Source organism: Streptomyces sp. ISL-66 (genome assembly GCF_018614135.1).
GTDB lineage: Bacteria > Actinomycetota > Actinomycetes > Streptomycetales > Streptomycetaceae > Streptomyces.
This window is the reverse complement of sequence record NZ_JAGGOW010000026.1, coordinates 1-54,750: the sequence shown is the minus strand read 5'-3', so window position 1 is coordinate 54,750 and position 54,750 is coordinate 1. Positions and strand designations below refer to the sequence as shown.

Annotated in this window: 37 protein-coding genes and 1 riboswitch; of the genes, 27 read left to right on the top strand and 10 right to left on the bottom strand. The window is 71.9% G+C overall.

Features of this window, described 5'->3' with window-relative positions:
* Nucleotides 1–1,486, top strand: a 1,486-nt coding sequence (locus J7E97_RS05180) for a DUF4153 domain-containing protein (RefSeq protein WP_251053859.1), incomplete at its 5' end; no start/stop codon positions are given.
* A gap of 165 nt (nt 1,487–1,651) precedes the next feature.
* On the opposite strand, the gene J7E97_RS05175 is transcribed toward J7E97_RS05180, so the two are convergent.
* Entirely contained in the window at nt 1,652–3,205 is a 1,554-nt protein-coding gene (locus J7E97_RS05175; protein WP_215022800.1) for an MFS transporter, read from the bottom strand.
* Between the two features lie 140 nt (nt 3,206–3,345).
* Between J7E97_RS05175 and J7E97_RS05170 the strand changes: the two genes are divergently transcribed.
* From J7E97_RS05170 to J7E97_RS05160, 3 genes are all read left to right on the top strand, one after another.
* Nucleotides 3,346–3,948 carry a TetR/AcrR family transcriptional regulator gene (locus J7E97_RS05170; RefSeq protein ID WP_215022798.1) on the top strand — a complete coding sequence of 201 codons (603 nt, stop codon included), beginning with the start codon at nt 3,346–3,348 and terminating at the stop codon, nt 3,946–3,948.
* An 86-nt stretch (nt 3,949–4,034) separates the two neighbouring features.
* On the top strand, nt 4,035–4,745 hold the full coding sequence (locus J7E97_RS05165; protein ID WP_215022796.1) for a ribonuclease HII: 711 nt from the start codon (nt 4,035–4,037) through the stop codon (nt 4,743–4,745).
* Nucleotides 4,746–4,794: 49 nt separating this feature from the next.
* Nucleotides 4,795–5,469, top strand: a complete 675-nt coding sequence (locus J7E97_RS05160; protein WP_215022794.1) for a hypothetical protein — start codon at nt 4,795–4,797, stop codon at nt 5,467–5,469.
* Nucleotides 5,470–5,684: 215 nt separating this feature from the next.
* Here J7E97_RS05160 and J7E97_RS05155 read toward each other — a convergent pair whose 3' ends face one another.
* Nucleotides 5,685–6,314: a hypothetical protein gene (locus J7E97_RS05155; RefSeq protein ID WP_215022792.1), complete on the bottom strand. Its 630-nt coding sequence runs from the start codon at nt 6,312–6,314 to the stop codon at nt 5,685–5,687.
* A gap of 215 nt (nt 6,315–6,529) precedes the next feature.
* On the bottom strand, nt 6,530–8,689 hold the full coding sequence (locus tag J7E97_RS05150) for a RecQ family ATP-dependent DNA helicase (protein ID WP_215022790.1): 2,160 nt from the start codon (nt 8,687–8,689) through the stop codon (nt 6,530–6,532).
* 274 nt (nt 8,690–8,963) lie between these two features.
* Here J7E97_RS05150 and J7E97_RS05145 point away from each other — a divergent pair, with 274 nt between their 5' ends.
* From J7E97_RS05145 to J7E97_RS05115, 7 genes are all read left to right on the top strand, one after another.
* The gene (locus J7E97_RS05145; RefSeq protein ID WP_215022788.1) at nt 8,964–10,241 is read left to right on the top strand and encodes a DUF4192 domain-containing protein; all 1,278 of its coding nucleotides are present in this window, start codon (nt 8,964–8,966) and stop codon (nt 10,239–10,241) included.
* Nucleotides 10,242–10,723: 482 nt separating this feature from the next.
* Nucleotides 10,724–12,706, top strand: a complete 1,983-nt coding sequence (locus tag J7E97_RS05140) for a glycogen debranching N-terminal domain-containing protein (RefSeq protein WP_215022786.1) — start codon at nt 10,724–10,726, stop codon at nt 12,704–12,706.
* 126 nt (nt 12,707–12,832) lie between these two features.
* Nucleotides 12,833–13,579, top strand: a complete 747-nt coding sequence (locus J7E97_RS05135) for an NUDIX domain-containing protein (RefSeq protein ID WP_215022778.1) — start codon at nt 12,833–12,835, stop codon at nt 13,577–13,579.
* A gap of 164 nt (nt 13,580–13,743) precedes the next feature.
* A complete protein-coding gene (locus J7E97_RS05130) occupies nt 13,744–15,537 on the top strand; it encodes an ATP-binding cassette domain-containing protein (RefSeq protein ID WP_215022777.1) in 1,794 nt (597 codons plus the stop codon).
* A 226-nt stretch (nt 15,538–15,763) separates the two neighbouring features.
* A complete protein-coding gene (locus J7E97_RS05125) occupies nt 15,764–16,630 on the top strand; it encodes a FadR/GntR family transcriptional regulator (RefSeq protein WP_251053864.1) in 867 nt (288 codons plus the stop codon).
* 427 nt (nt 16,631–17,057) lie between these two features.
* Nucleotides 17,058–18,662 carry an RNA polymerase sigma factor gene (locus J7E97_RS05120; RefSeq protein WP_215022773.1) on the top strand — a complete coding sequence of 535 codons (1,605 nt, stop codon included), beginning with the start codon at nt 17,058–17,060 and terminating at the stop codon, nt 18,660–18,662.
* Nucleotides 18,663–18,771: 109 nt separating this feature from the next.
* On the top strand, nt 18,772–19,731 hold the full coding sequence (locus J7E97_RS05115) for a trypsin-like serine protease (RefSeq protein ID WP_215022771.1): 960 nt from the start codon (nt 18,772–18,774) through the stop codon (nt 19,729–19,731).
* A gap of 131 nt (nt 19,732–19,862) precedes the next feature.
* On the opposite strand, the gene J7E97_RS05110 is transcribed toward J7E97_RS05115, so the two are convergent.
* A complete protein-coding gene (locus J7E97_RS05110) occupies nt 19,863–20,099 on the bottom strand; it encodes a hypothetical protein (RefSeq protein ID WP_215022769.1) in 237 nt (78 codons plus the stop codon).
* A 446-nt stretch (nt 20,100–20,545) separates the two neighbouring features.
* Here J7E97_RS05110 and J7E97_RS05105 point away from each other — a divergent pair, with 446 nt between their 5' ends.
* The 3 genes from J7E97_RS05105 to J7E97_RS05095 all read left to right on the top strand — a co-directional run bounded on the left by J7E97_RS05105 (nt 20,546) and on the right by J7E97_RS05095 (nt 24,989).
* On the top strand, nt 20,546–22,666 hold the full coding sequence (locus tag J7E97_RS05105) for a type IIA DNA topoisomerase subunit B (RefSeq protein WP_215022767.1): 2,121 nt from the start codon (nt 20,546–20,548) through the stop codon (nt 22,664–22,666).
* A 185-nt stretch (nt 22,667–22,851) separates the two neighbouring features.
* Complete coding sequence (locus J7E97_RS05100; RefSeq protein ID WP_215022765.1) at nt 22,852–23,400, top strand: DUF485 domain-containing protein; 549 nt, start codon at nt 22,852–22,854, stop codon at nt 23,398–23,400.
* Nucleotides 23,397–24,989, top strand: a complete 1,593-nt coding sequence (locus tag J7E97_RS05095; RefSeq protein ID WP_215022763.1) for a cation acetate symporter — start codon at nt 23,397–23,399, stop codon at nt 24,987–24,989. Before J7E97_RS05100 ends, J7E97_RS05095 begins: the two co-directional genes overlap by 4 nt.
* Before the next feature lie 42 nt (nt 24,990–25,031).
* Here J7E97_RS05095 and J7E97_RS05090 read toward each other — a convergent pair whose 3' ends face one another.
* Together J7E97_RS05090 and J7E97_RS05085 are read right to left on the bottom strand one after the other, a co-directional pair.
* On the bottom strand, nt 25,032–25,766 hold the full coding sequence (locus J7E97_RS05090) for a response regulator (RefSeq protein ID WP_215022762.1): 735 nt from the start codon (nt 25,764–25,766) through the stop codon (nt 25,032–25,034).
* Nucleotides 25,763–27,379: a sensor histidine kinase gene (locus tag J7E97_RS05085; RefSeq protein ID WP_215022760.1), complete on the bottom strand. Its 1,617-nt coding sequence runs from the start codon at nt 27,377–27,379 to the stop codon at nt 25,763–25,765. Before J7E97_RS05085 ends, J7E97_RS05090 begins: the two co-directional genes overlap by 4 nt.
* Nucleotides 27,380–27,593: 214 nt before the next feature.
* On the opposite strand from J7E97_RS05085, the gene J7E97_RS05080 reads away from it, so the two are divergent.
* The 6 genes from J7E97_RS05080 (at nt 27,594) to J7E97_RS05055 (ending at nt 38,248) form a co-directional block, all read left to right on the top strand.
* Nucleotides 27,594–31,883 carry a discoidin domain-containing protein gene (locus J7E97_RS05080; protein WP_215022758.1) on the top strand — a complete coding sequence of 1,430 codons (4,290 nt, stop codon included), beginning with the start codon at nt 27,594–27,596 and terminating at the stop codon, nt 31,881–31,883.
* Nucleotides 31,884–32,041: 158 nt separating this feature from the next.
* Nucleotides 32,042–33,061, top strand: coding sequence for a LacI family DNA-binding transcriptional regulator (locus J7E97_RS05075; protein WP_215022757.1), 1,020 nt, complete (start codon nt 32,042–32,044; stop codon nt 33,059–33,061).
* A gap of 224 nt (nt 33,062–33,285) precedes the next feature.
* Nucleotides 33,286–34,686 carry an ABC transporter substrate-binding protein gene (locus J7E97_RS05070; protein WP_215022755.1) on the top strand — a complete coding sequence of 467 codons (1,401 nt, stop codon included), beginning with the start codon at nt 33,286–33,288 and terminating at the stop codon, nt 34,684–34,686.
* Nucleotides 34,687–34,790: 104 nt separating this feature from the next.
* Nucleotides 34,791–35,699 (top strand): carbohydrate ABC transporter permease, encoded by a 909-nt coding sequence (locus J7E97_RS05065; RefSeq protein ID WP_215022753.1) that lies wholly within the window; start codon nt 34,791–34,793, stop codon nt 35,697–35,699.
* Nucleotides 35,700–35,713: 14 nt separating this feature from the next.
* Entirely contained in the window at nt 35,714–36,589 is an 876-nt protein-coding gene (locus J7E97_RS05060) for a carbohydrate ABC transporter permease (protein WP_215022751.1), read from the top strand.
* 51 nt (nt 36,590–36,640) lie between these two features.
* Nucleotides 36,641–38,248: an alpha-amylase family glycosyl hydrolase gene (locus J7E97_RS05055; protein ID WP_308346394.1), complete on the top strand. Its 1,608-nt coding sequence runs from the start codon at nt 36,641–36,643 to the stop codon at nt 38,246–38,248.
* 45 nt (nt 38,249–38,293) lie between these two features.
* Here J7E97_RS05055 and J7E97_RS05050 read toward each other — a convergent pair whose 3' ends face one another.
* Complete coding sequence (locus J7E97_RS05050) at nt 38,294–39,574, bottom strand: citrate synthase (RefSeq protein ID WP_215022749.1); 1,281 nt, start codon at nt 39,572–39,574, stop codon at nt 38,294–38,296.
* A 70-nt stretch (nt 39,575–39,644) separates the two neighbouring features.
* On the opposite strand from J7E97_RS05050, the gene J7E97_RS05045 reads away from it, so the two are divergent.
* Both J7E97_RS05045 and J7E97_RS05040 read left to right on the top strand, forming a co-directional pair.
* Nucleotides 39,645–40,805, top strand: a complete 1,161-nt coding sequence (locus J7E97_RS05045) for a citrate synthase/methylcitrate synthase (RefSeq protein WP_215022747.1) — start codon at nt 39,645–39,647, stop codon at nt 40,803–40,805.
* A 14-nt stretch (nt 40,806–40,819) separates the two neighbouring features.
* The gene (locus J7E97_RS05040; protein WP_215022745.1) at nt 40,820–41,953 is read left to right on the top strand and encodes a GTP-binding protein; all 1,134 of its coding nucleotides are present in this window, start codon (nt 40,820–40,822) and stop codon (nt 41,951–41,953) included.
* A gap of 42 nt (nt 41,954–41,995) precedes the next feature.
* On the opposite strand, the gene J7E97_RS05035 is transcribed toward J7E97_RS05040, so the two are convergent.
* Together J7E97_RS05035 and J7E97_RS05030 are read right to left on the bottom strand one after the other, a co-directional pair.
* On the bottom strand, nt 41,996–44,089 hold the full coding sequence (locus tag J7E97_RS05035; RefSeq protein WP_251053857.1) for a restriction endonuclease: 2,094 nt from the start codon (nt 44,087–44,089) through the stop codon (nt 41,996–41,998).
* 265 nt (nt 44,090–44,354) lie between these two features.
* Entirely contained in the window at nt 44,355–46,811 is a 2,457-nt protein-coding gene (locus J7E97_RS05030; protein ID WP_215022743.1) for a DNA topoisomerase (ATP-hydrolyzing) subunit A, read from the bottom strand.
* A 326-nt stretch (nt 46,812–47,137) separates the two neighbouring features.
* Between J7E97_RS05030 and J7E97_RS05025 the strand changes: the two genes are divergently transcribed.
* From J7E97_RS05025 to J7E97_RS05010, 4 genes are all read left to right on the top strand, one after another.
* Complete coding sequence (locus J7E97_RS05025) at nt 47,138–48,511, top strand: pitrilysin family protein (protein ID WP_215022741.1); 1,374 nt, start codon at nt 47,138–47,140, stop codon at nt 48,509–48,511.
* Between the two features lie 20 nt (nt 48,512–48,531).
* On the top strand, nt 48,532–49,899 hold the full coding sequence (locus J7E97_RS05020; protein WP_215022802.1) for a pitrilysin family protein: 1,368 nt from the start codon (nt 48,532–48,534) through the stop codon (nt 49,897–49,899).
* 184 nt (nt 49,900–50,083) lie between these two features.
* Nucleotides 50,084–50,243: riboswitch (cyclic di-AMP (ydaO/yuaA leader) on the top strand.
* Between the two features lie 12 nt (nt 50,244–50,255).
* Nucleotides 50,256–51,056, top strand: coding sequence for a M23 family metallopeptidase (locus J7E97_RS05015; protein WP_215022739.1), 801 nt, complete (start codon nt 50,256–50,258; stop codon nt 51,054–51,056).
* A gap of 275 nt (nt 51,057–51,331) precedes the next feature.
* Nucleotides 51,332–51,997, top strand: a complete 666-nt coding sequence (locus J7E97_RS05010) for a GntR family transcriptional regulator (protein ID WP_215022737.1) — start codon at nt 51,332–51,334, stop codon at nt 51,995–51,997.
* A 252-nt stretch (nt 51,998–52,249) separates the two neighbouring features.
* Here J7E97_RS05010 and J7E97_RS05005 read toward each other — a convergent pair whose 3' ends face one another.
* On the bottom strand, nt 52,250–52,531 hold the full coding sequence (locus tag J7E97_RS05005; protein ID WP_215022735.1) for an HPr family phosphocarrier protein: 282 nt from the start codon (nt 52,529–52,531) through the stop codon (nt 52,250–52,252).
* Between the two features lie 184 nt (nt 52,532–52,715).
* On the opposite strand from J7E97_RS05005, the gene J7E97_RS05000 reads away from it, so the two are divergent.
* Nucleotides 52,716–54,750, top strand: a 2,035-nt coding sequence (locus J7E97_RS05000) for a GNAT family N-acetyltransferase (RefSeq protein WP_251053854.1), incomplete at its 3' end; no start/stop codon positions are given.

The following is a 54,750-nucleotide window of genomic DNA, read 5'->3' as shown; positions in this document are numbered from 1 at the left end:
CGGCTGGGCCGAGCGCGCCCGGCCCGCCGACGCGGCTCCCGTCCCGGCCGCCGTGCTGGCCGCGGTCCTCGCCTCCGGCGTCGCCGCGGCACTGCTGCTCGGCGACGGACTGGGTCCCGGCCTGCCGATCGCGGTGGCGCCGGCCCTCGTCGCCGCGTACCTGTCCGCCCACGCGGCCGGCCGCGGGCTCCGCCCGTGGACCGCGTTCTGGGCCGTCGGCTGCCTGGCACTGCTCGCCGTGCCCGCGCTGCGCGACTCGGGCTGGCCGTCCACGCTGGCGCTGCTCGCCGCCGTCCTGACGGGGGCGCTGGCCCTGCAGGGCAGCCGTACCTGGCCCGGCATCCTGCTCAGCCCGGTCGGCTTCGTCGACTCCGCCGTGGTCGGGGTGCGCTGGGTCTGGAAGGGGCTCCGCTCGCGCGGAGCGGGGAGGCGGGACCGCTGGCTGCCCGTCGCGAAGGCCGCACTGGTGGCGCTGGTCCTGCTGGTGCTCTTCGGCACCCTGTTCGCCTCCGCCGACGCCGCCTTCGCGGATCTGCTGAGCGGGCTCACCCCGGATATCGACGGTGTGGACGGGCCGGTCCGCTTCCTCCTCTTCCTGCTGGGCGCCCTCGTCGCGATCGCCGTCGCCCGGACCGCCGTGGCGCCCTCGCGCTGGGACCGCATCGAGGTGGCCCCGGGCAAGGCCCGCTCACGTGTGGAGTGGGCACTCCCGCTCGTCGTGCTGAACCTGCTCTTCGCCGGATTCAACGCCGTCCAGCTCGCCGTCCTGTTCGGGGGCTACCGCAAGGTCCTGGAGGCCACCGGCCTCAACTACTCCGAATACGCCCGCCAGGGCTTCTGGCAACTGCTCTGGGCCACCCTGCTCACCCTGCTCGTCATCGCGCTCGCCCTGCGCTGGGCCCCGCGCGGGGGCGCCGGCGACCGGCGGCTCGTGCGCGTCGTACTCGGCACGCTGTGCGCGCTGACCCTGGTCGTGGTCGCCTCCGCGCTGCACCGCCTGGAGTTCTACGTGGACGCGTACGGGCTGACCCGGCTGCGCGTCTCGGTCGCGGGCATGGAGCTGTGGCTCGGGCTGGTCATCGTACTGATCATGGCCGCCGGGGTGGCGGGTGCCCGGTGGCTGCCGCGCGCGGTCGCGGGGAGCGCCGTGGCGGCCGTACTGGCCTTCGGGCTGCTGTCCCCGGACGCGATGATCGCCGAGGGAAACGTCACCCGGTACGTGAAGGGCGGCAAGATCGACCTCGCCTACTTCCAGTCCCTGTCGGCGGACGCGGTGCCCGGCCTGGACCGGCTGCCCGAGCCCCGGCGCTCCTGCGCCCTGCGGGGGATCAACGACGAGCTGGCGAAGGCGGGCGACGGCGTGCCGTGGTACGCGATGAGCCTGGGGGAGCGCAGGGCGCGCGAGATCCTGCGCGAGCGCCCGGTGAAGGCCTCGTACCAGGAGTGCGCGCGCCTCGGCACCTTCGGCAGCCGGAGCGAGTACTAGACCGGACGCCGGGTGGACCGGACGCCGGTCCGGTCCGGTCCGGTCCGGACCGAGCGCTGGCACAGGCAGCAGGCCCACGGGTGAGGGCCCGGCGCGGTGGTTCCCGCGCCGGGCCCTGTACGCGCCCGGCGCGGGCGCGGGACCGCGCCGTACGGGACAGCGTGCTCAGGCGGCCGGGCCGGTCTCGGCGGCCGCTCCGTTCAGGGCGTCCAGGTCACTCTTGCGCACGCGGATCACCACCAGCGCGGTGACGAGAGCGACGCCCGCCATGGCCACGGCCGCGATGAAGGCAGTCGCGATCCCGTGAGTGAGGACGAGGTCGCCCCACGGGTCGGGCAGCCGGCCGTTCTGTTTGAAGGTCGTCAGCTGATCCTGGTCGGCCCCCGCCATGAAGGCCGGGACCTGCTTCTCGGCCTCGGTTCGACTGGCCGTGCCGAAGACGGTGACCAGGATGGACAGCCCCAGCGAGCCGCCGACCTGCTGGCTGGCGTTGAGCAGCCCGGAAGCCGCTCCGGCCTCCTGCTGGGCCACCCCGGAGACGGCGGTGAGGGTGAGGGTGACGAAGTTGAGGCCCATGCCGAAGCCGAACAGCAGCATCGGGCCCAGCACCCCGGAGACGTACGAGCTGTCGGTCTCGATGAAGGTCAGCCACGCCAGGCCGGTGCCGGTGAGCGCGGACCCGATCACCATGAACGGCTTGGGGCCGAAGCGCGGCAGCAGGCGCTGCGAGATGCCTGCGGCCGTGACGATGGCCACCGTGACGGGCAGGAAACCGATGCCCGACTGGATCGGTGAGAAGCCCAGCACGTTCTGCACGAACTGGACGATGAAGAAGAACATTCCGAACATCGCGGCGGCAAGACTGAGCATGATCACGTAAGTGCCGGCGCGGTTGCGTTCGGAGAACATGCGCAGCGGGATGATCGGATCGGGGGCCCGCGACTCGATGAGGACGAAGGCCACGAGCAGGACGACGGCCAGGGCGAACGAGCCGATGGTCAGACCGTCGCGCCAGCCGTCCTGGGAGGCGCGGATGAATCCGTACACGAGCGAGGCCATGCCGCCGGTGGACGCGAGAGCTCCGGAGATGTCGAAGCGGCCGGGGTGGCGTTCGGACTCGCTGATGTAGAGGGGGGCCAGGACCGCGATCAGCACGCCGATCGGCACGTTGACGAAGAAGACCCAGCGCCAGTCGAGCCACTCGGTGAGCATGCCGCCGGCCAGCAGGCCGATCGCGCCTCCGCCCGCGGAAACGGCGGCGAAGACGCCGAAGGCGCGGTTGCGTTCGGGGCCTTCCGGGAAGGTCGTGGTGATCAGGGCGAGCGACGTCGGCGAGGCGATGGCGCCGCCGACGCCCTGGAGCGCGCGGGCGGCGAGCAACTGCCAGGACTCCTGGGCGAATCCGCCGAGCAGGGACGCCAGGGTGAAGAGCAGGATGCCGGTCATGAAGACGCGGCGCCGGCCCAGGATGTCACCGGCTCGGCCGCCGAGCAGCAGCAGGCCGCCGAAGGCGAGGGTGTAGGCGCTGATCACCCACGACAGGTCGGTGGTGGAGATCGCGAGGTCGGTCTGGATGTGCGGGAGCGCGATGTTCACGATCGTCGCGTCGAGGACGACCATGAGCTGGCAGGCGGCTATGACGGCGAGCGCCACTCCCGTGCGCCCCTCCCGGCGGGCCGCGCCCGGTATCCGGGATTTGGACAGCTGAGGAGTTGTCACTGTGGATCCCCCCAAAGTGAAATAGTGAACGTATGCGTTCACAGCGAGTCCACCGTAGGGAGTCAGCCTTAGTGAACGCAAGCGTTCACTAAGGCTGAAAATACGTGCGACGGACGCGCGGGTCGGACGGAGGAGCGGACGTGACGGTTTCACGCTGGTCGGCGGCGCCTCCGGGGCGCAGGCGTGGGCCCGAGCTCGAACGGGCGATCCTGGACGCCGCGTTGGAGCAGCTGAGCACGGTTGGCTGGAATTCCCTCACCATGGAGGGTGTCGCCGCCGGCGCACAGACCGGGAAGGCGGCGCTGTACCGGCGCTGGCCCTCGAAAGCGGACCTGGTGGCCGACGCGCTGCGGACGGGGCTGCCGCCCCTCGGCCGGATCGAGGACACGGGATCGATCCGCGAGGATCTGTACGTGCTGTGCGTGCGGATGCGGGACGTCATGTACTCGCGGGCCGGGCAGGCGCTGCGTGCCGTTCTTCACGAGTGCGACCACCTTCACGCCGACCGGTTCCGTGGCCTGATCTGGTCCGGGCTGCACGAACCGGCGCACCGGTTGATCGGCGAGCTGGTGCGCAGGGGCATCGATCGGGGAGACGTACGGGCGGACGCCACTGATCCGCTTCTGGTCGATGTGATCCCGGCGATGATGATGTACCGCACGAAGGTGTGCGAGAGCGAATGGGAAGAAGTGGAGATCGCCGAGATGATCGACGGCGTGATGGTTCCGCTGCTCAGGGCCTGAGCCGGGCTCCGGGGCGCGGTCGGGGCGTGGTCGGGTGGGGGCCGGGGTGTGCAGGCGGCGCGGGTCGGCGTAACCTTGCTGGCGCCATGCCGTATGAAGCACCCACTCACGCCGTCGAACGCTCCCTCCGTGCAACCACCGGCGCCAAGGTCATCGCCGGGGTCGACGAAGTCGGACGAGGAGCCTGGGCCGGTCCCGTCACCGTGTGCGCGGCGATCACCGGCCTGCGCCGGCCGCCCGCGGGACTCACCGACTCCAAACTGCTCACCCCCAAGCGACGCGACGCGATCGTCGGCGTCCTGGAGGGCTGGGTGACCGCCTACGCCCTGGGCCACTCCTCTCCGGAGGAGATCGACGAGCTCGGGATGACCGCCGCGCTGCGCCTCGCCGCGGTGCGCGCCCTGGAGGCGCTGCCTGTGCGCCCCGACGCGGTGATACTCGACGGCAAGCACGACTATCTCGGTGCGCCCTGGCAGGTCCGGACGGTGATCAAGGGCGACCAGTCCTGCGTGGCCGTCGCGGCGGCCTCTGTGATCGCCAAGGTCCGGCGCGACCGGATGATGGCCGAAATCGGTGAACAGGGCGGTGGAATCGCGGACTTCGCTTTCGCCGCCAACGCCGGATATCCCTCGCCCGTGCACCGGGCGGCGCTGGAGGAACAGGGGCCGACCATGCACCACCGGCTCTCGTGGTCCTACCTCGACGCGCTGCCCCGCTGGCGCCACCTCAAGAAGGTGCGCCGTAGCGAGGAATCGATGGAGCTGGAAATCGGAGGCCAACTCGGCTTCGATTTCTGATCGCACGTACGTGCCGTTCACCGGTACGTTTCGTACCGCTGTTTGATAGATGTCCACTCACGCCTCTCACCCCCGCCCCGAGGAGCCTCAGATTCACGAGAGTGCCCAGGGTCCCCGCGTCACGCCGGCCGCGAGCCGCACCGCGCAGACCCCCCGCCCCGTACCTGGTCCGCGTCCCGCCGCCGTTCCCCGGCCCGGACGCCCCGGTCCCTCCCCCGTGGCGGCAAGCCGCGCGGGAGACGCCTCCCGGCCCGCACCGCCCGCGCAGCGGGTGCCAAAGGCCACCCCCGGACCCGTTCCCGCAGCCTCCACCACGCCGTCGGTCTCCGCCGCGGTGCCGCAGGTCCAGCTGATCCCGGCTTCCGCCGACGGTGCGCTGGACGCGGCCGAAGAGGCCGTGGACCTGCTGCTCGACACCGGGCGCGCGCCCGGCGACATCCTGGTGCTCACCACCGGCGGCCCCCACCCGTGGGCCGCGCACGAGCTGTCCTTCGGCGAGGCCGCGTACTGGGCCCTGCACGACGCCGGGGACGACGTCTTCTACGCGGACGCGGTGCAGGTAGCGCGCGCCGCCGGCCGTCCCGTCGTGGTCTTCGCGGCCAACGGCGGACCGGTCGAGACCGCCGCCGCGGCCCTGCCGGTAGCGCTCGCGCGAGCCGGTGCGCTGCTGATCGTGTGCGGCGAGCCGCAGCAGATCAACTCCGTGCTGGGCGCGGGCGTCTGACGCTCCGTAGCCCGGCGCGGTCGAGGGGCGGGGCGGGCGAAGAGCCGGCCTTGCCGAAGACCGGCGCCTGACCAGCCGTACGCCCGTTTCAGGGTGTACGGCCGTTGGGCGGCCCGGGGATCGGCCCGCGGGCGCGGCGCTGTGCGCCGGCGCCCTGGGGCGGTCCGGCGGGCCAGTCGGCGTGCGGGCGGTGCGGTCAGCGTACTGAGGGGTCGTCAGCGTGCGGCGGCGCGGCGCAGGGCCTCCGCGGCGCCGCCTCCGGTGTGCAGGGCGAGCGGGGCGAACTCGGCCGTCGACTCGCCGAGCCGCTCGGGCCGTGAATCCGAGCTGGGCCGCCGACCGCCGCGGCCTTCGCCCAGCACCTGCCAGCCTCCGCGGGTCAGAGTGATGTACGCGCCGCAGCGCAGCCCGTGCAGGGTGCAGGCGTCGCGCAGCCCCCACATCCAGGCCCCGTCCTCCTCGGTCCACCGCTCGTCGCCGTCGCGGCAGTAGAGCAGCACCGCCGTCCGTACCGGCGTCCGCCGCCGCAGGTCGTGCGGGATGACCCGGCGCAGGCGGGAGAGCAGCGCGTTGCGGTAATCCCAGCCGTCGGCGGACGCGGAACGCTGCACGAAGGAGGCGCTCGCGACGAGCTGCTCCTCGGGTCCGAGCACGGCGATCACCGCGGTGGAAGGCACCGGGCCGTGCCGCGAGTGCAGGCCGCTGACGACCTCGCGCGGATTGCGCAGCAGGGGCACGCCCGACGCGGTCCACTCGGAGGGCTCCAGCAGCCTGCCGTGCCGGATGGCGCCGCCGGTGGCCATGGACAGGGATGTGGTCGAGGACGGGGAGAATCCGAAGGTCACAGTCCTCCCTTCGGGTACACGCCCGGGAACGGGCGCGGCTGGAGTGCGGGCGCGCCGCGGCGCGGCCCAGTAGAGCGCCGTCGAGCCGAGCGGGAGCACTGCAATTCTCGCGCGGCCCGTGAACATGCGGCAACGAGCAATTGGCGCCGCCGACCGGAATTCGCCGGTATGCCGTTCATATCCTTGCCCAGCCCCACCGGAGATGACTCATGCGGCTACGGCTGGAGCGCCAGTACCAGCGGAAACACCTCCTTGGCACCTGCCCGCCGCAGCAGCCGGGCGGCCACCGCGAGGGTCCATCCGCTCTCCGCCCGGTCGTCGATCAGGAGAACCGGGCCGGCCGCCTCCCGCAGGGTCGCGGCCAGCTCCGGAGGAACGGTCAGCGCTTGGTGGAGACCGCGCACCCGCTGGGCGCTGTTCGAAGAGGGCAGACCGAACTCCGGGGCCTGGTCCGTGTACGCGAGCGTCCCGAGCAGGGGCATCCGCCCGATCTCCGCGATCCGCGCGGCCAGCGAGCCGACCAGCTGGGGGCGGCCGCGCGAGGGCAGCGCGACCACGCCCACCGGCCGGGCGGGAGCGTCCGCCGCCCCGGAGGCCCAGCCGCCGGGCCCGCGCGCCCAGTCGGCGAGAACCGCCACGACGGCCTGCGCGACATCGTCCGGTACCTGCTGGTCGGGCGTCTGCGGAGCGAGCATCGGGCGCAGCCGGTTGCCCCAGCCGATGTCGGAGAGCCGGCCCAGCGCACGGCCCGTGGAAGCCAGTTCGCCCGCCGGGATGCGGCCCTTGAGGTCCACGCCGACCGCCGCGAGCCCCGTCGGCCACATCTTGCGGGGCTCCAGCTCCACGCCCGGTCGGCCGAGCTCGCCGCGGGCGGTGTCCAGCGCGGTCGAGGAGACCTCCGCCGTGAAGCGGGCTCCCGCGCAGTTGTCGCAGCGGCCGCAGGGCGCGGCCTCCTCGTCGTCGAGCTGGCGGCGCAGGAACTCCATGCGGCAGCCGGTTGCCGATGCGTAGTCCCGCATGGCCTGCTGTTCGGCGGCCCGCTGCCGGGCCACCCAGGCGTAGCGCTCGGCGTCGTACGCCCAGGGCTCGCCCGTCGAGGTCCAGCCGCCCTTGACCCGGTGGACCGCGCCGTCCACGTCGAGGACCTTGAGCATGGTCTCCAGCCTGGTGCGGCGCAGATCGACCAGCGGTTCCAGGGCGGGCAGGGACAGCGGCCGGCCGGCCGCGGCCAGTACCTCCAGGGTGCGGCGGACCTGGTGCTCCGGCGGGAAGGCGACCGAGGCGAAGTACTGCCAGATCGCCTCGTCCTCCTTGCCCGGCAGGAGCAGGACCTCCGCGTGCTCCACACCACGGCCGGCGCGGCCGACCTGCTGGTAATAGGCGATGGGGGAGGAGGGCGACCCGAGGTGCACGACGAAGCCGAGGTCGGGCTTGTCGAAGCCCATGCCGAGGGCCGAGGTGGCCACCAGGGCCTTGACGCGGTTGGCCTGGAGGTCGTTTTCGGCCTGCTCCCGGTCGGCGTTCTCCGTCTTGCCGGTGTACGAGGAGACCGTGTGCCCGCGGTGACGCAGGTACGCCGTGACCTCTTCGGCCGCGGCCACGGTCAGGGTGTAGATGATCCCGGAGCCGGGGAGCGCGCCGAGGTGGTCGGCGAGCCAGGCCAGCCGGTGTGCGGCGTCGGGCAGGGTCAGCACGGCCAGACTGAGGCTCTCGCGGTCCAGGGCGCCCCGCAGGACGAGCGCGTCCGTCCCGGCCCCGGTGCCCAGCTGCTCGGCCACGTCGGCGGTCACACGCGCGTTGGCCGTCGCGGTCGTGGCCAGCACGGGGACGCCCGGCGGGAGATCGGCCAGCATGGTGCGCAGCCGGCGGTAGTCGGGGCGGAAGTCGTGGCCCCAGTCCGAGATGCAGTGGGCCTCGTCCACCACGAGCAGGCCCGTCGCGGCGGAAAGCTTGGGCAGTACCTGATCACGGAAGTCGGGATTGTTGAGCCGCTCCGGGCTCACCAGCAGCACGTCGACGTCGCCCGCCGCGATTTCGGCCTGGATGGATTCCCAGTCCTCGGGGTTGGCCGAGTTGATCGTGCGGGCATGGATCCCGGCCCGTGCGGCGGCCTCCACCTGGTTGCGCATGAGCGCGAGGAGCGGGGAGACGATCACCGTGGGTCCGGCGCCGCGCGCCCGCAGCAGTGAGGTGGCGACGAAGTACACGGCGGACTTGCCCCAGCCGGTGCGCTGCACCACCAGGGCCCGCCGCTTGTCCGCGACCAGGGCCTCGATCGCCCGCCACTGGTCCTCGCGCAGCCGTGCGGTGCCCGTGGGATCGCCCACGAGACGGGCTAGTACGGAGTCGGCCGAGGACCTCAGGTCTGCGTTCATGCCCCCATGCAACCCGATGGCTCCGACATCGGCGAATGCCGCTCTGGGCCAGTGGATGTTGAAGCGTGAATTTGTTCGATGTCCGGCCTGATGCGCGTCGTGTCGTCCGGTCCGATGCCCGGCTCGCTTGCCGACTCGTTTGTCGGTTCGATTTCCGGCCGGTGGCGCCCGGGGATGCCTGGCATGCCGGGGATGGCCGTGATCCGTACGGAGCCGGCCCCCGCGGTTATCCACAGGGGTTTCCGGATCCGATCCGGCGCGGGACCTTCGGGACATGACGAACAACCACGAAGCACACGCACCCTCCGGCCGGCCGTCTACCAGCCCGCCCGGATCCGCCGACGTACCCCCGATCACCCTGCGCAGCCCGGCAGAACTGGCCGACGCGCTGCCCTACATGCTCGGCTTCCACCCGACCGACTCCCTCGTCATGGTCGCCGTCCACGGCGAGGGCGGCCGCTTCGGCGGCCGGCTCCGTGTGGGCATCCCCGCCACTTCCGAGGAGTGGGAGGACACCGCCCGGCAGGTCGCCGACTGCCTGGTCAGCGGCAGCCGGCGGCGCGGCGTCAAGCCCGATGGCATCGTCGTCTTCCTCTGCCAGGACCCGCGCGGGGACGAGAGCGGGCAGCGGGTGATGACCCGGCTGCGCCCGCTCGCTCAGCGGATTCGGCTGGCCTGCGGCGCCCTGGACGTCCCCGTGCTGGAGGCCCTGTGCCTCTCCGCCGGACGGTACTGGTCCTACTGCTGCCCGGACGAGCGCTGCTGCCCGGCGGAGGGCAGCGTCCTGGCCGCGCCCGGCGCTTCGGTGATGGCCGCCGCGGCCACCTTCGCCGGGCTGCAGGTCCGGGGCTCCCTCCGGGAGATCGAGCGGCGGCTGACCCCGCTGCGCGGACCGGCCGCCGAAGAGATGGAGCGGGCCCTGGACCGGACCGCCACGGCCCTCGTGCCCAAGATCCTCGACGGGGCCACGCGGGAGGAGGTGGGCGCCGAGACCGTGCGGCTCGCCCGCGCCCTGATGCAGCGCATGACCCTCGCCCTGCCGGCCGAGACCGGCCCGGCCGCCGACGACTGGGACGACGCGCTGTTGGGCGACGACGAGGCCGCCTCGCTGATCCTGGGCCTCCAGGACCGGGAGATCCGCGACATCGCGGCCGAGTGGATGGAGGACGAGGAGGCGGGCCCCGCCCTGCGGCTGTGGCGGGCCCTGGCCAGGCGTTGTGTCGGGGCCTACGGGGAGCACGCGGCGGCCCCGCTGACCCTGGCCGGCTGGGTCTCCTGGTCCACCGGCGACGAGCCGACCGCGCGGATCGCGCTGGGGCTGGCGCTGCGAGCGGACGACGAGTACCGCTTCGCGCAGCTGCTCCACCACGCCTGCAACGAAGGGATCGACCCGGAGGGTTTGCGCCAGTGCCTACGGGAGGAGCGGCGCCGCCGGGAGCCCCGCAGGGGGCGCCTGTCGGCCGCGGTCCGACGGGACGTCACCAGGCCCCCCGGCCGCCGGAACCGGACCAGCCGCCGCCAGTCCGGCCGCACGGCGGGGAGCGAGCAGTGAACCTCGAGCGGAGCAGGAGCGTGAGTGGGAGTCGGTCAGGGGTCGGGAGCCGGGCGAGGACCGGGACCCAAAGACGGGGCCGGACAGGGATCCGGACAGGGATTAGGAGTGGGAGCGGGAGCCGGACGAGGACGGGGACCGGGACCGGAAGCGGGATCCGGAGTCGGATCGGGATCCGGAGAGGAGAGGGGTGCCAGCACGGCGAGTGGTGCCGGCGCGGGGTCCGCAACCGCGGCTGGGACCCGGGCGGCCGGGACCGGGAGTGGGGCTGGGCCTGGGCTCGGCCGGCTCTGCGCAGGCTCTGGGACGCGGTGGCGGTCGTCCTCGGCCGACGGCTGCGGCGACGCCCCGGTCGCCGGTGGGCGCAGCCACCGCCGGGGGCCGTGACCCGGGCGGGGGTGGGGGCGTTGCCCTGGGGGGTGGTGGGGGCCCGGCCGCGCCGCCGCCCAGCCGATCCCCCCGGAGCGCAGACAGGGCGACCCATGCCGCATCCCGTACCCCCGGCCCGCGTACCTCCGTCGCGCAGGCCCGACCTGCCGCCCGTGCACGGCGCCGTCATCTGCGTCGCCGCCCCCTGCCTGGTCATCTCGCCCGAGCACGGCCAGCTCACCGGGCAGGGCATCGACGGGATCTACCGCTCCGGGCGCAGGCTGCTGTCCCGCTGCGTGCTGCGCGTCGACGGCCGGGACCCGGTCGCCGTCCAGGGGCGCAGCCTCGACGCCGACCGGGCCGCCTTCACCTCGACGGTCCGGACCGGAGCCGAGGCCGGGCCCGACCCCGACGTGGGTGTGGAGCGGGTCCGGCACGCCGACGGCACGGAGCGGATCACCCTGCGCAGTTTCACCGCCCGGCCGCTACGGATCCCCGTGGAGGTCTCGCTCGGCACCGACCTGGCGGAGCTGGCCGCCGTGGCCGCCGGCCGGGCCGGACCGGAACTGCCCGCCGCGGTACACGCCGCCGGGCTCCGCTGGACCAGCGGGGATGCCCAGGCCGTCACGGCGGCCGAGCCTCCCCCGGACGACGCGCTCGCCTCGGCCGGACTGTTGCGCTGGCAGCTCGAACTACGCCCCGGCGAATCCCGCACCATCGAGCTGCGGACCGCCCACGACCGCGTGGCCCGGGCCCCCGCCGCGCACGTGGTGAATCCGCTGGCCGACGCCCGCGCGGAGGGCGACGACCCCAGGGCCGAGGCGTGGTTGCGCACCAGCGTCGCCGACCTCGGTGCGCTCCTGCTGAGGGACCGCCGGGAGCCGGCCGACGCCTACGCGGCGGCCGGGGTGCCGTGGCGGCTCGGACTGGCCCCGGCGGAATCGCTCTGGGCCGCCCGCATGGCGCTCCCGCTCGGCACCGGACTGGCCGGCGCCACCCTGCGCGTCCTGGCCCGCACCCAGACCGGTGGCCCCGGCGGCGACGCCGGGAAGATCCCGGGGCCGCTGCGCGGAGCCGGACCGCAGCTGCCACCGGGCTGCACCGGGACCGAGTCGACGCTGGCCTTCCCGGCGGTCCTCGCCGAAGCCAGACGCTGGGGCATGCCCGAGGAGGAGGTGGCCCTGCTGCTCCCGGCCGCCGAGCGGTGCCTGGAGTGGCTGCGGGGAGCCCTGGGGGAGGACGGCTTCCTGGCCGACCCCGACCCCGGCCCGCGGCGCTGTGAAACCCAGGCACACGCGCACCGGGCCGCGCTGCTCGGCGCCGATCTGCTCGAGGCGTGCGGGCGGTCCGGAGCCGAGGAGTGGCGGGAGTGGGCAGCCGTCCTGCGGGAGCGGTTCGCAGCCCGGTTCTGGGTCGACGGCCCGGACGGCGGCCGGCCCGCCGCGGCCCTGCACCCCGACGGGCGTCCGCTGCCCCGGCTGACGGGGGCCGCCGCCCACCTGCTGGACACCGGGCTGCTGGGCGGCGGGCGGCTCGCACCGGGACTGCTCGACCGGGTCCGTACCGAACAGGTGGCACGGTTGCTCGGAGCCCCCGCCATGGACTGCGGGTGGGGACTGCGGAGCATGGCGGTCCGCGAGCCGGGGCACAACCCGTTCGGCTACCGTTCGGGCGCGGTGCGGCCGTACGAGAGCGCGGTCGCCGTGGCCGGACTGGCCCAGGCCGGTTTCGAGAAGGAGGCCGCCGCATTGCTCCGGGGCATGCTGGACGCCGCGGAGAGCTTCGGGTACCGCCTTCCGGAGATGTACGCGGCCGAGCAGCGCACCGCGGGGAGCGCCCCGCTTCCCCATCCGGCGGCCTGCCGGCCGGCCGCGGTCGCGGCGGCCGCGGGGATCCACGCGTTGCTCTCCCTGGCCGGGATCCGCCCGGACGCCCCCGCGGGCACGGTCGCCCTCGTCCCGCTCCCGGGTGCCCCGCTCGGCGGGCTCCGCTTCTCCGGCCTGCGGGTTTCGGGAGGACCCTTCGCGGTCCGGATCAGCCGGCTCGGCCTCGGCATGGTGGAGGAGGCGGCCGATGCGCTGCAACTGGGCGGTTGACCGGCTCCGCGGTCCGCGGTCCGGGCGGCGGGGCGTAGGCCGTGAGAGGGAGCGAAGCCTCCGGTTCCGTCGTTCGGGGATCGCCAAAGCACTGTTTATCGTCAGGCAGACGACTATGATCGCGGCATGTCGCCCTACGACCCGTCGGCCTTCCCGCCTTTCGCCGTTACCGTCGACCTGGTCGTGCTCACCGTGCGGCGCCACGCGCTCTGCGCGCTGGTCGTCCGGCGGGGCGAGCAGCCGTTCCAGGGACGCTGGGCGCTGCCCGGCGGCTTCGTCCGCGGCGACGAGGACCTGGCGGCTGCCGCGGCCCGTGAGCTGTCCGAGGAGACGGGCCTGTACGCGCACGACCCCGCCGTTCCCGGCGTGGGCAATGGAGCGCACCTCGAACAGCTGGCGACCTACGGCGATCCGAAGCGGGACCCGCGCATGCGCGTGGTCAGCGTGGCCCACCTGGTGCTGGCTCCGGATCTTCCCGCGCCCAGGGCCGGCGGCGACGCGAACAGCGCGCGCTGGGCCCCCGTCGACGAGGTCCTGTCCGCCGACGGCCAGGCCGGTGCCGGACTCGCCTTCGACCACGAGCGGATCCTCGCCGACGGGGTGGAGCGGGCCCGCTCGAAGATCGAGTACTCCTCCCTGGCCACCGCCTTCTGCCCGCCCGAGTTCACCGTCGGCGAGCTTCGACGGGTCTACGAGGCGGTCTGGGGCGTCGCCCTCGACCCCCGCAACTTCCACCGCAAGGTCACCGGTACCCCCGGGTTCCTGGTGCCGGCCGGGGGGACGACGACCCGTCAGGGCGGTCGGCCCGCGCAGCTGTTCCGGGCGGGCGGGGCCACCCTGCTCAACCCGCCAATGCTGCGCCCGGAAGTCTGACCCGTCCGGCCCGTCTGACCCGCCCGGCTTCGCGGGCCCGAACGCAGCGACGCCGACACGAGCGAGCCTCCGCGCCGGTTACGCAGAAAATCGGACATATCGCGTTATCTTGCTGGCGGTACTCACACTGCCGCAGAGCGGTCTCACCCCCCGCGAGAGAAGCGATGCTCCAGGCCATCGGACTCACCAGCACCCCCCGTCGAGCCCTCCCGCCCCTCGTGGACGACCTCACCTTCGAGGCTCGCCCCGGGAGCGTGACCGCACTCCTCGGCGACCCCGGATCGGGCAAGACCACCGCACTGCGGCTCATGCTCGAGCTCGAACCGGGCCGCGGAGTCACGTACTTCCGCGGGCGCCCCCTGCATCGGATCCCGCATCCGGGACGAGAGGTCGGCGTGCTCCTCGGCGACTTGCCCGGCAACCCCTCGCGCACCGTCCGCAACCACCTGCGGATGCTGTGCGCCGCCGCCGGGGTGCCGGCCTCCCGGGCCGACGCGATGCTGGAGGTCGTCGGCGTCGCGGGACTGCGCGACCAGCGGCTCGGCTCGCTCTCGCTCGGCATGGAACGCCGGGTCGCCCTGGCCGCCGCGCTGCTCGCCGACCCCTGCACGCTGCTCCTGGACGAGCCCGCCGCCGGGCTGTCGCCCCGCGAGCGGAGCTGGCTGCACGGCCTGCTGCGCGGTCACGCCTCCCTCGGCGGCGCGGTGCTCTTCACCACCGACGACGCGAAGGAGGCCGCCCGTAGCGCTGACCGGGTCGTCAGCATCGAGGCGGGCCGGCTCGTTGCGGACCAGGACGCCGCCGAGTTCGCCCGGACCAGGCTGCGGCCGCGGGTCGCCGTGCGCACCCCGCATGCCGCCCGGCTGGCCGACGTACTGGGCCGTGAGGCGCGCGCGGCCCAGCGCACGGTGGAGATCGTGGAGGAGAGCGGCAGCCGGCTGTCCGTGTACGGCAGCAACTGCGCCGAGATCGGCGAGGCCGCCTTCCGGCACGGCGTGCTCGTCCACCAGCTCGCGGACGAGACGGGCGACGCCGGTGCGCCCTCGCTGCCGCGCGCCCGCGCCGGATCGGGGACGCCGGCCGAATCGGCGACACCGGACGACGGCGAGCCTCCCCGGACGGCCGGGACCGCCCGGACCGCCCGGACCGGGCGCGACGCGGGGCCCGCCTCGGCCGTGCGGCGTCTCGGTGGACCGCTGCGGCCCCTGCGCTACGAGCTGCACCGGGTCTTCGGCACCGCCACCCCCGTGCTCACCGCCGTGTTCGTCGTCGCCGTCTCCGTCGTCACGGCGCTGGTCCTCGCCCGGGTCGGCCACACCGCGCAGAACCGGTTGCTCGCCGCCTGGCCGGAGCTGCTGCCCCTGCCGCCCGCGGCCCTCGGCGCCGGTCTGCTCGGAGCCCTGGCCTTCGGTGAGGAGTACCGCTTCCCGGCGCTCGCCGCCGACCGCGGCACCGTGCCGCGCCGACTCGGGCTGCTCACGGCGAAGCTCGGCGTCAGCGCCGTGCTCGCGCTACTGATCGGCGCCCTCGCCGTGACGGCCGACGCCGCAGCGCTGACCCTGGTCTTCGGCGGCGGCCCGCTCCGCACCCCGGCGGAGTGGGTTTCCCCGGCGGCGAGTTGGGCAGGACTGCTCATCGGCTGCGCCTGGTCCGGCGTGCTGGCCTCCGCGGTCTTCCGCTCCGCCGCCGCGGGTCTGGCCGCGGTGCTCGCCGTGCCGGTGATGGTCGTACCGCTGGTGCGCAAGGCGCTGGACGGCCCGTCCGCGTACCCGGTCACCGGTCTCGCGGAACGGCTGCGCGGGCTGACCTGGGCGCAGTGGCCCCCGGAGGCCGACCGGCTCGTTCTCGGTGCGTTGCGGGTGATGGCCCAACCGGTCGGTACCGCACTGGTGTTGTCGCTGATGGTCTTGTTGTGCGCCTATGGGTTCACAGGACTGCGCGGACGCGTCCGATGGTGAGGGATCGTTGCTGACCGTTCCGATACCGGAAGAGGTCCCAACGGGACCGATGTCGTCCACATCGCGGGCGGCGGATCGCAACTCCCCGTAAAAGGCCCGGTTTTTTGCGATAAGTCGTCAATTGCGTAGGTGGCACCGATCACCCTTTCGTGTGCTTTTCACCAAAGACCTCAAGGGCCAAGGAAACGACGCCGACAAAGGATTCGTGAGTACCCTTGCGCACACCATGATGACCGCCGCCCGCCATGCCGATTCCGGCCTCGCCGGCTCGGGCGAACTCGACCGCTACCCCTTCGCGGAGGCCTCCGGGACCGACCGCGTCGGAGTGCCCCACTGGGACGGATCCGACGTCGAGTTGGGCCGGGTGGGCCGACGCGCGGCGGGCAGCCGCGGCCGTGGCCTGCACGGCCAACTCGTCCAGCAGCTCGGCCAGATGATCGTTTCCGGCGACCTCGGCGCGGACCGCCCGCTGGTCCCGGAGGAGATCGGCCAGCGCTTCGAGGTCTCCCGTACGGTCGTCCGCGAATCGCTGCGGGTCCTCGAGGCCAAGGGCCTCGTCAGCGCCCGCCCCAATGTCGGCACCCGGGTCCGCCCCGTCGCCGACTGGAACCTGCTCGACCCCGACATCATCGAGTGGCGCGCCTTCGGCCCTCAGCGCGACGACCAGCGCCGGGAGCTGGGCGAGCTGCGCTGGACCATCGAACCCCTCGCCGCGCGCCTTGCCGCCGGCCACGGCCGCCCGGAGATCCAGCAGCGCCTCGCCGACATGGTCGAGATCATGGGCCACGCCCTCGGCCAGGGCGATTCGATCACCTTCGCACGCGCCGACCACGAGTTCCACGCCCTGCTCATCCAGGCAGCCGGCAACCGCATGCTGGAGCACCTCTCCGGCATCGTCTCCTCCGCCCTCCAGGTCTCCGGCAGCCCCATCACCGCCTGTGACCGCCCCAGCGAAACCTGCGTGGCGCACCACGCGCGCATGCTCGAGGCCCTCGCCATCGGGGACGCGCTCGGCGCGGAGAACGCGATGCGCCAGCTCCTGACGGTGCATCCGGAGGTCGAGCGCGTGGTCCCGGCCCCGCGCGAGCACTGACCGGATCCACGCGCGCGGACGCGGGGGTTGCGCGATGGATCGCGCCCACGTGCCGTCGGGCCCAGGAGGTGCCCCCGGGCGGATTCCGGGGGAGGGGCCGGCGGCACGGCGCGGGTCCCGGACGGGCTGTTCGGCCTCCGAAATGGGGCGTGTTCGGACACACCGGACTGGCATATATGGCTGTATGACCGGCATGGCATCAAACGCGGTGTGACTCGGGCCACGAAGATTGGGCGTAACGCTCAGCGAGGTCACGCGATGACCTAAGAGGTGATGGCCGACGGAGGGAAGACAGCAGCCCTTGGGGGTGCTGTGCAGCTCCCCGGCCCCTGCCCGCGCCGCCGGCCCATCCCCAGTCGGTGGTCGTCGGCTCCGGTCCAGCACCACCAGGCCCGGGGTCGGAAGCCGTTTCCATCGTTCCGAGAGGTTGTTCGTGTCGGCCAGCACATCCCGTACGCTCCCGCCGGAGATCGCCGATTCCGAGTCTGTGATGGCGCTCATCGAGCGGGGCAAGGCCGAGGGGCAGATCGCCGGCGATGACGTGCGTCGGGCCTTCGAGGCTGACCAGATTCCTGCGACCCAGTGGAAGAATGTTCTGCGCAGCCTCAACCAGATCCTCGAGGAAGAGGGTGTGACGCTGATGGTCAGTGCCGCGGAGTCGCCCAAGCGCACCACCCGCAAGAGCGTCGCAGCGAAGAGCCCCGCCAAGCGGACGGCGACCGAGCCCGTTGCCAAGAAGACGGCGGCCGCGCCCGCCGCCGCCGTGGCTCCGGCGGCTGAGGCCCCGGAGGCGGCTGAGGCGGCTGAGGCGGCGGACCCGGAGACCACCGACGCCCTCGCGCAGGAGACCGCGACCGAACCCGCCGCCAAGAAGACCGCGGCGAAGAAGACGGCAGCCAAGAAGGCCGCACCCGCCAAGAAGACCGCGGCGAAGAAGACGGCGGCGAAGAAGACCGCCGCCAAGAAGGACGCGGACGAGGGCGCCGACGACGAGACCGCGGAAGACGGCCCCGCCCAGGCGAAGGCCGAGGGCGACGAGGAAGAGGAGGGCGGGGAGAACAAGGGCTTCGTCATCTCGGACGACGAGGACGACGCCCCCGCCCAGCAGGTCGTCGTGGCCGGCGCCACCGCCGACCCCGTCAAGGACTACCTCAAGCAGATCGGCAAGGTCCCCCTGCTCAACGCGGAGCAGGAGGTCGAGCTCGCCAAGCGCATCGAAGCGGGCCTCTTCGCCGAGGACAAGCTGGCCAACTCCGACAAGCTGGCCCCCAAGCTCAAGCGCGAGCTGGAGATCATCGCCGAGGACGGCCGGCGCGCCAAGAACCACCTGCTGGAGGCCAACCTCCGCCTCGTCGTCTCCCTCGCCAAGCGCTACACCGGCCGCGGCATGCTCTTCCTGGACCTGATCCAGGAGGGCAACCTGGGCCTGATCCGCGCGGTCGAGAAGTTCGACTACACCAAGGGCTACAAGTTCTCCACGTACGCCACGTGGTGGATCCGCCAGGCGATCACGCGCGCCATGGCCGACCAGGCCCGCACCATCCGCATCCCGGTGCACATGGTCGAGGTCATCAACAAGCTGGCCCGCGTCCAGCGCCAGATGCTCCAGGACCTGGGCCGCGAGCCCACCCCGGAGGAGCTGGCCAAGGAACTCGACATGACCCCCGAGAAGGTCATCGAGGTCCAGAAGTACGGCCGCGAGCCGATCTCCCTGCACACCCCGCTCGGCGAGGACGGCGACAGCGAGTTCGGCGACCTCATCGAGGACTCCGAGGCGGTCGTCCCGGCCGACGCGGTGAGCTTCACGCTTCTGCAGGAGCAGCTGCACTCGGTGCTCGACACGCTGAGCGAGCGCGAGGCGGGCGTGGTCTCGATGCGCTTCGGCCTCACCGACGGCCAGCCGAAGACGCTCGACGAGATCGGCAAGGTGTACGGGGTCACCCGTGAGCGCATCCGCCAGATCGAGTCGAAGACGATGTCGAAGCTCCGTCACCCCTCCCGGTCCCAGGTGCTGCGCGACTACCTGGACTGACCGGAGCGGCGTTCGTCGCAGGTCGTGGCTAGGTGGCCGCGCGGGTGCGCGCGGCCACCGGGCGTCCCACTCTGGGTGGAGTCATGCACACTCGGAGTCAGGAGGCCTCATGCGTCGTCCCTTTGCCCGCGTTCTGGCGGGCGCGCTGACCCTGGTGGCGGGAGCGGCGGCGGCGCCGCTGAGCCAGGCCCCGCGGGCCGCAGCGGACAGCGTGGTGATCGGCGGGAAGCCGGTGAAGGTGGCCGATGCTCCGTGGGTCGTGGCTCTCGCCAGCCGTGACCGGTTCGGGGGTACGCGGGGCGGGCAGTTCTGCGGGGGCGTCCTCGTCGCCCCGTCCAAGGTGCTGACCGCGGCCCACTGCCTCGGCCGCCAGGTCCTGGGAGGCCCGGTCGACTCCGTCACCGACTTCCGGGTGATCACCGGTCGTACGGAGCTGCGCGCGGGCGAGGGCAGGGAGATCGCGGTGCGGTCCGCCCGGGTGTACCCGGGCTACGACCCGGCCAGCAACGCGGGCGACCTCGCCGTACTGGAGCTGGACGGAGCCGTGCCGAGCGGGCACGTGCTCGCGATGGCCGGTACGGGGCATCCGGCGTACGAGGCCGGGATCGAGGCCGCCGTATACGGCTGGGGCGACACGAGCGGATTCGGTGACTACGCGTACGCGCTGCGGGCGGCCCGGGTGACGGTGCTCGCGGACGAGGTCTGCGGGCGCGCCTATCCCGGAGACACCGACGGACAGTACCGGGCCGACTCCATGGTGTGCGCGGGCGCCCGCGAGGGCGGCAAGGACGCCTGCCAGGGAGACAGCGGAGGGCCGCTGGTGGCCCAGGGCCGGCTGATCGGGCTGGTGTCCTGGGGGCGCGGCTGCGGGCGCGCGGACAGTCCGGGGGTGTACACGCGGATCGCGCCGCTGATGGGATTCGTCGCCGGATCCACCGGGGGCCCGGAGGCGGCCCGGGGGAAGAGGGCCCGCCCAGATGTACGGGGGAGCCTGGGAGCCGGCGTACGCCCCGCCCAGGGGCCCGGGAGGGGCCTTCCGGTCGGGGTCCGGCCCGCGCCCAAGCGCTGAGCCCCGCATCGGTCCGGGGCAGGGGATGCGGCAGGGCATGAGGACGGGCGGTACCCCTGGGTCTCAGAGGTCCCGCCCGTCGACCGGCCTGGCCGGTCCTGGCTCGTCGGATGCGAGGTGTAGGCCTTGTGTCAGCGGTCCTCGGGGTCGGCGGCACTGGCCGCCGGAGCGGGCGTAAGCCGCTCGGTCTCATCCTGTATTTCTGCGGCGATCTTCTTGAGTTCCGGCTCGAACTTGCGACCGTGGTGGGCGCAGAAGAGCAGTTCACCGCCGCTCAGCAGGACGACGCGCAGATATGCCTGGGCGCCACAACGGTCGCATCGGTCAGCGGCCGTCAGCGGGGTCGCGGGTGTCAGAACAGTAGTCACGTCGCCTCTTCTCTAGCTCGACGAGCTGTCGTACCAGGGTCAACATCCAACCAGGCCGAAAACGTTCCCGCTCGCGGCTTTTCCTCGAAACTTCCTTCCGAAGCTGGCCGGCTGCTGCCGGTTGGCGGCGAAGGAGCCGTATTGCGTTGCTTTACGGTTTCGCGTTGTCAGGTCGTTCGCTTGTAGCAGTTCTGCCCTCTCCGGCTGAGTGCCGGTTGTTCATGAGGACGTGCCCGAACACTAAATGGTTCATGCGCGGAAGGGAACGTGATGTTTGCTTCACCCCCACGGGGGATCGAACACTCGTGCGGATCTGCACTACGCTGAAGAAGGGGCTGGGGTGGCGTTGCATCCGCTCTACCAGGCCTCGGTACCCTTCCAGCGGCAGCCGAGCCACCACTGCGCCCGACCGGGCCAGAAAAGAAATTCAGCGAGGAGCGAACTGCGTGACCGCCGACACGTCCGTGCCTTCCAGCGCACTGCTGACCGGAGCAGACCGGGACGGCTCCAACTACACCGCGCGGCACCTGCTCGTCCTCGAGGGCCTCGAGGCCGTCCGCAAGCGCCCCGGCATGTATATCGGGTCCACCGACAGCCGTGGCCTCATGCACTGCCTCTGGGAGATCATCGACAATTCCGTCGATGAGGCCCTGGGCGGCTACTGCGACCACATCGAGGTCATCCTCCACGAGGACGCCTCCGTGGAGGTCCGGGACAACGGCCGCGGCATCCCCGTGGACGTCGAGCCCAAGACCGGCCTCTCCGGCGTCGAGGTCGTCATGACCAAGCTGCACGCCGGCGGCAAGTTCGGCGGCGGGTCGTACGCGGCCTCCGGCGGCCTGCACGGCGTCGGCGCCTCCGTGGTCAACGCGCTCTCCGCCCGCCTCGACGTGGAGGTCGACCGCAACGGCGCCACGCACGCGATCAGCTTCCGCCGCGGCGTCCCGGGCATGTTCACCGAGCAGGGCCCGGACAGCCCCTTCGACCCCGACACCGGGCTGCGCAAGGGCAAGCGGGTCGCCCGGGGCAAGACCGGCACCCGCATCCGGTACTGGGCCGACCGGCAGATCTTCCTCAAGGACGCCAAGCTGACGCTGGACACGCTCTATCAGCGCGCCCGCCAGACGGCTTTCCTGGTGCCGGGCCTGACCATCGTCGTCCGCGACGAGCGGGCCCTCGAAGGTGCCGGCAAGACCGAGGAGACCTTCCGCTTCGACGGGGGCATCAGCGAGTTCTGCGAGTACCTCGCCCAGGACAAGGCCGCCTGCGACATCCAGCGCCTGACCGGCACCGGCATTTTCAAGGAGACCGTCCCGGTCCTCGACGACCGCGGCCACATGACCGCCACCGAGGTCACCCGCGAGCTCGGCGTGGACATCGCCCTGCGCTGGGGCACGGGGTACGAGACGAACGTCAAGTCGTTCGTGAACATCATCGCCACCCCCAAGGGCGGCACCCACATCTCCGGCTTCGAGCGCTCGGTCACCAAGACCGTGAACGAGGTGCTGCGCTCGGCGAAGCTGCTGCGCGTCGCCGAGGACGACGTGGTCAAGGACGACGCGATGGAGGGCATGACGGCCGTCGTCACCGTCCGCCTCGCCGAGCCGCAGTTCGAGGGCCAGACCAAGGAGGTGCTCGGCACCTCGGCGGCCACCCGGATCGTCGCGGCCGTCGTCGCCAAGGAGCTCAAGGCCTTCCTGACCTCCACCAAGCGCGACGACAAGCAGCAGGCCCGCGCCGTGATGGAGAAGATCGTCGCGGCCGCCCGGACCCGCATCGCGGCCCGTCAGCACAAGGAGGCGCAGCGTCGCAAGACGGCGCTGGAGACCTCTTCGCTGCCCGCGAAGCTGGCCGACTGCCGCAGCGACGACGTGGAGCGCAGTGAGCTCTTCATCGTCGAGGGCGACTCCGCGCTCGGCACCGCCAAGCTCGCGCGGAATTCGGAGTTCCAGGCTCTCCTGCCCATCCGGGGCAAGATCCTCAACGTCCAGAAGTCCTCGGTCTCGGACATGCTCAAGAACACCGAGTGCGGAGCGATCATCCAGGTCATAGGAGCCGGCTCGGGCCGGACCTTCGACATCGACGCCGCCCGGTACGGAAAGATCGTCCTGCTCGTGGACGCCGATGTGGACGGCGCGCACATCCGCTGCCTGCTGCTCACGCTCTTCCAGCGCTACATGCGCCCGATGGTCGAGGCGGGCCGGGTCTTCGCCGCCGTGCCGCCGCTCCACCGGATCGAGCTCGTCCAGCCGAAGAAGGGCCAGGACAAGTACGTGTACACGTACTCGGACAACGAGCTCCGCCAGACCCTGCTGGAGTACCAGCGCAAGAACATCCGCGTCAAGGACTCGATCCAGCGGTACAAGGGCCTCGGCGAGATGGACGCGGACCAGCTGGCGGAGACCACCATGGATCCCCGCTTCCGCACCCTGCGGCGGATCAACATCGGCGACCTGGATTCGGCCGAGTCGGTCTTCGACCTGCTCATGGGCAACGAGGTGGCCCCGCGCAAGGAGTTCATCACCAGCTCCGCCGCCACCCTGGACCGGTCGCGGATCGACGCCTGACGCGTCCGCCGCACGGGCGCTTTTCGAGTACGGGCACTCCGGGCACTTCCGCCGTGCTGGCACACCGGTGCTCTTCACTCCATCACCTGATGGAGTGAAGAGCACCGGTGTGCCAGTCCGCAAACCCATCTCCCGCACATCCTTGTGGGCACGCGGCCAATGCGGCGGCGGACAAGGAGAGTTCGGTGGACAAGCACGAAGGTCGTGATGCCGGAACGATCCGGCTGGACGACCCCTGGTACGACGCGCTGGCCGTCGGATGGGGCGAGGGTGCGGGTGCCGGCGTAGTCGACGGCTCCGGCGGGGCTGCCGGCGAGGGTGCGGAAACGTCACCGCCGCACTCCTCCCCGGGTGGCCGGCACGCGCTCGGCGCCTCTGACATCTACCTCGAAGTGCAGCGCAGCGCCGCCTTCCAGGAGGTGCGCAGCCGCTACCGGAGGTTCGTGGTCCCCGCGACCATCGGCTTCTTCCTCTGGTACCTCGCCTACGTGATCGCGGCCACCACGGCGCCCGGCCTGATGGCCCGGCCCGTGGTCGGCTCCGTCAACGTGGCCCTGCTGGCGGGCCTCGGCCAGTTCCTCAGCACCTTCCTGCTGACCTGGGCCTACGCCCGGCACGCGCGGCTGCGGCGCGATCGCGCGGCCCTGGACCTGCGCTGGACCGTCTTCGAGCAGGAGCAGGTCCGCCGGGCGCAATCCGGGGAGCGCGGCCGCGCCCGTGGGGCGGGCCGGTGACCACCGGGCACCAGACGCTGGCGCTGATCCTGTTCAGCGCCTTCATCGCCGTCACCCTCGGCATCACCACGTGGGTCAGCCGCAACCGGCACGGCTCGGCGGAGGAGTTCTACGCGGGCGGCCGGCTGTTCTCCCCGCTGGAGAACGGTTTCGCCATCGCCGGCGACTACATGTCCGCCGCCTCCTTCCTCGGCATCTCCGGCCTGATCGCGCTCTTCGGGTACGACGGCCTGCTGTACTCGGTGGGCTTCCTCGTCGCCTGGCTGGTCGTGCTCTTCCTCGTCGCCGAACTCGTCCGCAACTGCGGCCGCTTCACCCTCGCCGACGTGGTCGCCGCGCGGATGAGCGAGCGGCCGGTGCGGATCGCCGCCGGCACCTCCTCGGTCGTGGTGTCCGTGCTGTACCTCGTCGCGCAGATGGTGGGCGCGGGCAGCCTGGTGGGCCTGCTGCTCGCCGATTCGGGCCGCGTCGCGCGGACGCTGACCGTGATCGGGGTCGGCGCGCTCATGGTGATCTACGTGTCCTTCGGCGGCATGCGGGCCACCACCTGGATCCAGATCGTCAAGGCCGTGCTGCTCATGGGCGGGGCGATCACCCTGACCGTGCTGGTACTGGTCCGCTTCCACGGCAACTTCGACCAGCTGCTCAGCAGCGCCGCGGAGCGCAGCGGCTACGGGGACCGCTTCCTGGGCCCGGGGCTCAAGTACGGCGGCGACTGGACGGCCCGCTTCGACTTCATGAGCCTCGGGCTCGCACTGGTCCTCGGGACGGCCGGGCTGCCGCACATCCTGTCGCGGTTCTACACGGTGCCGACGGCGCGGGCGGCCCGCCGGTCGGTGGTGTGGGCGATCGCGCTGATCGGTGGCTTCTACCTGATGACCATCGTGCTGGGCTTCGGCGCGGCGGCGCTGCTGGGCCCGGAGCAGGTCAAGGCCTCCAACGCCTCGGGGAACACGGCGGTTCCGCTGCTCGCGGCCTTCCTGGGCGGCGGCGCCGAATCCACCGGGGGCGCGGTGTTGTTCGCCTTCGTCGCCGCCATCGCCTTCGCCACCATCCTCGCGGTGGTCGCGGGGATCACCCTGGCCTCGTCGGCCTCCGTCGCGCACGACCTGTACGCCTCGCTGAAGCGCCGTCACGCCCGGCAGCGCAGCGAGGTGGCGGTGGCCAGGGTGGCGGCCGTCGGGATCGGGGCGGTGGCGATCGGACTGGGGCTGCTCGCGCAGGACCTGAACGTGGCGTTCCTGGTAGGGCTGGCCTTCGCGGTGGCGGCCTCGGCGAACCTGCCGGTGCTGCTGTACTCGCTGTTCTGGCGTGGCTTCACCACGCGCGGCGCCGTCTGGTCGGTGTACGGGGGCCTGGTCCCGGCGGTGGTGTTGGTGGCGCTGTCTCCGGTGGTCTCCGGCAGTCCGGAATCCCTGTTCCCCGGGGTCGATTTCCAGTACTTCCCGCTCCAGAACCCGGGCCTGGTGTCCATCCCGCTCGGTTTCCTGGCGGGCTGGCTGGGGACGGTGACCTCGGCGGAGGAACCGGACGAGCGCAAGCACGCGGAGACGGAGGTCCGCTCCCTGACGGGGGCCGGCGCGGTGTAGGGACCGGGCGACCTCGCGCAGCTCAGCGCCCGGCCGGCCGGGTCACCCCGTGGCGGGCGGGCGCCAGGCGTAGCGGTGTTCGGGCCGGCCCGTTTCGCCGTAGCGCAGGGCCAGGGTGACGCGGCCGGTGCGGTCGAGGAGCTTGAGGTAGCGCTGGGCGGTCTGGCGGCTGATGCCGGCGCGGTCGGCGATCTGCTGGGTGGAGAGCGGACCTTCGGCCTCGCGCAGGACCTGACGGACCAGGTCGGCGGTGGTGGGGGAGTGGCCCTTGGGCAGGTCGTTCGGGGTGCCGGCCGCGGCGAGGGCGCCGAAGATCCGGTCGACCTCGGACTGTTCGGCCTCGCCGCCCGTGTCGAGCGTGCGCCGTAGTGCCCCGTAGGCCTCCAGCCGAGCGCGCAGGCCGGCGAACGTGAACGGCTTGACCAGGTACTGGACGGCGCCGAGGCGCATCGCGGCCTGGACGGTGGCCAGATCGCGGGCGGCCGTCACCATGATCACGTCCGTGTGCTGGCCGCGTTCGCGCAGGCGCCGGACCAGATCGAGGCCGTTCTCGTCCGGGAGGTAGTGGTCCAGCAGGATCAGGTCCACGGGGTGGGTGTCGAGGACCGCGAGCGCCTCGGCCGCCGAGTGGGCCCGGGCCGACACGCGGAAGCCGGGCACCTTCGCCACGTACGCCGCGTTGATCCGGGCAACCCGCGTGTCGTCGTCGACGACCAGCACGTCGAAGTCGCGGAGGGCGCCGTGTGCGCCGGACGGCCTGTCCGGGGTCTCGTTCATCGCAGGGCCTCCGGGAGCACGACGGAGAACTCCGCGCCTCCGTCGGCCGCCTCGCCGGCCCGGACCGTGCCGCCCTGCCGCTCCGCCAGGCGCCGCACCAGCGCGAGACCGAGCCCGCGCTCGCGGTGGGCCTGGGGCTGTTTGGTCGACCAGCCCTCGGTGAAGATCTCCTCGCGGCGCGACGGCGGGATGCCGGGGCCGCTGTCGCGGACCCGCAGCACCGCCGTGCGGCCGTCCGCCCGGATGTCGACCTCGACCAGTGGCGCCCGCGAGCCCACCGCCGCGTCGAGCGCGTTGTCGACCAGGTTGCCGACGATGGTGACCAGGCCGCCGGGGTCGACGAGGCGGTCGGGCAGCAGGGCGGAGTCGGCCAGGCGCAGGGGGACGCCGCGTTCGGCCGCGACCGTGGCCTTGCCCACCAGCAGGGCGGCGAGCAGCGGGTCGTGGACCTTCTCGGTGACCTGTTCGGCGGTGCTGCGGTGCACTCCGACGACCTCAGTTACGAACTCCACGGCCTCCTCGTGCAGCCCCAGTTCCAGCAGGCCGAGGAGGGTGTGGAGACGGTTGGCGTGCTCGTGGTCCTGCGCGCGCAGGGCGTCGATCAGGCCTTTGGTGGAAGCGAGCTCGCGTCCCAGGTGCTCCAGCTCGGTGCGGTCGCGCAGGGTGGCCACGGCCCCGCCGTCCTCGGTGGGCATCCGGTTGGCGACCAGGACCCGGGGGCCCTGGACGGTGAGCAGGTCGCGGCCGGTGACCCGGCCGGCGAGGACGTCGGTGGTGCGGCCCGCGCCGAGTACGTCGTCCAGCGGGCGCCCGGCGACCGCGCCGGCGGAGTCGGGGTCGAGGCCCAGCAGCCGGGCCGCCTCGTCGTTGACGAGCCGGATCCGGCCGCCCGGGTCGAGGGCGATCACGCCTTCGCGGATGGAGTGCAGCATGGCCTCGCGTTCGGCGAGCAGGCCCGCGATATCGGAGAAGGCCAGGTCGCGGGTCTGGCGCTGGATCCGGCGGGAGAGGAGGTAGGCGGCGAGCGCACCGGCCGCCAGGGCGCCGCCCGCGTACGCGAACAGGCCCGGGATGGCGCCGAGCAGCCGGCCCTGGACGCTGTCGTAGGCGATGCCGACCGAGACGGCGCCGACGATCTCGCCGTCGGCGGCGAGCAGCGGGACCTTGCCGCGCGCGGAGCGGCCCAGGGTGCCTTCGTCGATCTCCATGACCTCGCGGCCGGCCAGGGCGTCCCCGGGGTCGGTGGAGACGGGCTGGCCGATGCGGTCGGGGCTCGGGTGTGAGCGGCGGATCCCGTGCGGGTCGACGACGACCACGTACTCGGCGCCCGTGGCCCGGCGGATCCGCTCGGCGGAGGCCTGGACCGGTCCGTCGGGTGACGGATCCGAGCCGAGGAGGTCGGCGGCGAGCGAGGGATCGGCCGCCGCGCTCTGGGCAATGGCCAGGGCGCGGCGCATGGCCTGGTCGTCGAGCTGGGCGCTCAGCGGGGCCAGGAAGAGGCCCGTGGCCAGGACGAGGACCCCGGCGGCGATGGCCAGCTGGGTCAGCAGGATTTGGGAGACGGCCCGCCGGGGCAGCCCGAGGCGCCGATCGCCCACGTGAAAGAACCGCATGAGTAGGAACGGTAGGGCGGTTCGGGCGTAAGCGGAATTCCCTCATGCACGCAAATGGCTTGCGTTCCTTGCGTCCAGATTGCGCAAGTGATGTCGGCATGAAAGCGCGGTCAGAGATGTAGACGACTCGGCAGGGCTCTGCAATTCTCGCATCGCACACCGCAAATTCCTATCTCCCATGGTTCAGAAAGTTCATGTCGAGGGACGAGGACATATGAGAAGGCACACCTGGAGATGGCGGACGCTGGCCGCCTTGATCAGCACGGCCCTGTTGATGCTGGGCTGGCCCGCTCTCACCGCCGTGGCCGCCGGCGGACCGAGCGTCTCGGCGGGCCGCCCCGCCGACGCGAGCAGTACCAACGGCGGCTACACGGCCGCCAACATCACCGACGGCAACCAGTCCACGTACTGGGAGAGCGCCGCAAGCACCTTCCCGCAATGGGTGCAGACCGACCTCGGAGCCACCACACGTGTCGATCAGGTGGTACTCAAGCTCCCCGCCGGCTGGGAGAGCCGCGACCAGACCCTGTCCGTCCAGGGCAGCGCCGACGGCACCAGCTACAGCACCCTGGTCGGCTCGGCGGCGTACACCTTCGCCCAGGGCGGCGGGAACGTGGTCGCCATCGGCTTCCCCGCCACGCAGACCCGGTACGTGCGGATCAACGTCACCGCCAACACAGGCTGGCAGGCCGCCCAGCTCTCCGAGCTCGAGGTCCGCGCCCCCGGCGAGTCCGGGAGCAACCTGGCCCTCGGCAAGACCCTCACCGCGAGCAGCAACACCCAGGTCTACGTCCCCGGCAACGCCAACGACGGGAACACGGCCAGCTACTGGGAGAGCGCCCACAACGCCATGCCCCAGTGGCTCCAGGCCGACCTCGGCTCCTCCGTCCGCGTGGACCGCGTGGTCCTGAAGCTGCCCGAGAACTGGGGGCCACGCACCCAGACGCTCAAGATCCAGGGCAGCGCCAACGGCACGGACCACACGGACCTGACCGCGTCCAAGACCTACGACTTCAACGCCGCCGGCGGGGGCGCGGTGACCCTCACCTTCGACGCCACCACCACCCGCTACCTGCGCGTATGGATATCGCAGAACTCCGTACAGCCCGGCGGGCAGCTCTCGGAGCTGGAGATCTACGGCCCGACCACCGGCGACACCCAGCCGCCGACCGCCCCGACCGCGCTCGCCTACACCGAGCCCGCCACCGGCCAGATCAAGCTCACCTGGAACGCCGCCACCGACAACACCGGTGTCACCGGCTACGACGTCTACGCCAACAACCAGCTGCGCACCAGCGTCGCCGGCGGCGTCACCGCCTACACCGACACCCAGCCCGCCGACGCGAGCGTGACCTACTACGTCCGCGCCAAGGACGCGGCCGGGAACCAGTCGGGGAACAGCAACAGCGTCACCCGGGCCGGGAACACCGGTGACACCCAGGCACCGACCGTCCCGGGCTCCCTGGCCCTCACCGAGCCGGCCGCCGGCCAGGTCAAGCTGACCTGGCAGCCCTCCACCGACAACGTCGCCGTCACCGGCTACGAGGTCTTCGCCAACAACGTCCTGCTCACCACGGTCGCCGGCAACGTGACCACCCACACCGACACCCAGCCGGCCACCGCCACCGTCAGCTACTTCGTCCGCGCCAAGGACGCGGCGGGCAACCGCTCCGGCGACAGCAATTCCGTCACGCGCAACGGCAGCGGAGGCGGCGGCTCCAACCTGGCCGTCGGCAAGCCGATCACCGGCTCCTCCGTGATCCACACCTTCGTCGCGGAGAACGCCAACGACAACAGCACCGCCACCTACTGGGAGGGCGCCGGCGGCGCCTACCCGAGCACCCTGACCGTCGCCCTCGGCGCCAACGCCGACATCGACCGCCTGGTCCTCAAGCTCAACCCGGACAGCAGCTGGGGCACCCGGACCCAGAACATCCAGGTCCTCGGCCGGGAGCAGGGCGCCTCGGGCGTCACCAGCCTGGTCGCCGCCAAGGACTACGTCTTCAACCCGGCCGCCGGATCCAACACCGTCACCATCCCGCTGAGCGCCCGGCTCGCGGACGTGCAGCTGCGCTTCACCTCCAACACGGGCTCCTCCAACGGCCAGATCGCGGAGTTCCAGGTCATCGGCGTCCCGGCGCCCAACCCGGACCTGCAGGTCACCGCCCTGAGCGCCAGCCCGGCGGCCCCCGTCGAGTCGGACTCCGTCACCCTGTCCGCCACCGTCAAGAACACCGGCCCCGCCCCGGCCGCCGCGACCGCCGTCTCCTTCCGGCTCGGCGGCTCGAAGATCGCCACCGCCAGCGTGCCCGCGCTGGCCGCCGGCGCCGCGGCGACCGTCACCGCGGGCATCGGTCCGCGCGACGCCGGTTCGTACCCGCTGAGCGCGATCGTCGACGAGGCGAACACCGTCGTCGAGCAGAACGAAACCAACAACACCTTCAGCGGCTCCCCGCTGGTGGTCCGCCCGGTCGACAGCTCGGACCTGATCGCCTCGTCCGTCGGCTGGTCGCCCAGCGCCCCGTCCGCCGGCCAGTCGGTGGCGTTCAGCGTCACCGTCAAGAACCAGGGCACCGTGGCCGCCGCGACGGGCACGCACAACGTCACCCTCACCCTGCAGGACGCGGCCGGCGCCACGGTCCGCACCCTGACGGGCTCCTTCGGCGGCGCGCTCGCGGCCGGTGCCTCGACGGCCCCGATCGCACTCGGCAACTGGACCGCGGCCAACGGCAAGTACACCGTCAAGGTGGTCCTCGCCGACGACGCCAACGAACTGCCGGTCAAGCGCGCCAACAACACCACCACCAAGCCCTTCTTCGTCGGCCGCGGGGCGAACATGCCGTTCGACATGTACGAGGCGGAGGACGGCGTGGTCGGCGCCGGAGCCAATGTCGTCGGCCCCAACCGCACCATCGGCGACATCGCCGGCGAGGCCTCGGGCCGCAAGGCCGTGAACCTCGACGCGACGGGCGAGTACGTCGAATTCACCACCCGGGCCGCGACCAACACCCTGGTGACCCGCTTCTCGATCCCCGACGCCCCGGGCGGCGGCGGCATCGACTCCACCATCAACGTCTACGTCAACGGCGTCCTCAAGAAGGCCCTGCCGCTGACCTCGAAGTACGCCTGGCTCTACGGAGCCGAGGCCGGTCCGGGCAACTCGCCGGGCGCGGGCGCCCCGCGGCACATCTACGACGAGGCCAACATCCTCCTCGGCGAGACCGTCCCGCAGGGCAGCAAGATCCGCCTCCAGAAGGACGCGGCCAACACCTCCACCTACGCGATCGACTTCGTGAGCCTGGAACAGGCCACGGTGATCCCCAACCCCGACCCGGCGACGTACACGGTGCCCGCCGGATTCACCCACCAGGACGTGCAGAACGCCCTGGACAAGGTCCGCATGGACACCACGGGCAAGCTCGTGGGCGTCTACCTGCCGCCGGGCGAGTACGAGACGGCGAGCAAGTTCCAGGTGTACGGCAAGGCCGTGCAGGTCGCCGGGGCCGGACCGTGGTTCACCCGCTTCCACGCCCCTGCCTCGCAGGACAACACGGACATCGGCTGGCGCGCGGAGGGCACCGCGAAGGGCTCGTCCTTCTCGGGCTTCGCCTACTTCGGCAACTACACCTCGCGCATCGACGGTCCGGGCAAGGTCTTCGACTTCTCGAACGTCACGGACATGACCATCGACAACATCTGGAACGAACACACGGTGTGCCTCTACTGGGGTGCCAACACCGACCGCATCACCCTCCAGAACTCGCGGATCCGCGACACCTTCGCCGACGGCATCAACATGACCAACGGCAGCACGGACAACCTCGTCGCCAACAACGAGGCGCGCTCCACGGGTGACGACAGCTTCGTGCTGTTCTCCGCGATCGACGCGGGCGGCGCGGACATGAAGAACAACGTCTACGAGAACCTGACCACGATCCTGACGTGGCGCGCGGCCGGTGTAGCCGTCTACGGCGGCTTCAACAACACCTTCCGCAACGTCTACATCGCCGACACCCTCGTCTACTCGGGCATCACCATCAGCTCGCTGGACTTCGGGTATCCGATGAACGGGTTCGGGACCGACCCGACGACCTTCGAGAACATCTCGATCGTCCGGTCCGGCGGCCACTTCTGGGGTTCGCAGACCTTCCCCGGAATCTGGATCTTCTCGGCTTCCAAGGTGTTCCAGGGGATCCGGATCAACAACGTCGACATCATCGACCCGACGTACAGCGGAATCATGTTCCAGACGCAGTACGTCGGCGGCCAGCCGGTCAATCCCATCAAGGACACCATCCTGAGGGACATCACCGTCACCGGGGCGAAGAAGAGTGGCGACGCCTACGACGCCAAGTCCGGGTTCGGTCTCTGGGTGAACGAGATGCCCGAGGCAGGGCAGGGTCCGGCGGTGGGTGAGGTCACCATCCACAACCTGAAGATGAGCGACAACGCCGTGGACGTGCGCAACACGACCTCGACGTTCAGGATCAACCAGCTGCCGTAGCGGGCGGCGGGGCGGCGGGGCACCCCTTTGGGGGCGCCCCGCCGCCCCCTTGTGCGGTACAGAGGGGGTCACAGGGGTTCCGCGCCGGATTCCGATGGGCCAAACTGGCTGTAATCGCACTGCAAGGAACTTGCATGATTTGCGCTAGTCTTGCGCTCATGACGCGACGACTTGCTCAAGTGGCGAAGAAGGTGGGGGTCAGCGAGGCAACGGTCAGCCGGGTGCTCAACGGCAAGCCGGGCGTCTCGCAGGCGACCCGCCAGTCCGTGCTCACCGCCCTCGACGTCCTCGGCTACGAGCGCCCCACCCAGCTGCGCGGCGAGCGCGCCCGGCTGGTCGGCCTGGTCCTGCCCGAACTCCAGAACCCCATCTTCCCGGCCTTCGCCGAGGTCATCGGCGGCGCGCTGGCCCAGCAGGGACTGACCCCGGTGCTCTGCACGCAGACCACCGGCGGGGTGTCCGAGGCCGACTACGTCGAGCTCCTGCTCCAGCAGCAAGTGTCCGGAGTGGTCTTCGCCGGCGGGCTCTTCGCGCAGGCCGACGCCCCGCACGAGCACTACCGGCTGCTGCACGACCGCAAGGTCCCGGTGGTGCTCATCAACGCCTCGATAGAGGACCTCGGCTTCCCGTGCGTGTCCTGCGACGACGCCGTCGCGGTCGAGCAGGCCTGGCGCCACTTGGCCTCTCTCGGCCACGAGCGCATCGGCCTGGTGCTGGGCCCGCCCGACCACATCCCTTCCCTGCGCAAGCTGGTGGCGGCCCAGACCGTCGCCGCCGCGGCCGGCGGCGAGCTGCCCGCCGAGCACGTGGAGCGGGCGCTGTTCTCCCTGGAGGGCGGCCACGCGGCCACCACCAGGCTGCTCGACCGGGGGGTCACCGGCATCATCTGCGCGAGCGACCCGCTGGCCCTGGGAGCCATCCGGGCAGCCCGCCGCCGGGGGCTTGGCGTACCCGGGGACGTGTCCGTCGTCGGGTACGACGACTCGGCCTTCATGAACTGCACGGAGCCCCCGCTGACCACCGTGCGCCAGCCCATCGAGGCCATGGGCCGGGCCGCCGTGGAGCTGCTCACCGCGCAGATCCAGGGGGCGGCCGTACAGCCCGGAGAGCTGCTCTTCGAGCCCGAGCTCGTGGTGCGCAGCTCCACGGGGCAGGCCCCGCGCCGCCGGCCCGCGTAGGGTTCCACCCGGCTTGGCCCCGCGAGTACAGGGCTCCGAAGCGTCCCACTGACGCTTCGGAGCCCTGTTTTGCGTTCTCCGCCCGACGCATCGGAGCCTTACTGCCAATCTCTTGCGTAATCTGCGCGCGATATTGCGTTCGTCTGTGGGTGGTGGTTGAGTGTGCCGCGCTCGCCCCCACGCTCGCCCCCAGCCTCCTGCTTGATGCTCGAAGGGGACCACCGATGAGAACCAACATCCGCCGCAACACCGCGGCCGCCCTCGTCTCGGCGCTCGCCGTCACCGCCCTCGCGGCCTGCGGTACGAGCAGCGGTGGCGACGACACCAAGAACCAGCCGGCCGGCGGTTCCGGTGACGCCTCCGCACCGCTCGACCCGAAGACGAAGGTCACCCTCTCCATCGACTGCATGCCGCCCGCGGCGAAGGCGGCCGAGCTCAAGGAGTGGAAGGAGGACGTGGCGGAGTTCAACAAGACCTACCCGAACGTCACGATCGAGGGCCGCTCCACCCCGGGCCAGTGCCTGGAACCCCCGCGCTTCACCGCGATGCTCAAGGCCAAGTCCCAGCCGGACGTGTTCTACGCCTACTTCACCGACCTCCAGCAGGTGCTGGACAACGACGGCGCCGAGGACATCGCGCCCTACGTCAACGCCAAGTCGGTGCCGGCCTTCGACGACATCGACAAGAACGTCACGGGCATCCTCAAGCGGGACGGCAAGCTCTACGGCCTGCCCACCAGCAACTACACGATGGGCCTGCTGGTCAACCGCAAGCTCTTCCAGCAGGCGGGCCTCGACCCCGACCAGCCGCCGCGCACCTGGGACGAGATCCGGACGGCCGCCAAGAAGATCGCGGCCCTCGGAAACGGCACCGCCGGCTACGGCGAGTACAGCGTCGAGAACACCGGCGGCTGGCACTACACGGCGGCCATGTACGGCATGGGCGGCGACATCGTCGGCTCCGACGGCAAGGCGGCCTTCAACAACCCCACCGGCAAGAGGATCGTCGACAACCTTCACGCCATGCGCTGGGAGGACGACAGCATGGGCAAGACCCAGCTGCTCAAGTGGGGTGACTTGCAGAAGCAGATGGCCTCGGACAAGCTCGGCATGTTCCTGGCCGCGCCCGACGACATCACGTACATGGTCCAGCAGCTCGGAGCCGCGTACGAGAACTTCGGCATGGGCCCCATCCCCGGCGGCGCCGCCACGCTGGCCGGCGGCAACGGCTACATGATCAAGAAGGGCAGCTCGCCCGACAAGGTCAAGGCCGCGATCGCCTGGCTGAACTTCAAGACGCTCTCCGTCGGCAAGGGCCAGTTCCAGTACGACCGCTCCAAGGCCGACGGCCTGCCGGTCGGCCTTCCCCAGCCCGCCTTCTTCACCGGCGCGAGCAAGGCCAAGGACGGCGAACTGAAGGCCGCCAGCGCCACCATGCCGGTCGTCAACTTCAAGCCCTTCCTGGACAACCCGGTGGCCGGCAAGGCCGAGCCGGTGAAGGCCCAGGAGGTCTACAAGGTCCTCGACAAGGTGATGTCGGGCGTCCTGACCAACAAGGACGCGGACTCGACGCAGCTCCTGACGGAAGCCGAGAAGGCGGTCAACCAGGTGCTGGCCAACCAGTAGCGGCCCGGCCGGGGGAGGTCCGGGCGGGCCTCCCCGGCCCGGACCCGCCGCCGGCCCCCGTACCCGCAGACCGATCGCGACGACCCACCTAGGAGCGAGCGGCGATGTCGGCTCCCACCCTGTCCGGTACCTCCCGCGAGGAATTCGTCCGGGCGTTCAAGCGGAACATCACGGCCCACGGCTTTCTCATCGGCGCCGTGCTCTGTTTCTCCTTCTTCTCCTGGTACCCGATGATCCGGGAGTTCCTGCTGGCCTTCCAGAAGACCGAGGGCGGATCCGTCCGCTGGGTCGGCTGGGACAACTTCCGCTACGTCTTCAACGATCCGGCCTTCTGGCAAGCCTGGCGCAACACCCTGCTCTTCACCGGACTCGCGCTGGTCCTCGGCTTCGTCGTCCCGTTCGCGGTCTCCCTCGTACTCAACGAATTCCGGCACGCGCAGGGCTACTTGCGGCTGCTGGTCTACCTCCCGGTGATGATGCCGCCGGTGGCCTCGATCCTGCTCTTCAAGTACTTCTACGACCCGGGTTACGGCATCTTCAACAGGATTCTGGAATTCCTGCACCTTCCGGCGCAAGACTGGCTGCAATCCACCGACACCGCGATGCTGTCTGTCGTCATCGCTTCCACGTGGATGAACATGGGCGGCGCGACCCTGATCTACCTGGCGGCCCTCCAGGGAATCCCTGGCGAGCTCTACGAAGCGGCCGAACTCGACGGAGCCGGGGTGCTGCGCAAGATCTGGCACGTCACGATCCCGCAGACCAAGCTCATCCTCTCGCTGATGCTGCTCATGCAGATCATCGCCACGATGCAGGTGTTCGTGGAGCCCTTCATGCTGACCGGCGGCGCCGGTCCCGAGGGCGCGACCACCACCGTCGTCGTCCTCATCTACCAGTACGCCTTCAGCTTCAACCAGTACGGCGGCGCCGCGGCCCTGGGCCTGTGCCTGCTCGTCCTGCTCGCCGGCTTCTCCGCCGTGTACGTCCGGCTGAGCCGCGACAACGAGAACTGACGGGAGCACCTGACATGGCGGAGCGCACGCTGATATCGCCGGCCCAACTCGGCCGCACCCGGGGCAAGATCGCCTACTGGACCGTCCTGGCGCTGGTCGTCATCGGCTTCACGGCCGTCTTCCTCGGCCCCCTCTACTGGATGGTGGCCAACGGCCTCAAGAGCACCCAGGAGTTCACCCAGCTCCCGCCGACCCTCGTACCGGACTCCCTGAACCCGGAGAACTACTCCGCGGCCTGGAAGGTCATGGACCTCGCCAAGCTGCTGTTCAACACCCTCTACTACGCATTCGGAGCGCTGGCCTTCCAGCTCGTCCTCGACGTCGCCGCGGCGTACTCGCTGTCCAAGCTCCGGCCGGTCTTCGGCAAAGCCGTCCTCGGCATGATGCTCGCCACCCTGATGATCCCGGCCACCGTCCTCGTCGTACCGCAGTACCTCACGGTCCTGGACATGCCGCTCATCCAGCGGAACCTGCTCAACACGCCGTGGGTGATCTGGCTGCCGTCGGTCACCAACGCCTTCAACATCTTCCTGCTCAAACGATTCTTCGACTCCATACCCCGAGAGATCCTCGACGCCGCCGCCATCGACGGGGCCTGCGCCCTGCGCACCCTGCGCTCCGTCGTCCTGCCGATGTCCCGTCCCATCCTCGGAGTCGTGTCGATCTTCGCGGTCGTCGGAGTCTGGAAAGACTTCCTCTGGCCGATGCTCACCCTCCCCGACCCGGCCCTGCAGACGCTCAACGTCGGCATCTACTCACTGGCCAGGGGAGTGCCCGAGAACCACCTCGTCGCCGCGCTCGCGATGGCCTCGGCGCCCACGCTCATCATCTTCCTGATCTTCCAGCGCAACATCATGAGCGGCCTGACGGCAGGCTCCCTCAAGGGGTGAGAACCCCGATCCGCCGCCACGCCCGGCCGCCCCCCGTGAAAGGACCCCTCCGTGGCTGACTTTCCCCTGCCCGAAGACGCCGCCGACTGGTGGCGCTCGGCCGCCATCTACCAGGTGTACGTACGGAGCTTCGCCGACGGCGACGGGGACGGCACCGGTGACCTCGTGGGCGTCCGGGCGCGCCTTCCCTACCTCGCCGAACTGGGCGTGGACGCCCTCTGGTTCACCCCCTGGTACCTCTCCCCGCTCGCCGACGGCGGCTACGACGTCGCCGACTACCGCACCATCGACCCCGCCTTCGGCACCCTGGCCGAGGCCGAGAAGCTCATCGCCGAGGTCCGCGAGCTGGGCATCCGCACCATCGTCGACATCGTCCCGAACCACGTGTCCGACCAGCACGCCTGGTTCCAGGCCGCCCTCGCGGCCGGCCCCGGCAGCCCCGAGCGCGAGCTCTTCCACTTCCGCCCCGGCCGCGGCGAGCACGGCCAACTGCCGCCCGGGGACTGGCCCTCGCAGTTCAACGGCGCCGCCACCTGGACGCGGGTACCGGACGGGGAGTGGTACCTGCACCTCTTCACCCCGCAGCAGCCCGACCTGAACTGGGACCACCCCGCCGTCCGCCGGGAGCACGAAGAAGTCCTGCGGTTCTGGTTCGAGCGCGGAGTGTCCGGCGTACGGATCGACTCCGCGGCCCTGCTCGCCAAGGACCCGGCCCTGCCCGACCTGGCCGGGCGCTCGCCCGAGCCCTGGTCCGGGGAGGGCCACCCGTACATCGACCGCGACGACCTCCACACCATCTACCGGTCGTGGCGCGCCATCGCCGACGAGTACGGAGCCGTCTTCGTCGGCGAGGTCTGGCTGCCGGACACCGAGCGGTTCGCCCGCTACCTGCGCCCCGACGAGCTGCACACCGCCTTCAACTTCTCTTTCCTCAGCTGCCCGTGGGACGCCGACCGGCTGCGCACCTCCATCGAGGAGACCCTTGCCGAGCACGCCCCCGTCGGCGCCCCGGCCACCTGGGTGCTGTGCAACCACGACGTGACCCGTACCGTCACCCGCTACGGGCGCGCCGAGACGGGTTTCGACTTCGCCGCCAAGGCCTTCGGGACCCCGACCGACCTGGACCTCGGCACCCGGCGAGCACGCGCCGCCGCCCTGCTGACGCTCGCCCTTCCGGGCGCCGTGTACGTCTACCAGGGCGAGGAACTCGGGCTTCCGGAGGCCGACATCCCGCTCGACCGCATCCAGGACCCGATGCACTTCCGCTCCGGCGGTACCGACCCGGGTCGCGACGGGTGCCGGGTCCCGCTGCCCTGGACCGCCGAGCCCTGGCACGACGCCTGGTTGCCCCAGCCCGAGTCCTGGCCGGTGTACGCCGCGGACCGGCAGGCCGGCGACCCGGCCTCGATGCTCACCCTGTACCGGACGGCCCTCGGACTGCGCCGCGCCGCCGGCGGCTTCGGCGGCGGATCGCTGGAGTGGCTGGCCGCGCCGCCCGGCGTACTGGCCTTCGCCCGTCCCGACGGGCTGGTCTGCATGGCCAACCTGTCGCCGCGGCCCGTGCCGTTGCCGGCCCACACGGACCTCCTGCTGAGCAGCCGCGCCCTGGAGGGCAACGGGCTGCTTCCGCAGGACACGGCGGTCTGGCTGCGGACCTGACGCCCCAGCCGGGCCGCCGGCGCCACCCGCCCCCGCACCACCCCGTCACGGCATCGGCTGGGGCGGGCGGGGCCCTTGGTACTGCCCGCTCGGCCGCATCCGCAGCGGGCGCTCTTGGTACTCCTCGAGCGCGTGCGCGATCCAGCCGGCCGTGCGGGCCACCGCGAAGACGGTCTCCCCGGCCTCCGGAGCCATCCCGCAGGACACCGTCAGGACCGCCAGCGCCAGATCCACGTTGGGGTGTAGCCCGCCGCCGTGCCGGGCCATCACGCCGGCGACCTCGCGCGCCGCACCCAGCGCGGGACCGGCCTGCGGCAGCGGCTCCAGCCGAGCGAACAGAGCCGTCGCCCGCGGGTCCTCGCCCTTGTACAGCCGGTGTCCGAGGCCCGGTACCCGGCGCCCGGCACGCAGGTACTCCGTGACCACCGGCGCCGCCCCGCCCCGCTCCAGCACCTCCACCACCATCCGGTGGGCGAGCCGGCCCGCCGCGCCGTGCAACGGGCCCTCGAGCGCGCCGAGCCCGGCCGACACCGCCGCGTACGGGTGCGCGCGCGCCGACGCCGCGACCCGTACGGCCAGGGTCGAGGCGGCCAGGTCGTGGTCGGTGAGCAGGGCCAGGGCCAGGTCCAGCACGGCCAGCGCGTCCGGATCCGGCTCCAGGGGGGAGAGCCGGGGCCACAGCTGCCGGGCCAGGCGGCCGTCCCCGGCCCACTGCGACGGGCCCAACTCGGGCAGGGCGCCGACCAGCGTGGGGATCAAGGAGCGCGCGGAGCCCAGTACGGCGGCCTCGGAGAGGTCGAAGCGCAGCGGGTCCGCGACCGCGGCGGCGGCCACGGCCACCCGCAACCGGTCGACCGGACCGCTGTGCGGGGGCAGCGCGGCGACCGCCCGCCGGGCCGCGGCGAGGGCCTCCGGATGGGCGGTGAAACGGGCCCCGCGCACCAGGGTCCCCGTCCACAGCCACTCGGCCACTTCCTCGTAGCGGTGCCGCGAGGCCAGCTCCACCGCGTCCACGCCGCGGAAGTAGTACCGGTCCGATTCGATGAGCGTGAGCGAGGTGCGGACGGAGAGCTCCCCGGCGGAGCCCGGGGGCACGGCCGCCTCGCGCCGGCTGCGCCGGGCCAGGGCCTCCACCTCGCGGGCGTCGAAGCTGCTCCCGCGCCCGACCGGGTCGCGGCGGCTCGTGAGCTGGCCCCGGCTGACGTAGGCGTACACGGTGGCGGGCTTCACGCCGAGCAGCTGGGCCGCCTCCTGGGTGCTGACCCTCCGCTCGGCGGCCTTGGCCGACGCGGTGGATTCGACGGTGTCGCCGGACTCCTCGTTCATGACGGACACCCTACATAGATTGATTCGATCAATATTGACAATGATTGGATCCATCATTGATGGTCGAGGCATGAACACCACCGTCGTACAGTCCGAAATTCCCCGCGGCCTCGCGGGAGTCGTGGTCACCGACACTCAGCTCGGTGACGTCCGGGGCCGTGAGGGCTTCTACCACTACCGCCAGTACTCGGCCGTCGAGCTCGCCGAGAGCCGCACCTTCGAGGACGTGTGGCACCTGATGTTCCGCGGCGCGCTGCCCGCGGGCGCAGCCGAACGCGCCGCCTTCACCGCCGAGATCGCCCCGCTGCGCCGGCTCCCCGACGCGGTCAGCGACGCCCTGCCCGCGCTGGCCCGCGCCACCGCGCTGTCCGGCCCGCTCGCCGGTCTGCGCACGGCGCTCTCCCTGCTCGGCGCCTCCGCCGGATTCCGCCCGGTCTACGACCTCGACCCCGAGCGCCGGGCCGCCGACGCGCTGGCCGCCTGCGCCGCCGTACCGACCCTGCTCACCGCCCTGTACCGGCTCGGGCAGGGGCTGGAGCCGGTGGAACCGCGCGAGGACCTCCCATACGCCGCGAACTACCTGTACATGCTGACCGGGCACGAGCCGGACGCGGTCAGGGCCCGCGCGGTCGAGCGGTACCTGATCGCCACCGTCGACCACGGCTTCAACGCCTCCACCTTCACCGCCCGCGTGATCGCCTCGACCGGCGCGGACGTCGCGGCCTGCCTCACCGGAGCGATCGGCGCGCTCTCCGGCCCGCTGCACGGCGGCGCCCCCAGCCGGGCCCTGGACACACTCGACGCCATCGGCACGGCGGACCGGATCGACCCGTGGATCCGCGAACGGGTGCTCGCGGGCGACCGGATCATGGGCTTCGGGCATCCGGTGTACCGCACCGAGGACCCGCGCTCGCGCATGCTGCGCGAGATCGCCGGAGGGTTCGGCGGCCCGCTCGTGGACTTCGCGGTGGAGGTCGAGCGGCACGTCGAGCGGATCCTCGCGGAGCTGAAGCCGGGCCGCGAGCTGCACACCAACGTCGAGTTCTACGCGGGCGTGGTCATGGAGCTGTGCGGACTGCCGCGCGAGATGTTCACCCCGACCTTCTGCGCGGCCAGGGTGGTCGGCTGGAGCGCGAACGTCCTCGAACAGGCCGCCGACTCGAAGATCATCCGCCCGGCCGCCCGCTACACCGGGCCGACCCCGCCCCAGCCGGTCCCCGTCCTCGGCTGACTACGATCGGGCGGGTGAACAGCATTCCTGTCGTCGTCCTCGCCGGATTCCTCGGATCCGGCAAGACGACCGTCCTCAACCACCTCCTCGGCAACCGTGGAGGGACCCGCATCGGGGTCGTCGTCAACGACTTCGGCTCCATCGAGGTCGACGCGATGTCGGTGGCCGGCCAGGTCGGCGACTCGATGGTCTCCCTCGGCGGCGGCTGCCTGTGCTGCGCGGTGGACGGCAGTGAGCTCGACGCGTACCTGGAGAAGCTCGCCGACCCGGTCCACCGCATCGACGTGATCGTCATCGAGGCGAGCGGGCTGGCGGAGCCCCAGGAGATGGTCCGGATGCTCGTCGCCAACGAGAACCCGGCCGTCCGCTACGGCGGCATGGTGCAGATCGTCGACGCGGCGGAGTTCGACGCGACCCGGGCCCGGCACCCGGAGACCGACCGGCACCTGGCCGTCGCGGACCTGGTGGTGCTCAACAAGACCGATCGCGTGGACGCCGCGGAACGGGCCCGGATCGAGGGCGTGCTCACCGGGCTCTGCGCGCCCGGGATCCCGGTCGTCGGCGCCGACCACGGGCGGATCGATCCCGAACTGCTCTTCGACCGCCGCCCGTGGACCGAGACGCTCGGTCAGCTGTCCTTCGAGGACCTGCTGGCACAAGCGGACGAACACGACCACGAACACGATGAAGGTGATCACGCGCACCACGCGCACGCGGCGTACGAGAGCACGGAGTTCGTGTCCGAGCAGGCCCTCAGCCCGCGTCGGTTCGTCGAGTTCCTCGACCGCCGCCCGGCCGGTCTCTACCGGATCAAGGGCTTCGTCTACTTCGGCGTCCCCGGGCACGAGGAGCGCTACGAGGTCCACGCGGTCGGCCGCTTCCTCCGCTTCGCACCGCACCCCTGGGGCCGGGGCGAGCCGCGCCTGACGCAGCTCGTCCTGATCGGCTCGGGCACCGACGGCCCTGCCCTGCTCCGCGAACTGGAGGCCTGCCGCGAAGCGGAACCGCAGCGCGGCCGCCCGGAATCCATGTGGGGCGTCCTGCGCTACGTCCACCGCCCGGCGGAACCGGCCCCGGAGTCGGACCCGGACCCGGGTCGGGAGGCCGAAGCCGATCATGATCCCGATCCCGATCCCGAGGACTTCTAGGGAACGCCCCGCTGACCGCTGACCGCTCCCCCCGCCGTCCCGTCAGGTGACCTCGATGCCGAAGTTGCCGAGGAGGGGGGCCAGGCCGCCCGGGTAGCCCTTGCCGCCGAGGACGAAGTTCCAGTCGCCGCTCGCGCGGCGGCGGAAGGAGCCGAGGACCAGGGCGGTTTCTCCCGCGCGGCCGTCGGAGACGTCCAAGCGGGCCAGTTCCCCGCCCGTGGCGTCCAGCAGCCGGATCCGGGCGTCCGTGAAGCCTGCCAGGTCGGCGTGGGGATCGACCTCCGGGTCGATCGCGGCCACGAGGACCAGCCGGTCGGCGGCCTGCGGCAGGTCGTCGAAGGAGACGAGCAGCGCCGCCTTGTCGAGCGCCGAGTGCGCGTGCGTGCGTACCGAACCGTCCGGGGTGCGGGGGTTGTTGAAGAACACGAAGTGGTCCTCGGTCAACACCCGGTTGCCCTCGCAGACCAGCGCGCACACGTCCAGCGCGACCGATCCCGCCCACGACATGCCGAGCACGTTGTGGTCCGGGGAAGGGGGCGGCGCCGGCTCCGCCGTGCGCTGGGCCGGTAGCGAGGCCGCCGGGCCGCCGCCCAGGCGTCCCCGTAGTCCGTGCTGGTGCAGCAGGCCCACGAGCGTGGATCCGTCGACCAGCTCCAGCGGCTTGTCCGCGATGAATGCGTACGAGGTGGGGCCGAAGGTCGCGGTGGTGACCAGCACCCCCTTGTTCGCCCCCCGGTCCTGGACCGTGCCGTACAGGTCCCGCACCGCCGTCGGCGGGACCGTGTGCCGGTACCGCTTGACCTGCACCACGATCCGCCCGCCCCGGATCGGCGTCGGGTCGAGCGCCTCGACGTCCACGCCGCCGTCGCCCGACCGCTGCGTGGTCACCGCTTCCATGCCCATGGCCCGGAACAGCTCGGCCACCAGGTTCTCGAAGACGATCGGGTCCATCGCGAAGAGGTCCGGTTCGTCCTCGTCCCCGCCGGCGGCGCCGCCGTGGCTGACGACCGCGCCGACCTCCTGCGGCCGCCGTCCCGGCCGCACCGCCGTCAGCTGGTCGGGCCGGGCCGACAACTGCCCGCGCAAGCCGTCGACCAGGCAGTCCACCGCGCTCACCTGCTCCAGCCGCAGCCCGGAGAAATCGGCGCGATCGGCCCGCACCGAGGCCAGCACGATCTGTGCCTCCCGTCCCGTCGCCGGATCGTGGTCGTCCACGAACCCGTTGACGACGACCGAGTCCAGCGCGCCGAACTCGTCCGCCGCGTACAGCTCGCGCACCACCAGCAGCACGCACTGCGCCAGCAGGTCCCGGTACAGCGCGCGCCGCTGCGTCACCGGGCGGGCCGTCTCCTTGTCCTGGTCCGTGCCGGGCAGGTACCGCACCGACTTGGCCTGCGGCACCACCCCGTAGCCGGGCAGCTCCCAGTCGAGCACCAGCTGTCGCGCCGCCTGGTCGTACGCTGCCGACACCTGCCTCACCAGCTCCTCGGGCCAGGCCGTGGAGGCGTACAAGGCGGCCGAGAAGTAGTCCACTGCGGCCTCCGCCTCGCCCGCGCGCAGCCTGCCCGCCAGCTCGGTCAGCCCGCGGTTGTGCGCGCGGATGCCGACGAGCTGCTCGGCCGCCCACCGGTCGTACTGCTGCCGGTGTTCGGTCAGTTGCTGTTGGCGCCGGATCTCCACCGAGTGCGCCTTCTGTGAGGCCCGCCGGTACTGGGCGTCCGCCTCGCGCTCCGCCTGGGTGCGCCGGTAGGAACCCAGCGCCATGCCACTGATCTGCTGCTGGAATTGCTCGATGCGGGGCATCGCCACCGGATGGGCCAGGGCCCCGGGATCGAACGGCTCGAGCCGCTCGCCGCGCACCAGTGACGCCATCCGGAACGCGGCCGCCCGGCAGCCGGTGACCAACAGGTTCCGCAGCGCCGCGACCTCGGCCTCCAGGGCCTCGGTACGCCGCCGCGCCTCGGCCTCGCGGCGCTGCCGGTAGGCGGTCTGCTGCTCGCGCTCGCCCCGGGCCACATCCCTGTCCCACGCGCGTCGGCGGCGCTCCGCCTCGCGCTGCTGGATCACCTGCGTCCGCTGCTGCCTGCGCTGAGCCTCGGCCCAATCGCCGATCATCCCGCTCGACCGACGGCTCATCAGTTTTCCCCCGCCCCACCCCAAGCACCCACGGGAAGACACTAGTGCCGCGTCAGGCAACGTTCGCCCCGTCGCGGCGTCCGGCACGCACTCTCGCCGCACCGGCCGAAAGCCCAAGTACGTCCAGTACGAGGGCTTCCGGCCGGCACGCCGAGAGCACGCACCGGACGCCGCTCCTTGACGGGCAAACGTTGCCTGACGCGGCACTAGTCGCCATTCGGGTGGTACGTCCCCCGGACGTACCACCCGAATGACCTGGAACCCCTTACAGCGCGGACCCCGCCAGCGCCGCGACGACCGCCGGGAGGGCCGTGCCCGAACCGTCCCGGCGCGGGTCCACGGGGAGCAGCTCCGCCGGGGCTCCGTTCGCCGTGGCCGCCCGGACGGGCGAGCCGCCCGCCCAGGCCAGGACCAGCAGGTCCTCTCCCTTGAGGAAGCGCTGGCAGCGCACGCCGCCGGTGGCCCGGCCCTTGCGCGGGTACTGGTCGAACGGGGTCAGCTTCCCGGACAGCATCGAGTCGTCCAGCGTTCCCTGCGAGCCCGCCACGGTGAACACGACCGCGTCGCGCGCCGGGTCGACCGCCGAGAAGTGGATGACCTTGGCGTTGTCGGCGAGCTTGATGCCCGCCATACCGCCCGCCGGGCGGCCCTGCGGGCGCACCTGGGCCGCCGGATAGCGCAGCAGCTGGGCATCGTCGGTGATGAAGACCAGGTCCTCCTCGCCGGTGCGCAGCTCGACCGCGCCGATGATCCGGTCGCCGTCCTTGAGCGTGATGACCTCGAGCTCGTCCTTGTTGGCCGGGTAGTCCGGCACGACCCGCTTGACCACGCCCTGCTCGGTGCCGAGCGCCAGGCCCTGCCCCGATTCGTCCAGCGAGGTCAGGCAGATGACCTTCTCGTCCGCTTCGAGCCCGGAGAGGAACTCCGAGACGGGTGCGCCGCCCGCCAGGTTCGGCGCGGCGTGGGTGTCCGGCAGCTGCGGCAGGTCGATCACGGACAGCCGCAGGAGCCGTCCGTACGAGGTGACCACGCCGATGTCGGCCCGTGCGGTCGCCGCGACCTGCGAGACGACCAGGTCGTGCTTGGCGCGGGCGCCGCCCTCCTCCTCGGGGAGCGGGTCGGCGTTCGGCGTGCGGGCCAGCAGGCCGGTGGAGGACAGCAGCACCCGGCAGGGGGTGTCCTCCACCTCCAGCGGTACCGCCGTGACCGGCGTCCCCGCCGACTCCAGCAGCACCGTACGGCGCTCCGTGCCGAACTTCTTCGAGACCGCGGCCAGTTCCGCGGAGACCAGCTTGCGCAGCTCGCTGTCGGAGTCCAGGATCCCGGACAGTTCGTCGATCTCGCCGGTCAGCCGGTCGCGCTCGGATTCGAGCTCGATCCGGTCGAAGCGGGTGAGCCGGCGCAGCGGGGTGTCGAGGATGTACTGGGTCTGGACCTCGCTCAGCGAGAAGCGCTCCATCAGGCGCTCCTTGGCCTGAGCGGAGTTGTCGCTGTCCCGGATGATCCGGATGACCTCGTCGATGTCGAGCAGGGCCACCAGCAGGCCCTCGACCAGGTGCAGCCGGTCGCGGCGCTTGCCACGGCGGAACTCGCTGCGGCGCCGGACGACCTCGAAGCGGTGGTCGAGGTAGACCTCCAGCAGCTCCTTGAGGCCCAGCGTCAGCGGCTGACCGTCGACCAGCGCGACGTTGTTGATGCCGAAGGACTCCTCCATCGGCGTCAGCTTGTACAGCTGCTCCAGCACGGCCTCGGGGTGGAAGCCGTTCTTGATCTCGATGACCAGGCGCAGGCCGTGCGAGCGGTCGGTGAGGTCCTTGACGTCCGCGATGCCCTGGAGCTTCTTCGCGCCGACCAGGTCCTTGATCTTCGCGATGACCTTCTCGGGGCCGACCGTGAAGGGCAGTTCGGTGACGACCAGGCCCTTGCGGCGCGGGGTCACGTCCTCCAGGGCTACCGTCGCGCGGATCTTGAAGGTGCCGCGGCCGTTCTCGTAGGCGTCCTTGATGCCCGCGAGGCCCACGATCCGGCCGCCGGTGGGCAGGTCGGGACCCGGCACGAAGCGCATCAGCGCTTCCAGGTCCGCCTCCGGGTAGCGGATCAGGTGGCGGGCGGCCGCGATGACCTCGCCGAGGTTGTGCGGGGCCATGTTGGTGGCCATGCCGACCGCGATCCCGGACGCTCCGTTGACCAGCAGGTTCGGGTACGCGGCGGGCAGTGCGACCGGCTCCCGCTCCTGGCCGTCGTAGTTCGCGACGAAGTCGACGGTGTTCTCGTCGATCGACTCCGTCATCAGCGAGGCGGCGTCGGCCATCCGGGACTCGGTGTAACGCATCGCGGCCGGCGGGTCGTCGTTGCCGAGCGAGCCGAAGTTGCCGTGGCCGTCGACCAGCGGGAGGCGCATCGAGAAGGGCTGTGCCATGCGGACGAGGGCGTCGTAGATCGACGCGTCGCCGTGCGGGTGCAGCTTGCCCATGACCTCGCCGACGACGCGGGCGCACTTGACGTAGCCGCGGTCGGGGCGCAGGCCCATCTCGTTCATCTGGTAGACGATGCGCCGGTGCACCGGCTTCATGCCGTCGCGTGCGTCGGGCAGGGCGCGGGAGTAGATCACCGAGTACGCGTACTCGAGGAAGGAGCCCTGCATTTCGTCGACGACGTCGATGTCGAGGATCTTCTCCTCGAAATCCTCCGGCGGCGGGGTCTTCGTGCTGCGGCGGGCCATCGCTGCGCGGCTCCTTAACCAAGAATCGGATGAGCTGGGCTGTCACGGGGTGGGCTCTTGCTTCGTACGAGTCTCGTACGGAGGCGGTACGCGGGTGTAGTCGGGTCCGGCGGATGCCGGGCGGGGGCGGGACGGGGGGCTGGGGTCTGGCTGGGGTCTGGCTGGGATTCGTACGCGGGTGACGCGGACCATTGTGGCCCGAGGCACCGACAACGCCGACTCCGACCCAGGAGTGGGCCGGGAACTTCTCCGGTCGCCGACGCGCTTGCATACAGTGGCAGGTCTGACAGGAATCTCTGCATCGCGATCGAAGGGACCACATGCCCATGGGTCACACGGCCACAGCCCAGGCCGGCTCCGGCGGCCTCACAGCGACCGAGCACAGGCTGGCCAACGGCCTGCGCGTGGTGCTGTCCGAGGACCACCTGACCCCGGTCGCCGCGGTCTGCCTCTGGTACGACGTCGGCTCGCGCCACGAAGTCAAGGGGCGTACCGGCCTGGCTCACCTCTTCGAGCACCTGATGTTCCAGGGCTCGAAGAACGTGTCCGGCAACGATCACTTCGAGCTGGTCCAGGGCGCCGGCGGCTCCCTCAACGGCACCACCAGCTTCGAGCGCACCAACTACTTCGAGACGATGCCGACCCATCAGCTGGAGCTCGCGCTGTGGCTGGAGGCGGACCGGATGGGCTCGCTGCTGGCCGCCCTGGACGACGAGTCCATGGAGAACCAGCGCGACGTCGTGAAGAACGAGCGCCGCCAGCGCTACGACAACGTCCCCTACGGCACGGCCTTCGAGAAGCTGACGGCCCTCGCGTACCCGGACGGCCACCCGTACCACCACACCCCGATCGGTTCGATGGCCGATCTGGACGCCGCGTCCCTGGAGGACGCGCGCACCTTCTTCCGCACGTACTACGCGCCCAACAACGCGGTGCTGTCGGTCGTCGGCGACATCGACCCGGAGCGGACGCTCGCCTGGATCGAGAAGTACTTCGGCACCATCCCCGCCCACGACGGCAAGCAGCCGCCGCGCGACGGCTCGCTCCCCGACATCATGGGTGAGCAGCTCCGCGAGGAGATCGTCGAAGAGGTCCCGGCCCGCGCGCTGATGGCCGCCTACCGGCTCCCGCACGACGGCACCCGCGAGTGCGACGCCGCCGACGTGGCGCTGACCATCCTCGGCAGCGGCGACTCCTCCCGGCTGCACAACCGCCTGGTGCGACGCGACCAGAGCGCCGTGGCGGCCGGCTTCGGCATGCTGCGCCTGGCCGGCGCGCCCTCCCTCGGCTGGCTGGACGTCAAGACCTCCAGCGGGGTCGAGGTGCCCGACATCGAGGCCGCCGTCGACGAGGAGCTCGCGCGGTTCGCCGCCGAGGGACCGACGGCCGAGGAGATGGAGCGCGCCCAGGCCCAGCTGGAGCGCGAGTGGCTGGACCGGCTGAGCACGGTGTCCGGCCGCGCCGACGAACTGTGCCGCTTCGCGGTGCTGTTCGGCGATCCGCAGCTGGCCCTGACCGCCGTCCAGCGCGTCCTCGACATCACCGCCGAGGAGGTGCAGGCCGTGGCCGCGGCCCGCCTGCGCCCGGACAACCGCGCGGTGCTCGTGTACGAGCCGATCGCCGCGGACGAGACCGACGGGCCGGACGACACCGACGAGAGCGCCGGGAACGGCGACGAGAACGAAGGGGCGGAGCAGTGAGCGACACCGCAGCCGTCACGATGACCTTCCACCCGCGCCCCCAGGCCGGCGAGCCGCAGCCGTGGGCCTTCCCGGCCCCCGACCGCGGGGTACTGGCCAACGGTCTGACCCTGCTGCGCTGCCACCGCCCCGGGCAGCAGGTCATCGCGGTCGAGATCAACCTCGCCGCCCCGCTGGACGCGGAGCCCGAGGGCCTCGACGGCGTGGCCACCATCATGGCCCGCGCGCTGGCCGAGGGCACCGACAAGCACTCCGCCGAGGAGTTCGCGGCCGAGCTGGACCGCTGTGGGGCCACCCTCGACGCGCACGCCGACCACCCGGGCCTGCGGGTCTCGCTGGAGGTTCCCGCCTCCCGGCTGCACAAGGCGCTCGGCCTGGTCGCCGAGGCGCTGCGCGCGCCGGCCTTCGCCGACGCCGAGGTCGACCGCCTGGTGCGCAACCGGCTCGACGAGATCCCGCACGAGCTGGCCAACCCGCAGCGCCGCGCCGCCAAGGAGCTCTCCAAGGAGCTGTTCCCGGCCACCCTGCGGATGTCCCGCCCCCGCCAGGGCACCGAGGACACGGTCTCCCGCATCGACTCCGCGGCCGTACGCGCCTTCTACGAGGCCCACGTACGCCCCGCGACGACCACCGCGGTGGTCGTCGGCGATCTGACCGGGATCGACCTGGACGCCGTCCTCGCGGACACCCTGGGCGCGTGGACCGGTGACACCACCGAGCCGCGTGCCGTACCGCCGATCACCGCCGACGACACCGGCCGCGTGGTCATCGTGGACCGGCCCGGCGCGGTCCAGACCCAGCTGTTGATCGGCCGCATCGGGCCGGACCGGCACGACCGGGTCTGGGCGCCCCAGGTGCTCGGCACGTACTGCCTGGGCGGCACCCTCACCTCGCGCCTGGACAAGGTGCTGCGCGAGGAGAAGGGGTACACGTACGGCGTGCGCGCCTTCGGCCAGGTGCTGCGCTCCACCGCCGACGGCAAGGGCGCCTCGATGCTCGCCATCAGCGGCTCGGTGGACACCCCGAACACCGGCCCGGCGCTGGACGACCTCTGGAAGGTGCTGCGCACCCTCGCGAAGGACGGCCTGACCGATGCCGAACGGGACGTTGCGGTACAGAACTTGGTGGGCGTGGCTCCGCTGAAGTTCGAGACGGCCGCCTCGGTCGCGGGCACGCTCGCCGACCAGGTCGAGCAGGAGCTGCCGGACGACTACCAGGCGCAGTTGTACGCGCGGCTCGCCGAAACCGGGACGGTGGAGGCCACTTCGGCGGTCGTTAGTGCGTTCCCGGTGAACCGCCTGGTCACCGTCCTGGTGGGTGACGCCTCGCAGATCGAGGAGCCGGTGCGCGCCCTCGGGCTCGGTGAGGTGACCGTGGTCACCAACTGATCGGACAGCCAAGGGGTTCCGGCGATTTATTCGCTGGGGCCCCTTTTGTCTGTTTAGTGGTGTGGTTGCTTGTATGTGGTGTGGCGAACGCAACAAAAAGACGCGTCTGTTTGGCGATTGGCTGATGATCCGCCTAGCGTCGTCCGTGCTGTCCGTCAGTTGTGACCGCCGCATCCGCGGCACCGGGCAGCGATCGCCGAGTCCCCGTCAGGCGCGAGCCTGGGGAGCCGGGGACCCACATGTGTCCCTGGGGTGAATCGGGCCGCCTCGCAAGTGGAGGCCCGTAGGAGACCTTCCTGCTCCGAACCCGTCAGCTAACCCGGTAGGCGAGAGGGAAGGAAAGGATCAGCCCCTTCATGGCGTTTGGCAGTCGTACCGCCGGCTCCGGCAAGCACCGCGGTTCCAGTCGTCTGAGCCGCAGGACCGCCGGCTACGCCGGCATAGCGGCCCTCGCCACCACGGGTGTCGTCGGCTCCCTGGCCGGCCCGGCGTTCGCCGCGGACAAGGCCCCCTCCGTCGAGGACACCGGCCTGAACAACATCGTCGTCGTCGCCGACGGGCTCGAGGGCGAGATCCAGGCCCAGGCCGCCTCGCAGCAGCGGGCCGCGGAGGCCGCCGCCGCCAAGGCGCAGGCCGAGGCCGAGGCGAAGCAGCGGGCGGCGGAGGCCAAGGCGAAGGCCGAAGCGCGGGCCAAGGCCGAGCGCGAGGCCGCCGAGCGCGCGGCCCGCGAGGAGGAGCGCAAGCGCCTCAACACCTTCGTGTCCCCGCTCTCGGACACCTACGTCAGCACGCAGTACCACGCGGGCGGCGGCATGTGGTCCTCCGGCAGCCACACCGGCATCGACTTCCACGCCTCCTCCGGCACCGAGGTCCACTCGGTCGGCCTGGGCACCGTGGTCGAGGCGGGCTACGGCGGCGCGTACGGCAACAACGTCGTCATCAAGCACGCCGACGGCACCTACACCCAGTACGGCCACATGTCCTCGCTGAGCGTCTCCGTGGGCCAGCAGGTCACCCCGGGCCAGAAGATCGGCCTGTCGGGCTCCACCGGCAACTCCAGCGGCCCGCACCTGCACTTCGAGGCCCGTACCGGCGCCGACTACGGCTCGGACATCGACCCGGTCGCGTACCTGCGCTCGCACGGGGTCACCGTCTGACCGGTCCGCACCGGCCGCCCGCACCGCGCGTCTCCCGAAGGCCCCGGCTCTTTCCGAGCCGGGGCCTTCGTGTTGCTCGCCGCGTGTCGGTCCGGGGGCGCGTGGGCCGGGGGTCCGTTGCTTCCGGAGGGTTCGGAGGGTTCGGAGGCTTCGACTTCGGCTCAGGCTCCGGCTTCGTGTGAATGTTTCGTATTTCCGGCCGCCCTCGGAAATTATCGTGTGTTGCAATAGAGTCGCAGCGCGCACAGTCATACGAAAAAGGCGGAGGTCCGGTCTTGCGTATTCCCGCGCACACGGTATGCACAGCAATCCGCGACGACATCGTCTCCGGGGTGTTCGAGCCCGGCGGCCGACTGACCGAAGAGGTGCTGGCCCGCCGGTACGGCGTCTCGCGCGTCCCGGTGCGCGAGGCACTGCGCACGCTGGAGTCCGAGGGGTTCGTCACCACCCGGCGGCACGCGGGCGCCTGCGTGGCCGAGCCGACCGAGCAGGAGGCGGCGGACCTCCTGGAGCTGCGGATGCTGCTGGAGCCGCTGGCGGCCGCACGCGCCGCCCGGCGGCGCAGCGAGGGCCACCTCAGGGTGCTGCGGGGCCTGGTCAGGCTGGGCCAGGAGCGGGCAAGGAGGGGGCAGGGGGAGGATCTGCGTTCCCTGGGCGGCTGGTTCCACGAGACGCTCGGCCAGGCCTCCGCCAGCCCCGGCCTCATCGCACTGCTCACGCAGATGCGCCACAAGGTGTCCTGGATGTACGTGGTGGACGCCCCGGTGCGGCCCGTGGAGTCCTGGGCGGAGCACGGCGCGATCGTGGACGCGGTGGCCCGGGGCGACGCCGAGCGGGCCCGGGCGCTGACCGCGCTCCACGTGGACCGGGCGGCGCAGGCGCACCGGCTCCGGGTGAGGACTTTGCAACCTGCCGTAAACATGGCGGGCGGCCCGCATTAACAAAGCCCGTATACGAAGGTCTGATATTCGCGCTGGCCCGGGATATCTGGGGCGGTGCAATTCATGACCGCGTGCGGCCCGCTCGTCGGCCTGAATTCCCGGTGCGCATTTCCGGCCGTGTGTTTTCGGTCGCGCATTTCGGGCCGTGTGGTGGTCATCGCCGTGCGGTCCGGAACGCGAAGGAGCCGTTGTCCCCGATGATGTCGGGGACAACGGCTCCTTCGCGCACTCCTGCGGGTCGAACCCGAAGGGTCAGACGGTCTCGGGGAGCTCCTCGAGACCCTCGGCGACCAGCTTGGCGAGGCGGTCCAGCGCGGCCTCGGCACCCTCGGCCTCGGACGTGAGGACGATCTCCTCGCCGCCCTGGGCGCCCAGGCCCAGGACCGCCAGCATGGAGGCGGCGTTGACGGGGTCGCCGCCGGCCTTCGCGATGGTCACCGGGACGCCGGAAGCGGTCGTCGCGCGGACGAAGATCGAGGCGGGACGAGCGTGCAGGCCCTCGGCCCACCCGACGTTGACGCGGCGCTCTGCCATGGTGATGCCCTTCAGGTTCTTACGGTTGTCTAGACCAGTCTCTCATGGCGCCCGGAATGGTCGAACCGGCCTTCGGCCCGGATCTCCCGCCGTTCGACCCACCCCAGCTTGCCCTGATGCGGCACAGCTTGCCCGATGCGCCGCGCCCGGGCCACCCGAACCGTCCACGCCCTAAGGTGGCCCCATGACCACCGAGTCGGACCCCTCGTACCCGGACCACTGGGAAGCGGACGTCGTCCTGCGCGACGGCGGAACCGCCCGGATCCGGCCCATCACCACCGACGACGCCGGCCGGCTGGTCAGCTTCTACGAACAGGTCTCCGACGAGTCCAAGTACTACCGGTTCTTCGCTCCCTACCCCCGGCTCTCCGACCGCGACGTGCGCCGCTTCACGCACCACGACTACGTGGACCGCGTCGGCCTCGCCGCGACGATCGGCGGCGAGTTCATCGCCACCGTCCGCTTCGACCGGATCGGCTCCGACGGCCGCTCGGCCACCGGGCCCTCCGACGAGGCCGAGGTCGCCTTCCTCGTCCAGGACGCCCACCAGGGGCGCGGAGTCGCCTCCGCCCTGCTCGAACACATCGGCGCGGTGGCGCGCGAGCGGGGTATCCGCCGCTTCGTCGCCGAGGTCCTGCCCGCCAACACCAAGATGATCAAGGTGTTCACGGACGTCGGCTACCAGCAGAAGCGCAGCTTCGAGGACGGCTCCGTCCACCTCACCCTCGACCTCGAACCCACCGCCGAATCCCTCGCCGTCCAGCGCGCCCGCGAACAGCGCGCCGAGGCCCGCTCCGTCCAGCGGCTGCTCGCCCCCGGATCCGTGGCCGTGATCGGAGTCAGCCGGTCCGGCGGGGGAGTGGGCGCGGCCGCCCTGCGCAACCTGCGGGACAGCGGCTTCCACGGCCACCTCTACGCCGTCAACGAGGCGGCCACCGCCGACCTGCTGGACGGCGTACGGGCCTACCGCGCGGTCGGCGACATCGGCGCCCCGGTGGACCTCGCCGTGATCGCGGTCCCGGCGGACCGGGTCCCGGCGGCGGTGGCCGCCTGCGGCGAACACGGAGTGCAGGGCCTGGTGGTGCTGTCCGCCGGCTACGGGGAGAGCGGCGCCGAAGGCCTGGCCCGCCAGCGCGAACTGGTGCGGCAGGTGCGCTCGTACGGGATGCGGTTGATCGGGCCCAACGCCTTCGGGGTGATCAACACCGCGCCCGAGGTGGAGCTGAACGCCTCGCTCGCCCCCGCCCCGGCCCCCGCGCGGGGCCGCGTCGGCCTGTTCACCCAGTCCGGGGCGATCGGCATCGCGCTGCTCTCCGGGCTGTTGCGGCGCGGGGAGGGGCTGTCGTCCTTCGTCTCCGCCGGGAACCGGGCGGACGTCTCGGGCAACGACATCCTCCAGTACTGGTACGACGACGAGGCGACCGACGTGGCGCTGATGTACCTGGAGACCCTCGGTAACCCGAGGAAGTTCACCCGGCTCGCCCGGCGCACGGCCGCCGTCAAGCCGGTGGTCGTCGCCAAGGGCGGCCGCCACACCCCCGCCGGGCACGTGGTCCCCGGCACCCGGCTGCCCGAGGCGACGGTGTCGGAGCTGCTGCGCCAGGCCGGCGTGATCCGGGTCGACACGGTCACGGAGCTGGTGGACGTCGGCCTGCTGCTGGCCTCCCAGCCCCTGCCGGCCGGGCCCCGGGTGGCGATCCTCGGGAACTCCGAGTCGCTCGGCGTCCTCACCTACGACGCCTGCCTCACGGAGGGGCTGCTCCCGCTCCCGCCGCTGGACCTGACGACGGCCGCGTCGCCGGAGGACTTCCGCGCCGCGGTCGCCGCGGCGCTGGCCTCGCCCGACAACGACGCCCTGGTCGTCACGGCGATCCCCTGGGTGAGCGAGCACGAGCTGGCCGACGACCTGGCGGAGGCCCTGCGGGCGGCGGCCCGGGAGCATCCCGGCAAGCCGGTGGCGGTGGTCCACGTGGAGCTGGGCGCGCTGGCCGACGCCCTCTCGGCGGCGACCGGTCCGGGGGCGACCGGCCCGGCGGCCGGTTCGGCGGTGACCGGTTCCGTGGCGCCGCTGCCCGGCGCGGGTGCTTCCGCCGATGCTTCGGCGGACGCATCGGCCGGGCGGCCGACCGGCACCTCGGGCTCCGCGCGTGCCGGCAGCCCGTCGGCCGGCACCACGGGCACCCCGTCCCCCGGCCTGCGCGCCGCGTCCGCCCCCGGTC

Bases quoted from the DNA above. Each gene is read 5' to 3' on its own strand.
- J7E97_RS05165 (WP_215022796.1), top strand. From the start codon at position 4,035: ATGCCGTATGAAGCACCCACTCACGCCGTCGAACGCTCCCTCCGTGCA.
- J7E97_RS05160 (WP_215022794.1), top strand. From the start codon at position 4,795: ATGTCCACTCACGCCTCTCACCCCCGCCCCGAGGAGCCTCAGATTCAC.
- J7E97_RS05150 (WP_215022790.1), bottom strand. From the start codon at position 8,689: ATGAACGCAGACCTGAGGTCCTCGGCCGACTCCGTACTAGCCCGTCTC.
- J7E97_RS05145 (WP_215022788.1), top strand. From the start codon at position 8,964: ATGACGAACAACCACGAAGCACACGCACCCTCCGGCCGGCCGTCTACC.
- J7E97_RS05140 (WP_215022786.1), top strand. From the start codon at position 10,724: ATGCCGCATCCCGTACCCCCGGCCCGCGTACCTCCGTCGCGCAGGCCC.
- J7E97_RS05135 (WP_215022778.1), top strand. From the start codon at position 12,833: ATGTCGCCCTACGACCCGTCGGCCTTCCCGCCTTTCGCCGTTACCGTC.
- J7E97_RS05130 (WP_215022777.1), top strand. From the start codon at position 13,744: ATGCTCCAGGCCATCGGACTCACCAGCACCCCCCGTCGAGCCCTCCCG.
- J7E97_RS05125 (WP_251053864.1), top strand. From the start codon at position 15,764: ATGATGACCGCCGCCCGCCATGCCGATTCCGGCCTCGCCGGCTCGGGC.
- J7E97_RS05115 (WP_215022771.1), top strand. From the start codon at position 18,772: ATGCGTCGTCCCTTTGCCCGCGTTCTGGCGGGCGCGCTGACCCTGGTG.
- J7E97_RS05090 (WP_215022762.1), bottom strand. From the start codon at position 25,766: ATGAACGAGACCCCGGACAGGCCGTCCGGCGCACACGGCGCCCTCCGC.
- J7E97_RS05085 (WP_215022760.1), bottom strand. From the start codon at position 27,379: ATGCGGTTCTTTCACGTGGGCGATCGGCGCCTCGGGCTGCCCCGGCGG.
- J7E97_RS05080 (WP_215022758.1), top strand. From the start codon at position 27,594: ATGAGAAGGCACACCTGGAGATGGCGGACGCTGGCCGCCTTGATCAGC.
- J7E97_RS05075 (WP_215022757.1), top strand. From the start codon at position 32,042: ATGACGCGACGACTTGCTCAAGTGGCGAAGAAGGTGGGGGTCAGCGAG.
- J7E97_RS05070 (WP_215022755.1), top strand. From the start codon at position 33,286: ATGAGAACCAACATCCGCCGCAACACCGCGGCCGCCCTCGTCTCGGCG.
- J7E97_RS05065 (WP_215022753.1), top strand. From the start codon at position 34,791: ATGTCGGCTCCCACCCTGTCCGGTACCTCCCGCGAGGAATTCGTCCGG.
- J7E97_RS05060 (WP_215022751.1), top strand. From the start codon at position 35,714: ATGGCGGAGCGCACGCTGATATCGCCGGCCCAACTCGGCCGCACCCGG.
- J7E97_RS05050 (WP_215022749.1), bottom strand. From the start codon at position 39,574: ATGAACGAGGAGTCCGGCGACACCGTCGAATCCACCGCGTCGGCCAAG.
- J7E97_RS05045 (WP_215022747.1), top strand. From the start codon at position 39,645: ATGAACACCACCGTCGTACAGTCCGAAATTCCCCGCGGCCTCGCGGGA.
- J7E97_RS05035 (WP_251053857.1), bottom strand. From the start codon at position 44,089: ATGAGCCGTCGGTCGAGCGGGATGATCGGCGATTGGGCCGAGGCTCAG.
- J7E97_RS05030 (WP_215022743.1), bottom strand. From the start codon at position 46,811: ATGGCCCGCCGCAGCACGAAGACCCCGCCGCCGGAGGATTTCGAGGAG.
- J7E97_RS05025 (WP_215022741.1), top strand. From the start codon at position 47,138: ATGGGTCACACGGCCACAGCCCAGGCCGGCTCCGGCGGCCTCACAGCG.
- J7E97_RS05020 (WP_215022802.1), top strand. From the start codon at position 48,532: ATGACCTTCCACCCGCGCCCCCAGGCCGGCGAGCCGCAGCCGTGGGCC.
- J7E97_RS05015 (WP_215022739.1), top strand. From the start codon at position 50,256: ATGGCGTTTGGCAGTCGTACCGCCGGCTCCGGCAAGCACCGCGGTTCC.
- J7E97_RS05005 (WP_215022735.1), bottom strand. From the start codon at position 52,531: ATGGCAGAGCGCCGCGTCAACGTCGGGTGGGCCGAGGGCCTGCACGCT.